The following is a 42,332-nucleotide window of genomic DNA, read 5'->3' as shown; positions in this document are numbered from 1 at the left end:
CTGCAGGGGGGACCCTGTGGGAGAGTAGGACGCCGCCGAACAATCATTGTGAAGAACCCCCGTCGGGAAACCGACGGGGGTTCTTTGCGTTCTGCTGCCGTCGCCTTCGCAGAATGCCGGGAATTCGACCGCCAACCCGCGCGTCCAACCCGCCACCGCTACTCCATGTGCTGCCCCCGTGGGCCGGCCGCGCTGCGGCACCCCATCAAAATGGCGCTAAAACTCCCAGCTCAAGGCCCGGATCGCTGGCAAAGCGACACGTTCGCCGTAGTCTCGAAGGCGAAGGGAACTGGTGTCCGGGATGGCCGCCAGCTTCGGCCGGATCAAGAATGGTGCACATGGGACGCGGCAGGCTACGGATCTACCTCGGGGCGGCCCCCGGGGTCGGCAAGACGTACGCCATGCTCGCGGAGGCGCACCGGCGGACGGAGCGCGGCACGGACGTCGTGGTGGCGTTCGTGGAGGACCACGGGCGCCGGCACACGGCGGAGCGGGTGGCGGGCCTTGAGCTGGTGCCGCGGCGGGAGCTGACGCACCGCGGGGCCGTGTTCACGGAACTGGACCTGGACGCGCTGCTGGCGCGCCGGCCGCAGGTGGCACTGGTGGACGAGCTGGCGCACACCAATGTGCCGGGATGCCGCAACGAGAAGCGTTGGCAGGACGTCGAGGAGCTGCTCGCGGCCGGGATCGATGTCATCTCGACGGTGAACATCCAGCACCTGGAGTCGCTCGGGGACGTCGTCGAGGGCATCACGGGGGTGCGGCAGCGGGAGACGGTGCCGGACGAGGTGGTGCGGCGGGCGGACCAGATCGAGTTGGTCGACATGTCGCCGCAGGCACTGCGGCGCCGTCTGGCGCACGGCAACGTGTACGCGCCGGAGAAGGTCGATGCGGCGCTTGCCAACTACTTCCGGCCCGGGAACCTGACGGCGCTGCGGGAGCTGGCGCTGCTGTGGACGGCCGACCGGGTCGACGAGTACCTGCAGAAGTACCGGGCCGAGCAGGGGATCAAGGGCACCTGGCAGGCGCGCGAGCGGATCGTGGTCGGTCTGACGGGCGGTCCGGAGGGTGCCACGCTGATCCGTCGGGCGGCCCGGATCGCGGCCCGGGGATCCGGAGGTGAGCTGCTGGCCGTGCACATCTCCCGGTCGGACGGGCTGGCCGGTTCCGGCTCGGGGTCCTCGCAGACGCTGATCGAGCAGCGGGCGCTGGTGGAGGGGCTGGGGGGTTCGTACCACGCGGTGCTGGGCGACGATCCGGCGGCCGGGCTGCTGGAGTTCGCGCGCGGGGTGAACGCGACCCAGATCGTGCTGGGCACCAGCCGCCGTCCGGCCTGGCAGTACGTCTACGGGCCGGGGGTGAGCGGCACGGTGACCCGGGAGTCGGGCGACATCGATGTGCACATCGTCACGCACGAGCAGGAGGCGAAGGGGCGGGGGCGGATCCCGGTCCGCCGGGTGACCGATCTGGGCCGGACGCGAACGGTCGCGGGCTGGCTGATCGGGGTGGCGGGGCCGCCGCTGCTGGCGCTGCTGCTGATCAATCTGGACGGTCTGGGCCTGACCACCGACATGCTGCTGTTCCTGTCGCTGACCGTGTGCGCGGCGCTGGTCGGCGGGTTGTACCCGGCGATGGCCTCGGCGCTGGTCAGCTCCTCGGCGCTGAACTACTACTTCGCTCCGCCGATCCACACCTTCACGATCGACGAGCCGGAGAACATCATGGCGGTGGCGATATTCACCGCCGTCGGCATCGCGGTGGCGTCGGTGGTGGACCTGGCGGCCCGGCGGACCCATCAGGCGGCCCGCAGTCAGACGGAGGCGCAGACGCTCGGCGCGCTGGCGGGCACCGTGCTGCGCGGGGCGCCCAGTGGTGACGGGGTGCTGACCGCGCTGCTGGAGCAGGTCCGGGAGACCTTCCAGCAGGAGTCGGCGGCGTTGCTGGAGCGGCCCGATCCGCTCGGGGCGTGGCAGTCGGTGGCGGCGGCGGGCCCGCGTCCGCCGACCCGGCCGGAGTCGGCCGATGTCGACGTGCCGGTGGGGGAGAACCTGGCCCTGGCGCTGCGGGGCCGGGTGCTGCCGGCCGAGGACCGGCGGCTGTTGGGGGCGTTCGCGGCCCAGGCGGCCGTGGTGCTGGAGCGCCGGCGGTTGGCGGGGGAGGCGGCGGCCGCGCGCCGCGAGGCGGAGGGCAACCGGATCCGGACCGCGCTGCTGGCGGCGGTCTCGCACGATCTGCGGACGCCGCTGGCGGGGATCAAGGCGTCGGTGAGCTCGCTCCGTTCGGCGGACGTGGAGTGGGACGAGGAGGACGAGGCGGAGCTGCTGGCCGGGATCGAGGCGGGGGCGGACCGGCTCGATCACCTGATCAACAATCTGCTCGACATGAGTCGGCTGCAGACCGGCACGGTCGCTCCGCTGATCCAGGAGACCGATCTGGACGAGGTGGTGCCGTTCGCGCTGGGCGGTGTCCCGTCGGATGCCGTCCGGCTGGACGTGCCGGAGACCCTGCCGATGATCCGGGCGGACGGCGGGCTGTTGGAGCGCTCGCTCGCCAACCTGATCGAGAATGCCGTGAAGTACAGCCCGGACGGGGTGAAGGTGCTGGTCAAAGCCGGTGCGCTGCGGCCGACGGGCGGGCCGGGCCGGGTCGAGCTGCGGATCGTGGACCGGGGGCCGGGGGTGCCGGAGGACGCCAAGGAGCGGATCTTCGCGCCGTTCCAGCGCTACGGCGACGCGCCGCGCGGGGCCGGGGTGGGGCTCGGGCTCGCCGTGGCGCGGGGCTTCGTCGAGGCGATGGACGGCACCGTGACCGCCGAGGACACCCCGGGCGGCGGGCTGACCATGGTGGTCACCCTGCCGGCGGCCGACCGCGTACCCGGTCCGGGGGACGCGTCCGGAGATGCCCCGGGGCCCGGGCTTCCCGAGGCCCCGGTATGACGGGCTCCGTCCCGCGAGCGCCCGGAGCCGGCCGGAGCCTGTCCGGACCGGATCCCTCCGGGCCGGAGCCTGTCCGGCCGCAGCCGGCCCGACGACCACTTCCCGATCCTTTCCCGATCGATCCGACAGCCCCGAAAGGCGGAGCCCGTATGACCCGGGTCCTCGTCGTGGACGACGAACCGCAGATCGTCCGCGCGCTGGTGATCAACCTCAAGGCCCGCAAGTACGAGGTCGACGCGGCGCACGACGGCGCGAGCGCGCTGGAGCTCGCCGCCGCCCGCCATCCCGACGTGGTCGTCCTCGACCTCGGCCTGCCCGACATGGACGGGGTCGAGGTGATCAGGGGCCTGCGCGGGTGGACCCGGGTGCCGATCATCGTGCTGTCGGCCCGGCACGCGTCCGACGAGAAGGTCGAGGCCCTGGACGCGGGGGCGGACGACTACGTCACCAAGCCCTTCGGCATGGACGAGCTGCTCGCCCGGATGCGCGCGGCGGTCCGCCGGGCCGAACCGGTCGCGGGGGAGGACGACTCGGTGGTGGTCACCGAGAGCTTCACCGTCGACCTGGCGGCGAAGAAGGTGAACCGGGACGGCGGTGACATCCGCCTTACCCCGACCGAGTGGCATCTGCTGGAGGTCCTGGTCCGCAACGCGGGCCGCCTGGTCAGTCAGACCCAGTTGCTCCAGGAGGTGTGGGGGCCGGCCTACCGCACCGAGACGAACTATCTGCGGGTCTACCTCGCCCAGCTGCGGCGCAAGCTCGAACGGGACCCCTCCCACCCGCGCCACTTCATCACCGAGCCGGGGATGGGTTACCGCTTCGAGGCGTGAGCGGGCGGCCGTCCGGGCACGTCCGGCGGCCGCCGCGGGAGGCCCGCGGGTGCCCCGCGGCGGCCCCGGGCGGCTTGTGCGGCCTGCCGCCGGGGGCCCCGGAACCGGTACCCTTCCGGCATGAGTGGTGACAACAGCAGCGGCCAGCCACAGGGGCGCTTCCGCCGCATGCTCAGTCGGCTGACCTCCTCCGCGGAGGAGCTCCAGGCCGAGGAGCTGCGTCAGGAGATCGCGGCGGAGTCGGGCTGTACCCCGATCGCCAGCTGCGGGGACCGGGAACTGGTCACCGTCGCGGGCACCCTGCGCACCGTGACCCTGCGTCCGAGGGCCGGCGTGCCCGCGCTGGAGGCGGAGCTCTTCGACGGCACCGAGGCGCTGGACGTGGTCTGGCTCGGGCGCCGCTCGATCATGGGTATCGAGCCGGGGCGCCGTCTGGTCGCCAGCGGCCGGATCAGTCATGCGCGCGGTCGGCGGGTGCTGTTCAACCCCCGCTACGAGCTGCGTCCGGTCGGACACGGGAGCGAATGAGCGTGAGCAAGCAGTCCGGCGGCGATTCCGCCGCCCAGCTCGGTGTGATCGACGCCGATGAGGCCGCCCGCCAGGCGCAGGCTTCGCGGGAGGCCGCCGACACCGTGATGAAGGCGTTCGGCGGGGTCCGGGGCATGATCGACATGACCTTGCCCGGTCTGGTCTTCATCGTCACCTACAACATCACCCACAAGGTGCCGGCGGCTGCCTGGGCGGCGCTGGCCCTGAGCGCGCTGTTCGTGGTGGCGCGGCTGCTGAAGCGGGAGACCGTCCAGCACGCCTTCAGCGGGGTGTTCGGCGTCGCCATCGGCGCCTGGATCTCGATGAAGACCGGGAAGGCGGAGAACTTCTACCTGCCCGGCCTGCTCTGGAACGTCGGCTACTGCGTGGGCCTGGCGGTGTCGGCGCTGGTCCGCTGGCCGCTGATCGGCATCATGCTCGGCCCGGTGACCGGGGAGATGTTCACCTGGCGCAAGGAGAACCCCGGCCGGCTGGCCGCCTACACCAAGGCCACCTGGGCCTGGGTGGTCATCATGGGCATCAAGCCGCTGATCCTCTTCCCGCTGTACTTCACCCACAACGTCAACCTGCTGGGCTGGCTCAAGGTCGCGCTGGGCATCCCGCCGCTGCTGCTGGCGATGTACGTGACCTGGCAGATCCTGTTGAAGGCGCCGCCGCCGATCAAGGCGCAGCTGGACGAGGACGAGGGCCGTGAGCCGGCACAGGAGCCGGGGCGGGAACAGCCCGACCACGAGCACTCCGCCGGCGGCCCGGCCCGGGGGAACTGACCGGGACCGGTACTGGCACAGGACGCGGGGCCCGCACTCCTCAGGAGTGCGGGCCCCGCGTCCTGTGCGGCGCCGCTACTGGGCGCCGGGGGAGCTGGAGAGCAGGTCCTCCAGCTCCTCCTCGCGTTCCTGGGCCGCCACGAAGAGCAGTTCGTCGCCGCCCTCCAGGGTGTCGTCCTTCCCGGGCACCAGCACCCGGCCCTCGCGGATGATCGTCACCAGGGCGGTGTCCTGCGGCCACGCGACGTCGCCGACCCGGGTGCCGACCAGCTCGGTGTCGGAGGCGAGGGTCAGCTCGACCAGGTTCGCGTTGCCCTGGCTGAAGCGCATCAGCCGGACCAGGTCGCCGACGCTGACGGCCTCCTCGACCAGGGCGGACATCAGGCGCGGGGTGGAGACGGCGACGTCCACGCCCCAGGACTCGTTGAAGAGCCACTCGTTCTTCGGGTTGTTCACCCGGGCGACCACCCGGGGCACCCCGTACTCGGTCTTGGCGAGCAGCGAGACGACCAGGTTGACCTTGTCGTCGCCGGTCGCGGCGATCACCACGTGGCAGCGCTGAAGCGCGGCCTCGTCGAGCGAGGTGATCTCGCAGGCGTCGGCCAGCAGCCACTCCGCCATGGGCACCCGCTCCACCGAGATGGAGTTGGGGTTCTTGTCGATCAGCAGGACCTCGTGGCCGTTCTCCAGCAGCTCGCCCGCGATCGAGCGGCCGACGGCGCCGGCTCCGGCAATGGCGACTCGCATCAGTGGCCCTCCTTCTCCGGGCCCCGCGCGAACGCGGCCTCGACCGTCGTCAGGTCGGCGCGGCGCAGCATCACGTGCACCAGGTCGCCCTCCTGAACCACCATCTGGGGCGAGGGCAGCACGCCCTCGCCGAGCCGGGTGAGGAACGCGACCCGGGTGCCGGACGCCTCTTCCAGTTCGCCCAGCCGGCGGCCGACCCAGTCCGGGGAGTAGGCGACCTCGGCGAGCTGGACGGCGCCGCTCGGGTCCTGCCAGAGCGGCTCGGCGCCGCTCGGCAGCAGCCGGCGCAGCATCTGGTCCGCCGTCCAGCGGACGGTGGCGACGGTCGGGATGCCGAGGCGCTGGTAGACCTCGGCCCGGCGCGGGTCGTAGATCCGGGCCGCGACGTTCTCCACACCGAAGTTCTCGCGGGCCACCCGGGCGGCGATGATGTTGGAGTTGTCACCGCTGGAGACGGCGGCGAAGGCGCCGGCCTCCTCGATGCCCGCCTCCTTCAGGGTGTCCTGGTCGAAGCCGACCCCGGTCACCCGGCGCCCGTTGAACCCGGCACCCAGCCGGCGGAACGACGTCGGGTCCTGGTCGACCACGGCCACCGAGTGGCCCTGTTTCTCCAGTGCGCGGGCGAGCGCGGAGCCCACCCGGCCGCAGCCCATGATGACGATGTGCACCGGCGCTACCTCACCCGTCCAGTTGGGGCCATGACCTGCGCAAACACCGCTCAATCTCCGTTTCCCCGCCCCGGTGTCCGGGGTGGGCGTCCTCGTGGGGGTCGGGTACGACAACCTGAGTGTTGCCGCCCTGCTCGTATCCGACACGCTAGCCGGTCCACCGAACACAGTCGCGACGAAGGGGCACCCCGACAGGCGCAAGGGGGTGGCCCTTCGGACCCCGGCGCCGACTACCCCTACGATTCCTTAACGTGCCTATGCCGACTGACCTACCGAAACGCATCCTGATCGGGCGTGCGTTGCGCAGCGACAAGCTGGGGGAGACTCTGCTCCCCAAGCGCATCGCGCTGCCCGTCTTCGCCTCGGACGCGCTCTCCTCGGTCGCGTACGCGCCCGAGGAGATCCTGCTGACACTCTCCCTGGCGGGTGCTTCGGCCATCCACTTCTCGTGGCAGATCGGCGTCGTCGTCGCCATCGTCATGCTGGCCGTGGTGGCCTCCTACCGGCAGAACGTGCACGCCTACCCGAGCGGCGGCGGCGACTACGAGGTCGCCACCGTGAACCACGGCCCCAACTCCGGCCTGGTGGTCGCGAGCGCGCTGATGGTCGACTACATCCTGACCGTCGCGGTCTCCACCACCTCGGGCGTGGCCAACGTGGTGTCGGCGGTGCCGGCGCTGCGCGGCCACGAACTGACCCTGTCGGTGGTCGTGGTCATCGTGCTGATGGGCATGAACCTGCGCGGCGTCCGGGAGTCCGGCTCGGCCTTCGCCGTCCCGACCTACGCCTTCATGATCGGCGTGCTCGGCATGGTGGTGTACGGCGTGGTCCGGCACTTCGGCCTGGGGCAGGACATGCCGGCCGAGAGCGCGGGCTTCCATCTGCAGGCGACCCCGGGGAACGAGTCCCTGGCGGGCTTCGCCATGGTGTTCCTGCTGCTCAAGGCGTTCTCCTCGGGCTGTGCGGCGCTGACCGGCGTGGAGGCGATCTCCAACGGCGTGCCCGCGTTCCGCAAGCCGAAGAGCAAGAACGCGGCGACCACCCTGCTGATGATGGCGAGCATCGCGGTCGTGATGTTCATGGGCATCATCTGGCTGGCCCGGCTGACCGGCGTCCAGATGGCCGAGCAGCCCGCCGAGCAGCTGGTCGGCGTGCCCGGCGACTACCACCAGAAGACGGCGCTGGCGCAGATCAGCGAGGCGGTGTTCTCCAACTTCACGCCGGGCTTCTACTTCGTCGCCGCCGTGACCGGCCTGATCCTGGTGCTGGCCGCGAACACCGCGTTCAACGGCTTCCCGGTGCTGGGCTCGATCCTGGCGCAGGACCGCTACCTGCCGCGCCAGCTGCACACCCGCGGCGACCGGCTGGCCTTCTCCAACGGCATCATCCTGCTGGCGCTGGCCGCGATCCTGTTCATCATCGCCTTCGACGCGGACCCGACCCGGCTGATCCAGCTCTACATCGTCGGCGTCTTCGTGTCGTTCAACATGAGCCAGTCGGGCATGATCCGGCACTGGACCAGGCACCTGCGCACGGAGACCGACCCGGCGAAGCGCCGCCACATGCAGCGCAGCCGGGCGATCAACACCTTCGGCCTGGTGATGACCATGGCCGTGCTGATCGTCGTGCTCGCCACCAAGATCAGCCACGCCTGGATCGCGATCGCGGCGATGGTCGTGCTGTTCGTGATGATGAAGGCGATCCGCCGCCACTACGACCGGGTCTCGGCGGAGCTGGTCGCCGCCGAGGAGCCCGACGACGTGGTGCTGCCCACCCGGGTGCACGCCATCGTCCTGGTCTCCAAGCTGCACAAGCCGGCGCTGCGCGCGCTGGCGTACGCGCGGCTCGCCCGGGCGCACACGCTGGAGGCGGTGACCGTGAACGTCGATCCGGCGGACACCGCGGCGCTGCGCGCGGAGTGGGACGAGCGCGGTATCGAGGTGCCGCTGAAGGTCCTGGACTCGCCGTACCGGGAGATCACCGCGCCGGTGCTGGACTACGTGAAGAACCTGCGCCGCAGCAGTCCGCGCGACGTGGTCTCGGTGTACATCCCGGAGTACGTGGTCGGCCACTGGTACGAGCACCTGCTGCACAACCAGAGCGCGCTGCGGCTGAAGGGCCGGCTGCTGTTCAAGCCGGGGGTGATGGTGACCTCGGTGCCGTGGCAGCTGGAGTCGTCCGAGCGGCGCAGGCCGCAGAAGGCGTGGTCGGCGCCCGGCGCGGTGCGACGTGGTGAGCCCCGGGCGCCGAAGGCCGTAAAGTCGGAAGTCTCGGCGAAGCCCGCCGGGTCGGCTGACAGCGGCAAGAAGGACTCCTCCCAGTGACCCGCAACACCCCGTCTCGTTCCAACGGCTCCTCCGGCAAGGGTGCCCGCAAGGGCGGTTCCTCGGGCCGGCCCGGGCAGGTCGCCCGGCCTCGCTGGGGCAAGCCGACGCGGCCGGAGGCGACCGACCGCGACGGATTCACCGCCCGGACGGCGCCGCTCGCACCGGAGGAGCGCGCTCCGGAGCGTGCCCCGGAGGAGCGCACCGAGCGCCCCGCGCGTTCTGAGCGCTCCGACCGCTCCGAGCGCACCGACCGGCCGGAGCGTTCCGGGCGGTCCGGGAACGCCGGGCGCTCGGAGCGTTCCGGGCAGCAGGGGCAGGGGCAGCAGGGTGAGCGGTCGAAGGACGGCGCGCGCCCGCGCAAGCAGGCCGTGCGCCCGCCCCGCGCGCTGCGCTCCACCGCCCGCGCGCCCCGCGCCGAGTCCGCGCCCAGGACGCCCGCCGGGGACCCGCTGGTCGGCGAGCGCTACGAGGTCGAGGTCGGTCCGGTCGCCCACGGCGGCGGACACTGCGTGGCCCGGCACGAGGGCCGGGTGCTGTTCGTCCGGCACGCGCTGCCGGGCGAGAAGGTGATCGCTCAGGTCACCGAGGGCACCTCCTCCTCGCGCTTCCTGCGCGCCGACGCGGTGGAGGTGCTGGAGCCCGCCAAGGAGCGGATCGCCCCGCCGTGCCCGTTCGCCGGGCCCGGCAAGTGCGGCGGCTGCGACTGGCAGCACGTGACGCCGGGCGGCCAGCGCAAGCTCAAGGTGCAGGTGCTGACCGAGCAGCTGGCCAAGCTGGCGGGCCTGACCCCGGTCGAGGCGGGCTGGGACGGCAGTGTCGAGCCGGTCGGCGACAAGCTCCCGGCCGGCCAGGTGCCGGCCTGGCGCACCCGGGTGCAGTACGCCGTCGACCCGTCCACCGGCAAGGTCGGGCTGCGCAAGCACCGCTCGCACGACATCCAGCCGGTCGACCGCTGCCTGATCGCCGCCGAGGGCGTCACCGAGCTGGGCGTGGAGGCGCACGACTGGCCGGGCGTCGCCACGGTCGAGGTCATCGCCGCCTCCGGCTCCTCCGACCGCCAGGTGGTGCTCACCCCGGCGCCGGGCGCCCAGCTGCCGCTGGTGGAGCTGGACCGGCCGGTCTCCATCACCCGCATCGACGACCAGGGCGACAGCCACCGGGTGCACGGTCGGAACTTCGTCCGCGAGCGCGCCGCCGGACGGACCTGGCGGGTCAGCGACGGCGGCTTCTGGCAGATCCACCCCGAGGCCCCGGAGACGCTGGTCGACGCCGTCATGGACGGTCTGGACCCGCAGTGGGGCGAGAACGCGCTCGACCTGTACTGCGGGGTGGGCCTGTTCGCGGGAGCGCTGGCCGACCGGGTCGGCGAGGACGGCGCGGTGCTCGGCATCGAGTCCGGCAAGCAGGCGGTGGCCGACGCCCGGCACAACCTGGCCGCGCTGGAGAACGTCCGGATCGAGTGCGACCGGGTGGAGGCGCTGCTGCCGCGCACCGGCATCACCGCCACCGACCTGATCGTGCTCGACCCGCCGCGCGCGGGGGCCGGGCGCGAGACGGTCGCGCACCTGTCCGGGCTCGGCGCCCGCCGGATCGCGTACGTGGCCTGCGACCCGGCGGCGCTGGCCCGGGACCTCGGGTTCTTCCGCGAGGGCGGCTACCGTCCGGTGTCGCTGCGGGCGTTCGACCTGTTCCCGATGACGCACCACTTCGAGTGCGTGGCGATCCTGGAGCCGGTCGCGGGCGCGTGAGTACGGGCGCGTAGCACGGGCCCGAACGGCGGTCCGGCACGGACGGAGGCGGTACCCGGCGTTGCCGCGGGTACCGCCTCCGTCGTCTCGTGGGCCGTGCGGCGGCTCAGGGCAGGTTGTGCTCCTCTTCCCGGGCGTCGTGCGGCAGGTCGACGCCGTGCTGGGCGGCGAGCCGCAGCAGTCCGGCGATCCGGCCCTCGTACGCCTGGACGCCGTCGGCGTCCCCCTCGGCCCGGGCGGCCGCGAGTTCCTTGCGGGCCTGGTCGAGCTGCTCGCGCAGCTCCTGGTCGAACATGGCTGTCATTGCCGGCCTCCACAACCGGTCGGTGCCGCTCCAGGGAATGCTCAGGGCACTTCAGAGTCTCCGAAGGTGAAGAACTCTTCAAGTCTCACTCCCGGTGGGCGCGGGCGCGTCGGACCCCGGGGGAGCGGGTAGTCGGTAGGGGCGTACGGCGGGCGTGTCGACGGGGCGTACGGGCGCGCGTCCGCGGGGCGTGCGGCTGGGTGCGCGAGCCCTTGTTGTGCTAGCACTTCGGCGCTAGCTTGAAGTCATGGGTAAGAAGCAGCTGAACGTCCGGGTGGACGCCACCACCGCGGAGATGGCCCGGGAGCGGGCGGAGCAGCAGGGGATCAGCATGAACCAGTACATCGAACGCCTGGTCCAGCAGGACATGGGCGAGGCCGGGCGGGTCTTCGTCGACGCGGCCGCGCAGTTCATGAAGGAGTACGAGACGGCCTTCCTGGCCGAGTTCGGCGAGCAGCGGGGCGAGGCCGACCTCCAGGACGTGCGCCGTTGAAGCTGGAGGTCGACCTCTCGTGGCTGCTCATGACCGCCGAGCAGTACACGCCCGGTGACCCGCAGGTCACCGACTACGGATCGCTGCTCGCCGCCGTCGCCCGGCACCAGGCCGAGATCTTCGACATCGCCGTCTACCCCGAGCCGCAGGACCGCGCCGCCGCCCTCATGCACCAGTTGATCCGGGTGCCGGGGCTGGAGAAGACCAACGAGCTGTTCGCCACCGCCGTCGCCTACGCCTACCTGGTGGCCAGCGGCTGCACGGTGGCCACCACCGCCCGTGAGGTGCGCAGCCTCGCCCGGGCCATCCGCGAGGGGCGGCTGACCGTCTCCGGGGTGGCGGACCGGCTGGCCGTCTGGGTGGTGGACGAGGCCGAGGACGAGGAGGTCAGCGGCGAGGACGACGACGAGGCGGAGTGAGCGCGGTGGCGGTCCGGGGAGTGCGACGGGGGACGGGGCGGGGGTCGGCTCAGTGGGCCCCGGCGTCCGGCTCGGCGGCGGGTTCGGCGATCAGCGCCGTCGCGAAGGGCCGGAAGCCCGCCCGACGGTAGATCCGGGCCACCTCCTCGTCCGCGGCGGACAGGAACACCGTCCGCGCCCCGCCCGCCCGGGCGTGCGCGACCAGGGCCGAGGTGACCGCCAGCGCGAGCCCCCGCCGCCGCGCCGAGGGGAGGGTGCCCACCCCGACCACCTCGGTGATCCCGCCGACCGGGTTGTGCTGGCCCGCGCAGAGCACCGTGCCGTCCCCGAACGCCGCCGCGAGCACCGTCCTTCCGGCGGTGATCCGTCCGGCGAGCCGCGCCGCCGCCCCGTCGGCCCTCAACGCCGCGGCCCGCACGGCCAGTTCGGCCGGACCCGCGCTGCCCACCCCGGTCCCCGGTTCGCCGAACGCCAGATGCGGAACGGCCAGCGCCTCGGCGAGCGCCGGGTCGTCGGCCGCCAGGACCCGCACCGACACACCGTCCGGCCCGGAGGCGTTCCCGGGGTCGTCCTGCGGGCCGAGCACCAGCAGCGGGTGCTCGTGCACGGTCAGTCCCGCCTCCTCGACGGCCGCGCGCAGCAGCGGGTCGTGCTCCGCCACCCACTCGAAAGCCTCCGGCAGCCCCAGCTCGCGCTGGCGGGCCCGTACCCGGTCGACGTCCCCGGCGGTGGCGGCCGGACCCTGATGACCCGGCGCGGGCCGGGCGTAGTAGGGCCAGTCGACGCCCTCGGACACGAACAGGCTGAGCGGGCCGAAGTCCTCGACCCGCGCGGAGCCGCGCGGCACGGCGTCGTAGTAGCCCTCGATCGCCTCCAGGAGGGCGGGATCGGGCCGGGCCGGGACGGCGGCGGGGTCGGGGACGGTCGGGGCGGCGGCTGCGGGATCGTGGGAGGTCACGCCGTGCATCCAAGCAGGCCCGTCGCGATCCCGCCGGGAATTTCCGCCCGCCCGGCCGGCCCCGGTCCCGGTCGGCCCCGCTCCCGCTTCGCGCGTTCTCGTGGGTCCTCGCGCGTCCTCGCGCGTCCTCGTGCGGATGCGATCCGAGGGGCGGTCCGGCGGGCCGGAGGCCGTTCGGCCCGGGCATTTCACCGCGATTGTTGCCCAACGCTTACAGGCCGGGCGATCTTGCGTATGGGCCGCGTGGCATCCTGGGGCCTTTACAGCTCTGCCGGACGTGAACGGCGGACGTCCGCGCTGGGCGAAGCGAGGGGGATGACTGGCTCATGAGGCTCTGCTTTCTGGTGGAGGAGCACTACCGGCACGACGGCATGCCGCTCGACGTCGTACGCCAACTCACGGCGTGGGGGCACCGGGTGGACGTGCTGCGCCCCGGCGACTCGCTGATGGCGATCTCCGAGGCGGTCCGGGCCGGCAGCCACGACGCCTGGGTGCTCAAGACCGTCTCCGGCGGACCGGGCCTCACCCTGCTGGAGGCCGCCGCCGCCGTCGGCCTCACCACCGTCAACGACGTCCGGTCCATCCGCGGCGTCCGCGACAAGGCCCTCGCCTCGGTGATCGCCCGTACCCGGGGGCTGCCCGTCCCGGTCACCTACGCGGCCGCCCGCTGGGAACGGCTCGCCGAGATCCCCGCGGCCGAGTACCCGCTGGTGGTCAAGCCCGCCGACGGCAGTTCCGGGCGGGCCGTGCGGCTCGTCCGCGACCCCGGGCACCTCGCCGAGATCGGCCCCCTGCTGGCCGGCGAGGGCCTGCTCATCGCCCAGCCCTACGTGCCCAACTCCGGTACCGACCTCAAGGTGTACTGCGTCGACGGCGAGCTGTACGCGACCGAGCGGTGCTCGCCGCTCAACCCCGACCAGGGGGTGCGGGAGCGGCAGGTGCCGTTGCCCGCCGAGGTCGCGCGGATCGCCGCACAGGTCGGCGAGGTGTTCGGGCTCGACCTCTACGGCGTGGACGTGCTGCTCGGGCCGGACGGTCCGGTGGTCGTCGACATCAACGACTTCCCCAGCTTCCGGCAGGTGCCGGACGCGGTCGCGCGGGTGGCACGGGCGGTCCTGCGGCTGGCCCGCACCGGCACGGCGGTCACGGCCCCCGCGGTGGCGCTCGACGCCTCGGGGCTGGAGGCGGTCGGGCGACTGGGGGGCGGGGCGGTCCGGATGCCCGGGCAGGGCGGCGGCGCGGCCGTCGGGGCCGGCGTCGCGAGCGGGCTCGGCGGCGGTGCCGTCGGTGTCGGTGGAGTCGGTGTCGGTGGAGTCGGTGTCGGTGGAGTCGGGGCCGCGCCGGTCGGCGGCGCGATATGAGGATCGGGCTGATCACCTCCGCGCCCGACCATCCGGTGCTCGCCGCGACGGCGGCGCTGCTGACCGCGGACGGCCACCGGGTCGAGGTCCTCGACCCGACTGCCCGTCCGGCCGGGGAGGACAGGCGGACCGGGCCGGAGGCGGGGCGGACCGAACCGCCCGCGGACGTCTACCTGCTCAAGGCCCACACCCCGGCGGGGCTCGCCCTCGCCCGGGAGCTGGAGGAGCGAGGCGTCCCCGTCGTCAACCCGGTCGCCGCCACCGAACTCTGCCAGGACCGCCTGGCCATGGCCGAGCTGGCCCGGCGGGCCGGCCTGCCCTTCGCGCCCACCCGCGCCGCCGCCGAACCCGTCGAACTCCTCGGAGCGGTCGAGGCGGGGGAACTCCACCTGCCGCTCGTCGTCAAGAGCCGGCACAGCCGCCGCCACGACCTCGTCGCCCGCGTCGACGACCGGGCCGGGCTGCGCGCCCTCGCCGAGCGGTGGCCGGACGAGCCCGTCGTCGCCCAGCCCTACCTGCCGAGCACCGGCTGGGACCAGAAGCTGTGGGTCGTCGCCGGGCAGCTGTTCTGCGCCCGGCGGCGCTCCGAGCTCGCCGGCCCCGAGCACGCCGAACTCCCCGACGGCACCGACGGGTTCGGGCTCGCCGAACTGTCCGCCGAACGGGCCGGCGTCGCGCTGCGGGCCGGCGAGGTGTTCGGCCTCGACGTCTACGGCGTCGACCTGCTGGACGGGCCGGGCGAACCGGTCGTCGTCGACGTCAACGCCTTCCCGGGCATTCGGGGGCAGGCCGGGGCGCCCGAGGCACTCGCCGCGCTCGCCCTGCGCGTCGGCGCGGCGGGGACGGCGGCGTCCTCCCTCCCCCGCCCGCGGGCGGACGGCACCGACGCCGCCACGTCCGCGTCGGCGGATGCGGGACCGGGCACCGCCGCTGGTTAGGCTGGCCCTCCCCGGCCCGAGCACACGACCGGGCCGCGAGAGAAGACGGACCCTTGCTGCAGGACATCGAGCCCTACCTGGCCTGCCCGCACTGCGCGCGGCCGCTCGCCCTCGACGGGCGCACCCTGCGCTGCGCCGACGGGCACAGCCACGACCTCGCCAAGCAGGGCTACGTCAGCCTGCTCGCGGGTGACGCGCACACCGGCACCGGCGACACCGCGGACATGGTCGCCGCCCGCGCCGACTTCCTCGCCGCCGGCCACTACCGGCCGATCGCCGACGCGCTCGCGGAGGCCGCCGTCGCGGCCGCAGCCGGTGCCGAACCCGGGGCGGAGGCCGTTGCCGACAGCGGCGGCCCCGGCGGACTGGTCGCCGACCTCGGCGCCGGCACCGGCCACTACCTCGCCCATGTCCTGGACGCCCTGCCCGGGCGGCCCGGCGCCGCCCTCGACATCTCCAAGTTCGCGCTGCGCCGCGCCGCCAGGGCCCACCCCCGGATCGGCGCCGTGGTCTGCGACGCCTGGCGGCCGCTGCCCCTGCTGGACGCCTCCGCCGGACTCGTCCTCAATGTGTTCGCCCCGCGCAACGGACCCGAGATCCGCCGCGTGCTGAGGCCCGGCGGCACCCTGCTGCTGGTCTCGCCCACCGCCCGGCACCTGCGTGAACTCGTCACCGTCCTCGGCCTGTTGTCGGTCGACGAGGAGAAGCAGCGGCGCATCGACGAGAAGCTCGGGCCCTACCTGACGCCGGTCGGACGGCGCGAGGTCGAGTTCACCGTGCGGCTGTCCGCCGGGGACGTGCGGACCGTGGTCGGCATGGGGCCGAGCGCCTGGCACACCGACCCGGAGCGGCTCGCGGAGCGGCTCGCCGCGCTGCCCGACCCGGTCGCGGTGACGGCCTCCGTGACCGTCGCCGCCTACCGGCGCTGAAACGGCGCCGAGCCGGGCGCGCAGCCGCTGCCGGACCGGCGGGCCGGCAGCGTCACGACCGACGGGCCGGCCGGCGTCACGGCCGGCGTCCCGGGCCCGTGCGGAGGCCACCCCGATGGGATGAATCTGCCGGGCAGGCACGTTTCTGCCGCGCGACCGGCGGCTAACGTCCGACGGGTGAACCGCGACGCCACCCGGCCCGCCGTGCCGGCCCACCCGCAGCAGCGCACCCCGGAAGCAGACCCGGCGGCCGCGAGCGCCCGACGCCCGATCGTCGAGGAGCTCCGGCTCACCTCCTTCAAGTCCTACCGCCGCGCCACCCTCCCGCTCGCTGCCCTCACCGTGCTGCACGGCCCCGCCGGCGTCGGCAAGTCCAACGCCCTCGACGCCCTCGCCGTCCTCTCCCGACTCGCCCTCGGCGAGGAGATCGGCGACTCCCTCGACGGCCGGCCCGGCACCACCGGGCCGCTCGCCGCCCCCGTCCGCGGCGGCCTCGCCGGATGCGTGCCGCACGGCCGCGACGCCCTCATCCTCGGCTGCACCGTCCGCTCCCCGGACGGGCCGATCGCGCTGGAGGTCGTCGTCCGCACCGACGGACCCGTCCGCATCGCCAGGGAACAACTCACCCTCGACGGCCGGACCCTCGTCGAGACCGGCGAACAGGACCTGCGCCACCACCGGGTCAACGTCAGCTGGCACAACGACACCCGGCAGGGCGACATCCGCGCCCCGTTCCCCAGCGGCACCCTGATCACCGCCCAGATCCCGCTGCGCGTCGCCGGATCCTCGCCCGGCGAACGCAAGGTCCTCGCGGCCGCCGAACAACTGCTCACCGCGCTGCGCGAGGTCTTCCCCGTCTGCCCCGTGCCCGCTCTGATGCGCGGCTGGGCCCGCCCCCACCCGCAGGCGAGGCTGCTCAGCTCGGCCGCCAACATCTCCGCCGTGGTCGCCCGGCTCGGCAACGAGTGCGGCCGCCGGTACGGGCAGCTGCTGCGCGTCGTCCAGTCCGCCGCCCCGCACCCGCTGCTCGGCCTCGACCTCGCCCACCGCGGCAGCGGCGCCGACCGGCGGGTGCTCGCCGTGTTCGACGAGGGCGTGCTCGGCCGCACCGGCGCCGACCAGGCGTCCGACGGCATGCTCCGCCACCTCGCCTTCGCCGCCGTGCTGCTCACCGGGGCCGGCGTGCTGGACCTCGACGTGGCCGCGGAGGTGCCGTGGGCGCAGCGCCAGCTCACCGTGCTGGCCGAGGACCTCGGCGCCGGGCTCTCCACGGACCAGGCCGCCACGCTGCTGCGGCTCGCCCGCGACATGTCGGGGCGCAACCAGCTGCGGGTGCTCGCGACGCTCCAGGAGCCGGCGGCCGCGCGGGAGGCGCTGGGCGGGCCGGGCGAACCGCCTCCCGGGGTGGCGGTGGTGGAGTGCCGGCGCGATCCCGGCTCGGGGCTCACGGTGCTGCGGACGGAGACGGCGCGGGTACCGGCCCAGGCGGTGCGCGACGGGGCGCCGACGGGTGCGGGGTCGGCGTCGCCGGGGCCGGGTTCGGGGGTGCCGACAGGGGCGCCGGGACCCGCCGCCGTCCGCGACCGGACGGCGGCCGATGCGGTAGATCTGGAGGGGTGAACGAACGACACACGGAACCCGCCGGGCCGACCCTGGAGGAGCTGCGGCAACGGCTCGTGGCCTTCGCCGCGGCCCGCCGCTGGGAGCCCTTCCACACGCCCAAGAACCTCGCCTCGGCCCTCACCGTGGAGGCCGGCGAGCTGCTGGAGATCTTCCAGTGGCTCACCCCCGAACAGGCGGCCGCCGTGATGGCCGACCCGGACCGTGCCCACCGGGTGCGGGACGAGGTGGCCGATGTGCTCGCCTACCTGCTCCAGTTCTGCACGGCCGTCGGGGTCGATCCGCTGCCGGCCCTGGCGGCCAAGATCGAGCGGAACGAGCAGCGCTTCCCGGTCCCCGGGCCGCCCGCCGAGGGCGGGGAAGTCAACCCGTAGGGACGCTCCCCACTCCTGCGGGGGACGGCGGTTGTCCACAGCCCCGGGGTTGTCCACAGGTTTCCGAAGTCCCGATGCGTCACCCCTCCCTCCCGTCGCACCCTCTCACCGTGACCGCGCGGCAGGGCGCCGCGCGGGCGACGGAAGGGGTGACCGGCCGTGGAAGCGCTGCGACTGATCAAGACCGCCCGGCACGCCCTGGCGGAGACCAGGAACGTCTCCGACGTGCTGGCCGAGGCCCGGCAGGCCGCGCTGCTCACCGAGGCGGTGGCCACCCGGCTCGCCAGGTCGGGGGAGGAGGGCCTGGTCGGCCTCGGGCAGCTGTTGGCCGAGGCGGCCACCCACGCGGCCTGCTGCCTGGAGCATCCGGAGGAGGGCGCCTCCTCGGCGTCGGCCTTCGGGCCCGGGGGCCGGGCCCGAAGGCTCACCGAGCTCGGGGAGTTCGGGCCGATGCTCGACGAACTCGGTTCCCTGCTGCGGGACATGGGGGAGACGCTGGTCGTGCTGGCGTGCGGGGCCGACACCGAGAGTCTCTACTGGGCCTGTATCGACGGGGTCGACGCGGGAGCGGAGTGCACCCAGCTGGTCGAGCAACTGCTCGACGCCGTACGGCGGACGGCGGGCGGGCGGCCCGAGGAGCACGGCGCCGAGCCGTGCGGGGCGGCGGAGGGCGGGGCCGGGGAGCCGTTCGGGCCGGACGGTGCCCGAGGGCTCCCCGAACCGGAGGCGGAGCACGAGGAGCGGTTACTGGTGCTCCGGCTCGACCCGCCGGGTCAGCGGGCGGCGGAGGGCCCGCCGTCCTCGCCGCCGACCGAGGCCGTCGCGGCGGGGGAGGTGGTACGGGCACCGATGGCCTGAAGGTCGGCGAGGTCCGCGGTCACCGAGGCGAGCAGCTCCTGCATCTGCTCCAACAGGCTCTTCGGGGCGGTCGGCGCCGCCGCCCCGTCGGCGGTGGGGTACTGCGAGGTGGTGGACACCTCGGACCAGGGCTCGGACATGAGGGGACCTCTTCGGATCGGTGGTGCGGTGTGGAGCGGTTGGCGGGCGGCCGGACGCGGCCCCGCCGCTGCAACCAACGAACACCCCGCCGCGCGGTCACCGGCCACCACTCGATGCGGTCCAACCGTCGGTACGGGTAAGCCGCAAGGGTGACCCCTGGCTTGCCGCCACCGGGCGGCCTGGGCTACGGCCACTCGGGTGGCGGGGAGGTCCGCCGGGTGCGGCGGGCCCGTCCCACCGGGCGGGCCCGCACCGGGAAGGGGTGGCTTGAGGCTGCCGGAAACAGCTGGTGCCGGGGCTCCGAGCCGTGGCTCGGAGCCCCGGCACCGGGAGCCGGACCCCTCAGGGGCGGGTGGGGTCAGTTGTGGGCGTGGAGGTCGGCGTTCAGGCCGCCCCAGGAGCCGGAGCGGGCGATGACCTCGACGGCGCCGGTCTGCGAGTTGCGCCGGAACAGGAGGTTGTCCTGGCCGGACAGCTCGACGGCCTTGGCGACGGTCCCGTCCGGGGTGGTCACCCGGGTGCCGGCGGTGACGTAGAGGCCGGCCTCGACGACGCAGTCGTTGCCGAGCGAGATGCCGATGCCCGCGTTGGCACCGAGCAGGCAGCGCTCGCCGACGGAGACGACCTGCTTGCCGCCGCCCGACAGGGTGCCCATGATCGAGGCGCCGCCGCCGATGTCGCTGTGGTCGCCGACCACGACGCCGGCACTGATCCGGCCCTCGACCATCGAGGTGCCCAGCGTGCCCGCGTTGAAGTTGACGAAGCCCTCGTGCATCACGGTGGTGCCGACGGCCAGGTGCGCGCCGAGGCGGACCCGGTCCGCGTGGGCGATCCGCACGCCGGACGGGGCGACGTAGTCGGTCATCCGCGGGAACTTGTCGATCCCGTGGACGGCGAGCTGCCCGCCCTGGGCGCGCACGGCCAGCCGGGCCTGCTCGACCTTGTCCACCGGGACGGGCCCGATGCTGGTCCACGCCACGTTGGCGAGCAGTCCGAAGACACCGTCCAGGCTCAGGCCGTGCGGCTGGACCAGGCGGTGGCTGAGCAGGTGCAGACGCAGGTAGGCGTCGTGCGCGTCGAGCGGCTTCTCGTCCAGCGAGGCGATGGCGGTGCGCACGGCGACCACCTCGACGCCGCGGCGGGCGTCGGCGCGCAGTGCCTCGGCGGCACCCGCGCCCAGCTCGGCCTCGGCCTGCTCGGCGGTCAGGAGGACGGTCCCGGCCGGGCCGGGGGCGGCGGTCAGCACGGGGGCCGGGTACCAGGTGTCGAGGACGGTGCCGTCCGCGGCGATGGTGGCCAGACCTGCGGCAACGGCGCCGCTCACGGGGGTGGTGGATTCAGCAGTCACATCGTGCACGTTAACGAATCAGGGCGGCCGGTGCCGAACGCGCTCACCGGCCGGACAGTTCGGCGGGACGCGACGCACCGGCGGAAATCCGGCGGGCGAACGGGCGCGGCTCGGCGATACTCGGACGGGTGTTCATGTCGATCTCCACCACCACGGCCGCCGGAACCGCCCCGGCCACCGAGCTGGCGCGCCTGTTGCACCTGCGCCCGGACGAGGTGCACCGGGTCGCGACCGCGTTCGGTGAGGCGCACGTCTTCTTCCCCGAGGCCGACGCGGGGCGCTGCACCGCCGCCCTGTTGGTGGAGCTGGACCCGCAGGCGCCGCGTCGCGACCGCCGGGGCAAGGGGCGGCCGCCCGCCGCGCCCGTGGGCGACCGCCCGTACGCGGCCTCCTCGGTGTTCGCGGCGGTGCTGCGGACGGTGTTCCGGCAGCCGCTCGGGCAGTCGCCCGCGCCCGGGCCGGCGGAGGACGGGGCGGCGGAGGACGGGGCGCTGCCGTTGGAGATCGAGCTCCCGGTGGTGCGGGCCGACCGGGAGCCGGGGCCCACCCGGGGCGGTGGCGACGGCGTCGCGCTGACGCGGCGACTGTTCGAGCCGCTGGGCTGGCGGGTCGACGCGGCGGAACTGCCGTTGGACGACGCCGCGCTCCCCGGTGGTTCGCCGTACGTGCGGCTCCGGCTGGTCGCGCCGGCGGTCCGGCCGGCCGAGGCGCTGCGTCAGCTGGCGGCACTGCTGCCGGTACTGGACGGCGCCGCGAACCAGTGGGTGCCGCCGGAGCGGGCGGAGGCCGACGGGGTGCTCGCCGTCCACCCGGAGCGGGTCCTGATCGCCCGCCGCCTGGCCCGGCACGGCCATCCCGTGGCGTGGGGCGGGGGCGACCGTGGGGCCGGGGCGGCGGTGCGGGCCGCGCTGGACGCGGTCGGGGCGCGCCGGGTGGTGCACTTCGGGTGCGGGCACGGCGAACTGCTCGCGGGGCTGCTCGGGGACGGCGGGTTCACCGAACTGCTGGGCGTGGACGTCTCGCCGGCGGTCCTGACGGAGGCCGCCCGTCGGCTGGGGCTGGAGCGGACGGCGGACCCCGCGCCGGAGTGGGAGCTGCGGGGCGGGGCGGACGGTGCCCGGGTCCGTCTGGTGCAGGGCGCGGCGGTCTACGCGGACGCCCGTCGGGCGGGGTTCGACGCGATGGTGTTCGAGGCCCCGGCGAAAGCTCTGGCCGAAGCCCTGGCCGCTTCCGCTTCCGCGTCCGGCCCCGGGGCGGCGGACCGGGTGACGCCCGCCGCGGACCCGGCGTACCTGGAGCACGCGGTGTTCGCCGCCGCCCGCCCGCCGGCCGTGGTGGCGACCGCGCCGCCCGGCGCCGACGCGGCGGCCTTCGCCACCTGGGCGCGGCGGGCGGCCGCCGGGTACGGCTACGCCGTCACCCTCCGCCCCGAGGCGCCCCCGGCGCCCCCGGCGCCCCCGGCGCCCCCGGCGGCCCCGGAGGTCCCGGCGACGCCGCCGACCCTGCCACCGACGCCGACCCCTCCGGCGCCCCTGCTCGCCCTGTTCGAACGCGCTACCCCGGCCCCCGAAGGAGGTGGGCCCCGATGACCCGGCCCGACGACGCACCCAGCACTCCCACACCCGCGCCCGCGCCTACGCCTGCCCCCACACCCACGCCCCCACCCCACCCCCACCCCGTCGTCCCCCTCACCGAGGGCTCCCTCGTCCTCCTGGTCGGCACCAGCGCCGCGGGCAAGTCGACTTTCGCGCGCCGCCACTTCCGCCCCACCGAGGTGGTCTCCTCCGACACCTGCCGCGCCCTGGTGGCCGACGACGAGAACGACCAGTCCGCCACCACCGACGCCTTCGAGCTGTTGCACTTCCTGGTCGGCAAGCGCCTGGCGGCCGGCCGGCTGACCGTCGTGGACGCCACCAATGTGCAGGTGGACGCCCGCAAGCAGCTGCTGGCCGTCGCCCGCGAGCACGACGCGCGGGCGGAGGCGATCGTGCTCGACGTCCCGCTCGGCGTCTGCGCCGAACGCAACCGCGGCCGCCCGGACCGCGAGCTGCCGGCGCATGTGATCCCGCGCCAGCACCGGGACCTGCGCGCCTCCCTCCCGGGCCTGGCCAAGGAGGGCTTCCGCCGGGTGCACGTGCTGCGCGGGGCGGCCGAGGTGGCGGCCGCCGAGGTGGTGCTGGAGCGTCGGCGCTCCGATCTGCGCCATCTGACCGGCCCGTTCGACCTGGTCGGCGATGTGCACGGGTGCCGGTCCGAGCTGGAGACGCTGCTGGTCCGGCTCGGCTACCGGTTGGTGCGGGACGCGACGGGCCGCCCGGTGGACGCGGTGCCGCCGACCGGCCGGACGGCGGTGTTCGTCGGGGACCTGGTCGACCGGGGGCCGGACACCCCGGGCGTGCTGCGCCTGGTGATGGGCATGGTGGCGGCGGGTCACGCGCTCTGCGTGTCGGGCAACCACGAGCTGAAGGTGTCCCGCGCCCTGGACGGCGACCGGGTGACCCTCTCCCACGGGCTGCGGGAGTCGATGGAGCAGCTGGGGACCGAGCCGGCGGAGTTCCGGGCCGAGGTGCGGGAGTTCTTCCGGGGCCTGGCCGACCACTACCTGCTGGACGGCGGCGCCCTGGTGGTGTGCCACGCGGGGCTGCCGGAGCGCTACCACGGCCGGTCCTCGGGCCGGGTGCGGTCGCACGCGCTGTACGGCGGGACGACGGGGGAGACCGACGACTACGGCCTGCCGGTGCGTCAGGCATGGGCCGAGGACTACCGGGGGCGGGCGCTGGTGGTGTACGGGCACACGCCGCTGCCGGTGGCGAGCTTCCTGCACAACACGGTGTGCCTCGACACCGGCTGTGTGTTCGGCGGAGCCCTGACGGCGTTGCGCCACCCGGAGCGCGAGTTGGTGCGGGTGGAGGCGGAGCGCCGGTGGTACGAGCCGGTCCGGCCGCTGCTGAGCGGTGCGCCGGGCGGCCGGGAGGGGCGTCCGCTGGACGTGGCGGACGTGGCGGGGCCGCGCACGGTGGGGACGGCGCTGCACGGTTCGGTGGCGGTGCGGCCGGAGGGCGCGGCCTCGGCGCTGGAGGCGGTGGGGCGGTCGACGGTCGATCCCCGGCTGCTGGTGTACCTGCCGCCGTCGGTGCCGCCGGTGGCGGCCGGGGGCCGGCCGGGTCTCCCGGAGCATCCGGACGAGGCGTTCGCCGGGTACCGGGCGGACGGGGTCGGGCGGGTGCTGTGCGCGGAGCTGTTGCCGGGGCCGCGCGCGGTGGTGCTGGTGGCGCGGGACGACGCTGCGTTGGCGCGGCGGTTCGGTCCGGCGGGTCCGGGGGCGGTCTGGTCGCGGACGGGCCGGGCGCTGTTCGGCCCGGTGGAGGAGGCGGAGCTGCTGGCCCGGCTGCGGGCGGCGGCGGAACGGTCGGGCCTCTTCGACGAGCTGGGGAGCGGCTGGCTGCTGCTGGACGCCGCGCTGACGGGTCCGCCCGTACCGGCGGCGGCCTCGGCCACCGCCGACCCGGCCCTCGTGGCGGCCCTCGCGGATCCCCTGGCCGATTCCCGGGCGGCGTCCCCCGGGGCGGCCCGGCGGGCCCGGAACGCCGCGGTCGTGGCGTCGGCGGGGGCGCTGCTGCCGCCGGTGCTGGCCGCGCTGGAACGGGCCGCGGCCCGGGGGCTGGACGTCGCCGGGCCGCTCGACCGGCAGCGCGGCCGGGCGGCGGACCTGCGGGACTTCGCCGCGGCGCACCGGCGGGCCGCGGCGCCGGGGCGTCCCCTGCTCGCTCCGTTCCGGCTGCTGGCCGCCGAGGGGGCGAATCTCGCGACCGGCCCCGAGCGCGAGCACCTGGCCCGGATCGACCGTCTGGTCGAGGCCGACCGCACCGCCCCCGGCGACGGCACGGAGCGGTCCGCCGCTGCCGCCGGCACCGCCCCCACCCTGTACCGGACGGCCCGCCGCTGGGTGGACACCGCGGACGAGGCGTCCACGGCCGCCGCCGTCGCCTGGTGGGAGGAGCTGACGGCGGGGGGCGGCCCGGGCATCGTGGTCCGTCCGTCGGTGTCGCCGACGCGGACGGCGCCGGGGGAGGGGCGTCCGGGCCGACCGGTGCAGCCGGCGGTGCGGGTCGGGGGCCGGGAGTGGTTGCGGCTGGCCCACCACCCGGACCAGCCGGACCACCCGGGCCGGCCGTCCGGCGGCGCGCTCGGCCTGCGGCGCTCGCTGGCGCTGCGCGAGTACGCCCTGGGGCTGGAGGCCCTGGACCGGCTGGCCGCCGGGGAGCCGTTGTGGCGGGTGCACCAGGCGGTGTCCGCGGTCCTCGCCCTGGCGTCGGAGCCGGTGGACCGCTGACCGTCGGCGCGGCCGTCAGCGCGGCTTTGAGCGCGACCGCACGCGCGGTCCCGCTCAAGGCTTCCGTCGGCGGACGGACGTGCGCGTGAGGGGACGGCCCCAGGAGTGTGAGTGCATACAAATTCTAAGCATCGTATAGACTTGCCGCTTCCCACTCGCCCGCCCGTCACCGTCACCGTCACCACAGGAGCCCGGCATGGCGTACAACCTCCGGAACAGGCACTTCCTCAAGGAGCTCGACTTCACCCCCCAGGAGTTCCGCTTCCTGGTGGACCTCGCCGCCACCCTCAAGGCGGCGAAGTACGCGGGTACCGAGCAGCCCCGGCTGCGCGGGAAGAACATCGCGCTGATCTTCGAGAAGACCTCCACCCGGACCCGCTGCGCCTTCGAGGTGGCCGCGCACGACCAGGGCGCCACCACCACCTACCTGGACCCGGCCGGTTCGCAGATCGGGCACAAGGAGTCGATCAAGGACACCGCCCGGGTGCTCGGCCGGATGTTCGACGGCATCGAGTACCGGGGGCACGGGCAGGCGGTGGTCGAGGAACTGGCCGCCCACGCGGGGGTGCCGGTCTGGAACGGTCTCACCGACGAGTGGCACCCCACCCAGATGCTGGCCGACGTGCTCACGGTCACCGAGCACACCACCAAGCCGCTGGCCGAGGTGACGCTCGCCTACCTCGGCGACGCCCGTTCCAACATGGGCAACTCGCTGCTGGTGACCGGCGCGCTGCTCGGCATGGACATCCGGATCGTCGCGCCGCGCGCGCTGTGGCCGGACGAGGAGGTGCGCAAGGCCGCGGAGTCGCTGGCCGGTGACACCGGGGCCCGGATCACCCTCACCGAGGACGTCGCCGAAGGCGTGGCGGGCGCCGACTTCCTCTACACCGACGTGTGGGTCTCGATGGGCGAGCCCAAGGAGGTCTGGGCCGAGCGGATCGCGCTGCTCCGGCCGTACCAGGTGTCGATGGAGACGGTGCGGGCGACCGGCAACCCGCGGGTGAGGTTCCTGCACTGCCTGCCGGCCTTCCACGACCTCGGCACGGTGCTCGGCCGCCAGCTGTTCGAGGAGACCGGGATGGCCGAGCTGGAGTGCACCGACGAACTGTTCGAGTCGGCGCACTCCGTGGTCTTCGACCAGGCCGAGAACCGGCTCCACACCATCAAGGCCGTCCTGGTCGCGACCCTCGGCGGCTGACGCGCCCCCGGCGGCCGGGGCGCGCCCCGGAGCCCGGCGCGCCCGGCGCTCCGGCCACCGCGGCTACCGCGCGTCGTACTCCGGGCCGTCGAGGCCGTCCAGGTTCACGCAGGCGGCCCGCTCGGCGGCGGTGTGCGCGCCGGTCGGCGTGCCCGCGTGCAGGACCGCGGAGCGGGCCTCGCCCGGCCGGGGCCGCCAGGCGACCGAGGCGGCGGCGGTGCCGTCACCGTGCCCGTCGGTGTGCAGGTCGAGCCGCAGTTCGTTCCGGTCGTTCGCGTAGGCGGGGTCGGTGGACGGGCTGACCGGGTCCACCGCGTCCTGGTAGTGCGGGCCGGAGGCGGCCGGGTCGGCCCCGCAGCGGCCGGTGTGCAGGTGCACCGGGAAGTCGTGGTCGGCGGCGACCCCGGAGACGCTCATGGTGAGGATCGTGCGGCCGGGCACCGAGCGGTCGACGATCACCCGCACGTGCGAGCCGAACGGCACCAGGTCCGGCGCGTGGCTGATCGCGGTCGGCGGGAGGAAGGCGGTGGCCGGGTCGAAGTCGGCCTCGGTGACCGAGACCGGCGAGGCGGCGGGCACCAGCAGGGCGAGCGGGAGCAGGGCGGCGGCGAGCGGAGCGGGCATCGGCGGACCTCTTCGGGTGGGGGCGCGCGCACCCGGGCCGGGGCGCGGCGGACCTGACACCCCCTTCAACGGCCCCGCGGGCACCCGGACACGCCCGGTCCCGCCCCTCGTCACCGGCTCGACCCGCCCCTCGCCACCGGCCCGACCCGCAGGCCGGGCGCACGCGCGCGCCGGGCGGTCCCGCTCGCCGCCCCCGCCGCCCGGGAGTGCCCGGCCACCGGAGCGGCGGGGGGTGCGTGGCGCGGTCCCGGGGGGAGGGGGCAGGCTGGAGGTGGTGCCGACGTGGCGGACGCGGCGCCATGCACTATGGTTTATCTCGACATCGAGATAACTCCGCCGTACGATATATCTCGACATCAAGATACTTGCCGAGAGGCGCTCACCGGCGGTGCGGGCAAGGTAAGCCTAAGTAAGGCTGACCTTACCACCGTGGCGGCCGGATACCGCACGAAGCACCTAGAAGGAGTCAGTCGTGTCCGCGAACAGCTTCGACGCCCGCAGCTCGCTGCAGGTGGGCGACGAGTCGTACGAGATCTTCAAGCTCTCCGCCGTCGAGGGGTCCGAGCGGCTGCCCTACAGCCTCAAGGTGCTGCTGGAGAACCTGCTCCGCACCGAGGACGGCGCCAACATCACCGCCGGCCACATCCGGGCCCTCGGCGACTGGGACGCCGACGCCCAGCCGAGCCAGGAGATCCAGTTCACGCCCGCCCGCGTGATCATGCAGGACTTCACCGGCGTGCCGTGCGTGGTCGACCTCGCCACCATGCGTGAGGCCGTCAAGGAGCTGGGCGGCGACCCGGCCAAGATCAACCCGCTGGCCCCGGCCGAGCTGGTCATCGACCACTCCGTCATCGCGGACAAGTTCGGCACCCCGGACGCCTTCGTCCAGAACGTCGAGATCGAGTACGGCCGCAACAAGGAGCGCTACCAGTTCCTGCGTTGGGGCCAGACCGCCTTCGACGAGTTCAAGGTCGTCCCGCCCGGCACCGGCATCGTCCACCAGGTGAACATCGAGCACCTGGCCCGCACCGTCATGGTCCGCGGCGGCCAGGCGTACCCGGACACCTGCGTCGGCACCGACTCGCACACCACCATGGTCAACGGCCTGGGCGTGCTGGGCTGGGGCGTCGGCGGCATCGAGGCCGAGGCCGCGATGCTCGGCCAGCCGGTCTCCATGCTGATCCCGCGCGTCGTCGGCTTCAAGCTGACCGGCGAGCTGCCGGCCGGCACCACCGCCACCGACCTGGTGCTCACCATCACCGAGATGCTGCGCAAGCACGGTGTGGTCGGCAAGTTCGTCGAGTTCTACGGCGACGGCATCGGCTCGATCCCGCTGGCCAACCGCGCCACCATCGGCAACATGTCGCCGGAGTTCGGCTCGACCTGTGCGATCTTCCCGATCGACGCCGAGACCATCAACTACCTGAAGCTCACCGGCCGCGACGCGCAGCAGCTCGCCCTGGTCGAGGCGTACGCCAAGGAGCAGGGCCTCTGGCACGACCCGTCGGTCGAGCCGGTCTACTCCGAGTACCTGGAGCTGGACGTCTCCACCGTCGTCCCGTCGATCTCCGGCCCGAAGCGCCCGCAGGACCGCGTGGTCCTGGCCGAGGCCGCCGCGAAGTTCGCCGAGGCGCTGCCGACCTACTCCGCCGAGGCGTCGAAGCCGACCGCCGTCACCGCCCCCGACGGCTCGTCGTACGAGATCGACAACGGCGCGGTCGTGATCGCCTCGATCACCTCCTGCACCAACACCTCCAACCCCTCCGTCATGCTGGGCGCCGCCCTGCTGGCGAAGAAGGCCGTGGAGAAGGGCCTGACCGTCAAGCCGTGGGTCAAGACCACCCTGGCCCCCGGGTCCAAGGTCGTCATGGACTACTACGAGAAGGCCGGCCTGCTCCCGTACATGGAGAAGCTGGGCTTCAACCTGGTCGGCTACGGCTGCGTCACCTGCATCGGCAACTCGGGCCCGCTGCCCGAGGAGGTCTCGGCCGCGGTCAACGAGGCCGACCTCGCCGTCGTCTCGGTGCTCTCCGGCAACCGCAACTTCGAGGGCCGGATCAACCCGGACGTCAAGATGAACTACCTGGCCTCCCCGCCGCTGGTGGTCGCCTACGCCCTCGCCGGCAACATGAACATCGACATCACCCGGGACGCCCTCGGCCAGGACGCCGACGGCAACGACGTCTTCCTCGCCGACATCTGGCCCTCCGAGCAGGAGGTCGCCGACACCGTCGCCGGCTCCATCGACGAGGCCATGTTCGACAAGGGCTACCAGGACGTCTTCGCCGGCGACCACCGCTGGCAGTCGCTCCCGGTCCCGACCGGCAACACCTTCGAGTGGGACGCCGAGTCGACCTACGTCCGCAAGCCCCCGTACTTCGAGGGCATGGCCAAGACCCCGAGCCCGGTGAACGACATCGCCGGCGCCCGCGTCCTGGCCAAGCTGGGCGACTCGGTCACCACCGACCACATCTCCCCGGCCGGCAACATCAAGCCGGGCACCCCGGCGGCGCAGTACCTGACCGCCAACGGTGTGGAGAAGCGCGACTTCAACTCCTACGGCTCGCGCCGCGGGAACCACGAGGTCATGATCCGCGGCACCTTCGCCAACATCCGCCTGCGCAACCAGATCGCGCCGGGCACCGAGGGCGGCTACACCCGCGACTTCACCCAGGCCGACGCGCCGGTGTCGTTCATCTACGACGCCTCGCAGAACTACCAGGCCGCCGGCACCCCGCTGGTCGTCCTGGCCGGCAAGGAGTACGGCTCCGGCTCGTCCCGCGACTGGGCCGCCAAGGGCACCGCGCTGCTCGGCGTCAAGGCCGTCATCGCCGAGTCCTACGAGCGCATCCACCGCTCGAACCTGATCGGCATGGGCGTCCTCCCGCTGCAGTTCCCGGAGGGCGAGAACGCCGACTCGCTGGGCCTGACCGGCGAGGAGACCTTCTCCTTCACCGGTGTGACCGAGCTCAACGAGGGCCGCACCCCGAAGACCGTCAAGGTCGTCGCGGGTGACAAGGAGTTCGACGCGGTCGTCCGCATCGACACCCCCGGTGAGGCGGACTACTACCGCAACGGCGGCATCCTGCAGTACGTGCTGCGCAGCCTGATCAACGGCTGACCACCGCGCTGACGCCGAGGAGGCCGGACCGCACCCGCGGTCCGGCCTCCTCCGTCGTTCCCGGGGAGCTCCGCGCACCCGCCGCCGCGACCGCCGTCCGCCGCGACCGCCGTCCGCCGCGACCGCCGCGCGTCGATCGGGGTGCCCCCGGACGCCGCCGCGCGCCCCGTGGCCGGACACGTGTCGGCCCCCGCCGCGACCGGGTGTCGCGACGGGGGCCGAACGGTCGGCGGCGGAGCCGGTCAGCCCCGGTCGGCGGCCTGCGCCCGCAGCGCCCGGGCCAGGTCGTCCCGGCGCTCCAGCACCAGCCGGCGCAGCGCGGGCGCCGCGTCCGGGTGGCCGGTCAGCCAGGCGTCGGCCTCGGCCAGCGTGGCCCCGTCGACCTGGGACTGCGGGAAGAAGCCGCCGACGATCCGCATCGCGATCTCGATCGTCCGCTCGGACCAGACCCGCTCCAGCAGCTTGAAGTAGGGCGCCGCGTAGAGGGCGGTCAGGTCACGGTGGCCGGGCACCGCGAAGCCGGCGATGTTGGCCTCGACCAGCGCGTTGGGCAGCTCGTCGGAGTCGATCACGGCGGACCAGGCGGCGGCCTTGGCCTCCGGGGTGGGCCGGGCGGCCAGGCACTGGGTGTGCTGGCGGCGGCCGCTCGCGGTGTTGTCGGCGGCGAGCTCCCCGGCCAGCTCCTCCTCGCCGGCCTGGCCGGCCGCGGCCAGGGTCAGCCACAGGGCCCAGCGCAACTCCTGGTCGACCTCAAGGCCGTCGATCCGGGCGGTGCCGGCCAGCAGGCCGCGGACCAGGCCGAGGTGCTCGGAGCCGTTGGCGGTCTGGGCGAGGAACCGGGCCCAGGCCAGCTGGTGGTCGCTGCCGGGCGCGGCGGCGCGCAGTTCGTTCAGCGCGCTGTCGGCGAGCAGCCGGCCGCCCTCGCCGCGCCAGGCGGGGTCGGCGTAGAGGTCGACGGCGGTCCTGGCCTGGAGGTGCAGCGACTGCAGGACGCCGATGTTGGCCTCCTGGCCGCCGAACCGCAGCACCAGCGCGACGTAGTCGCGGGCCGGCATCAGGGCGTCCCGGGTGAGGTTCCAGACGGCGGACCAGGCGAGCGCGCGGGCCAGGTCGTCCTTGATGTCGCCGAGCCCGGTCCGCAGGGTCTCCAGCGACTCCTCGTCGAAGCGGATCTTGCAGTACGTCAGGTCGTCGTCGTTGAGCAGGACGAGCGCGGGCCGGGCGCGGCCGGCGGCGCCGTCGACGACGGTGCGGGGGCCGGTGACGTCCAGTTCGAAGCGCTCGGTGCGCACCAGCGCGCCGTCCGCGTCGCGGTCGTAGAGGCCGACGGCGATCCGGTGCGGGCGCTGGACGTCGCCGTCCTGGACGACGGCGAGTTCGGTGATCCGGCCCTCGGCGTCGGCGGTGAGCTGCGGGGCGAGGGTGTTGACGCCGGCGGTCTGCAGCCAGGCGGCGGCCCAGGACCTGAGGTCGCGGCCGCTGGTGTCCTCCAGGATGTCCAGCAGGTCGCCGAGTTCGGTGTTGCCGAAGGCGTGCCGCTGGAAGTAGCGGCGGGCGCCCTCGAAGAAGGCGTCGGCACCGGCGTAGGCGACGAGCTGCTTGAGCACCGAGGCGCCCTTGGCGTAGGTGATGCCGTCGAAGTTGAGCTTGGCGTCCTCCAGGTCCCGGATGTCCGCCGTGATGGGGTGGGTGGTGGGGAACTGGTCCTGCCGGTAGGCCCACGCCTTGCGCTGGTTGGCGAAGGTGACCCAGGCGGCCTGGAAGCGGGTGCCGGCGCCGACCAGCCCGTAGGAGCCCATGAAGTCGGCGAAGGACTCCTTCAGCCACAGGTCGTCCCACCAGCGCATGGTGACCAGGTCGCCGAACCACATGTGCGCCATCTCGTGCAGGATCACGTTGGCGCGGGCCTCGTAGGCGGCGTCGGTGACCTTCGAGCGGAAGACGAACTCCTCGCGGAAGGTGACGCAGCCGGGGTTCTCCATCGCGCCGATGTTGTACTCGGGGACGAACGCCTGGTCGTACTTGCCGAAGGGGTACGGGTAGTCGAACTTCTCGTGGAAGAAGTCGAGTCCGAGCTTGGTGACGCCGAGGATCTCGTCGGCGTCGAAGTACGGGGCGAGCGACCGGCGGCAGAGCGCGGCGAGCGGGATGTCGAGCACGGTGCCGTCGGCGAGGGTGCGGCTGTAGTGGTCGCGCACGACGTGGTACGGGCCGGCGACGACGGCGGTGAGGTAGGTGGAGATCGGCTTCGTCGGCGCGAACTCCCAGGTGCGGGCGGCGCCGTCCGCGGTGACGCGGTCGTGCGCGGCGTTGGAGCGGACGTCCCAGGCGGCCGGAGCGGTGACGGTGAAGCTGAACGGCGCCTTCAGGTCGGGCTGCTCGAAGGTGGCGAAGACCCGGCGGGCGTCGGCCGGCTCGTAGTGGGTGTAGAGGTAGGTCTCGCCGTCGGCCGGGTCGGTGAAGCGGTGCAGGCCCTCGCCGGTGCGGCTGTAGGCGCAGTCGGCCTCGACGGTGAGCACGTTCTCGGCGGCGAGACCGTCGACGCGCACCCGGGCGCCGTCGTAGGCGGTGGCCGGGTCGAGGGCGCGGCCGTTCAGGGTGACGGCGCGGACGGCGGGGGCGAGCAGGTCGACGAAGGTCGAGGCGCCCGGTTCGGCGCAGCGGAAGGCGACGGTGGTGGTGGACCGGAAGGTGGCGGCCGCCGGATCGGGGGCCGAGGTCAGGTCGAGCCGGACCCGGTAGCTGTCCACGGTGAGGACGCTGGCCCGCTGCTGGGCTTCGTCACGGCTCAGGTTCTTGCCCGGCACGGCGGTACTCCTTTGTCCGGCTCGCACGGTGGTGCGGTCTTCGCTGGTGCAGTGGTACGGCGCGCTGTGGCGCTGCGGGGGCATCCTTTCACGCCCCCCGCGCCGGTACCATTGCACAACTCGTCGGGGTGGGCCGGAATCACCGGCCGGGTCCGGGTGTTGGGGGGTGACGGGGCGGTCGCGCGGGTCCGCGCGGAGCCGTTCCCCGACCGCCTTCCCGCCGCTCCTCCCCGGACGACTCCCGGACGACTCTCGAAGGACGACAGCCGTGACGACTGCCGCTGGTTCCGCTTCCACCGACCGCAAGACCGCCGACTTCTGGTTCGACCCGGCCTGTCCGTGGGCGTGGATGAGCTCCCGCTGGCTGATCGAGGTCCAGCAGCTCCGTCCGGTGGACGTGAACTGGCACGTCATGAGCCTGTCGGTGCTGAACGAGCACCGCGACCTGCCGGCGAACTACCGGGAGCTGCTGGACAACGCCTGGGGCGCGGTGCGGGTGTGCATCGCCGCGGCGGAGAAGCACGGCGACGAGGTGCTGGGCCGGCTGTACACCGAGCTGGGCACCCGCTTCCACAACCAGGGCCTGCCGCAGAACCGGGAGACGATCGAGGCGGCGCTGGCCGCGGCCGGTCTGCCGGTGGAGCTGGCGGACGCGGCCGGCAGCGACGCCCACGACGACGCCCTGCGGCTGTCGCACCAGCAGGGCATCACCCTGGTCGGCGAGGACGTCGGCACCCCGGTGATCGCGGTCGAGGGCGCGGACGGCGACCGGGTCGCGTTCTTCGGCCCGGTGGTGACCCCGACCCCGCGCGGCGAGGCCGCCGCCCGGCTGTGGGACGGCACCCTGCTGGTGGCCTCCACCCCGGGCTTCTACGAGCTCAAGCGGACCCGCACCGCGAGCCCGTCCTTCGAGTAGCGGTCGTCGCGCAGGACCGTCGCACGCGGCCGTCGCGCAGGACCTTCGCACACGCGGGCGGGGCCCGGTACCAGCTGGTACCGGGCCCCGCCCGCGTGTCGTGCCCGGTCCGTCAGCCGGTGGAGCCGGTCGCGGCGGCGGCGTCCCGGCGCTGCTTCACCAGCCCGGCGGTGACCAGCAGCGCGACCAGCACGCCGGCGGCGTACAGCTGCTCGCGGTTGCCCTCGGTGGTGGTCATCAGCGCCAGGATGCCGACGACGGCGGCCATCGCGAGCCAGGTCAGGTACGGGTAGCCCCACATCCGGACGGTGAGCAGCTCGGGCGCCTCGCGCTCCAGCCGGCGGCGCATCCTCAGCTGGACGGCGCAGATGAACAGCCAGACCACCAGGATGGCGACGCCGGTGGTGTTCATCAGCCAGGTGAAGACGGTGTCGGGCCAGAACTTGGCGGCCAGGACGGCGCCGAAGCCGAACAGGCAGGAGGCCAGCACGGCCCGGCGGGGGACGCCGCCGCTCACCTTGGCGAGCGCGCGCGGGCCCTGACCGCGGCCGACCAGCGAGTACGCCATCCGGGAGGCGCCGTAGATGTTGGCGTTCATCGCGGACAGCAGCGCGATCAGCACCACCACCTGCATGATCGTCCCGGAGCCGGGCACCCCGAGGTGGCTCAGCACGGTGACGTAGGGGCCGTCGGCGACGACCGCCGGGTCCTTCCACGAGACCAGGGTGACGACGAGCGCCATCGAGCCGATGTAGAAGATCGCGATCCGCCAGACCGCGGTGCGCACGGCGTTGGCGACGTTGCGCTTGGGGTCGTCGGACTCGGCGGCGGCGATGGTGACGGTCTCCAGGCCGCCGTAGGCGAACACGGAGGCGAGCAGGCCGACGATGAGTCCGCTGGTGCCGTTGGGCAGGAAGCCGCCCTGGCCGGTGAGGTTGGCGGTGCCGGGGGCGCCGGGGCCGATCACCCCGGCCAGGCCGAGTCCGCCGAGCACCAGGAAGGCGAGGATCGCGGCGACCTTGACGGTGGCGAACCAGAACTCGAACTCGCCGAAGTTCTTCACCGCGGTGAGGTTGCTGGCGCAGAAGAACACCATGAACAGGGCGACCCAGACCCAGGCGGAGACGCCGGGGACCCAGCCGTTGACGATCTTCCCGGCGGCGGTGGCCTCGGCGGCGACACCGCAGCAGAGCATCACCCAGTACATCCAGCCCGCGGTGATCCCGGCCCAGGGGCCGATCTCCTTCTCGGCGTGCACCGAGAAGGAGCCGGAGGCGGGGCGGGCCGCCGACATCTCGCCGAGCATCCGCATGATCAGCATGACCAGCAGGCCGGAGAGCGTGAAGGCCAGGATGATGGCGGGCCCGGCCGCCGCGATGCCCGCGCCGGAGCCGACGAAGAGGCCGGCGCCGATGACGCCGCCGAGGGCGATCATCGACAGGTGGCGCTGCTTGAGCCCGTGCGAGAGCTGTTGGCCGCCGCCCGGCGGAGCGGGCGTGGTGGTCCCGGGCGCCGTGGGCGCGGAGGTGGGGGCCATGGGGGTGGGATCCAGACTGTTCGACATGCGGTGCGAGTTGCCCAATATCCGGGGACGAGGCCGTCGGCGCCAAGAATGTCCGGATCGGGCCCAGAATGCGGACCCCATGGTAACGCTGCCCGCCCGCCCGGTTGCCGAGAGTGGCGAGAACGGGCCGGGCGGGACCGGAGGCCGGTGGCAACCGGCCGGACGGGGTCGGGAGCGGGCCGGGCGCGGGCGGCGGAAGGGGGCGGGACCCGACAAGGACGGGGTCCGGGGGTTTGTCCGGATCCATGACGGTCCCCGGGGTGATCGCCGCGTAGGTTCGGAGTGATCACTCACTCTCGTCCGCCGGCCCCGCGGCCGTCCGGATCCGCGCCGTGCCGAGGAGAAGCCCGATGGCCACCGCCAGTACCCCCGTTCCCAGCCGTGCCGTCCTGGCGGACCTGCTGCCCGCCGCCGGCACCCGCCTCGGCACGCAGGCCCGGGACCTCGCCCTGGTGGCCGGGGGCGCCGCCCTCACCGGCCTGGCCGCTCAGCTGTCGGTGAACGTCCCCGGTTCCCCGGTGCCGGTGACCGGCCAGACCTTCGCCGCGCTGCTGGTCGGCACCGCGCTCGGCGCCCGCCGCGGCGTCGCCTCGCTCGGCCTCTACCTGCTGGCCGGGGCGGCGGGGGTGCCGTGGTTCGCCGAGGGCACGGCCGGCTGGTCGGCGGCCTCGTTCGGCTATGTGATCGGCTTCGTGCTGGCGGCCGGCCTGGTCGGCGCGCTGGCCCGGCGCGGCGCCGACCGCTCGCCGGTGCGCACCGCCGCCGCCGTGGTCCTCGGCAGTCTCGCCATCTACGCCGTCGGGGTGCCGTACCTGGCGTTCGCCCTCGACGTGCCGCTGGCCCGCGCCGCCGAGCTCGGCCTCTACCCGTACCTCGTCGGCGACGCCCTGAAGGCCGTGCTGGCGGCCGGCGCCCTCCCGCTGGCCTGGAAGCTGCTCGGCGGCCGCCGGGACGCGTGACCGGGGCTCACCGGCCCCCTGCGGAGCCCGGGTACGGACGCATGCCACACTCATGGGCATGCGCGTGTACCTGGGCTCCGACCATGCCGGCTACGAACTGAAGAACCACCTCGTGGAGTGGCTCAAGGAGGCCGGCCACGAGCCGGTCGACTGCGGGCCGCACATCTACGACGCCCTCGACGACTATCCGCCGTTCTGCCTGCGGGCAGCCGAGCGCACCGCCTCGGACCCGGAGGCGCTGGGCATCGTGATCGGCGGCTCGGGCAACGGCGAGGCGATCGCCGCCAACAAGGTCAGGGGCGTCCGCGCCGCGCTGGCCTGGAGCGAGCAGACCGCCGCGCTCGGCCGCGAGCACAACAACGCCAACGTGGTCTCCATCGGCGGCCGGATGCACACCGAGGAGGAGGCGACCAAGTTCGTCGAGATCTTCCTCAACACCCCGTACAGCGGCGAGGAGCGCCACACCCGCCGGATCGACATGCTGTCCGTGTACGAGACCACCGGTGAGCTCCCGCCGATCCCGGCCCACCACCCGCAGCAGGAGGGCTGACCCTCCCGTCCGTCCCGGCTCCCACGACCGGCCGCGCCCCGACGGCGCGGCCGGTCGTCGCGTTCCCGGACCCGTTCCCGGACCCGCTCCCGGTGGCGCGCCGGGGCCCGGGGGCACCCGGAACCGGCCGTACGGCGGCTGAACGGCAGCTGGACGGCAGCTGTGTGATCACCGTGTGATCGCTGTGTGATCGGCCACAGCGCGCACCCCGGCGCGTGCCCCGTCCGACCGCCCGCGCGCGGGCCGCGTGCGCCGCCCGGGCGGTTCGTACGCCCCGTGCCCGTACGCCTCCTGACGCCCCGGACGCCGCCCGCCGCAATCGGCCGAAACCCGCTGACACGCCCGCGCCACCGGGACGCCGCCACCGCCCCGGCCGTCGACGCCGACCGGGAGTGCTGGATATGGTCGGTCCCCATGGCTGGCAGACCGCAGGGCGCACCGCCCCGGACGACTGCGACGAGGCCCGGCGCCGTACCGGCGTCCGACCCCGTGACGGCCCGGTTGCGCAAGAGGCTCCGCCGGGTCCGCCGAAGGCTGCGCACTGCCGCCGTCGACTGGTTCCGCGGCGGCGCCGCCGACTGGCCGGTGTTGTGCGCGCTGGCCCTGCTGGTGCCGCTGCTGATCGTGCTCAACGTCCGCTGGCCCGCCTGGGCCCCGCCCACCGCGCTGGTGCTGCCGATCCTGGCGGCCGCCCTGCTGCTGCGCCCCGGCTCGCTGGTGGTGCTGTACGCGCTCGCCGCGCTCGGGCTGTCCGCCGAGTCGGTCATCCACACCGGCCAGCGGGTCGCCAGCGACCATCCCGAGTCCTACACCTACGGCGTCACCCCCGGCGCCGCCCTGGTGGTCGGCGCGGCCGGGGTCGGCGGGCTGCTGCTGGCCCAGTTCCGCAGCCGGGTCGGCGTGCCCTGGTGGGGCGGCTCGACGATGCTGTTCGACCTGCGCGAGCGGCTGCGGGTGCAGAGCCGGGTGCCCGGGCTGCCGGAGGGGTGGCACGCGGACATGGCGCTGCGCCCGGCCGGCGGGCAGTCCTTCTCGGGCGACTTCGTGGTCGCCGACCGCACCGGCCCGGGCCGGCGGGTGCTGGAGGTGGTCCTCGCGGACGTCTCCGGCAAGGGCATGGACGCGGGCTCCCGGGCGCTGCTGCTCTCCGGGGCCTTCGGCGGACTGCTCGGCTCACTTCCCGCGCACGACTTCCTTCCCGCCGCCAACGGCTATCTGCTGCGGCAGTCCTGGGAGGAGGGCTTCGCGACGGCCGTGCACCTGGTGCTGGACCTGGACACCGGCGAGTACGAGCTGCTCTCGGCCGGCCACCTGCCGGGGATGCAGCGGCTGGCGGGCGCCGGCCGCTGGGAGACCAAGGAGGCCCTGGAGGGCCCGGCGCTGGGCATCTACGACGGCGCCAAGTTCGAGGGCGTGCGGGGGCGGCTGAACCGCGGCGACGTGCTGATGCTGTGCACCGACGGCATGGTGGAGGCGCCCGGCCGGGACCTCTCCGAGGGCATGGACCGGCTGATGGGCGAGGCGGACCGGCTGGTGCCGGGCGGCGGCCCGGGCGCCGGCGGCGGCTCGGCCTCCCGGCTGATCGAGACGGTCGCCCGGGACATCAACGACGACCGCGCGGTCCTGCTGATCTGGCGCGACTGAGCGCGGCGTCCGGGTCCGGCGGGGTCGGCGGGCGGTGGCACGTGCCACCGGCAGCTGCTGTCAAGCCCCGGAGCTGATCTTCGGCCAATTCCGCCGCCCCGGAGACGGAGCGGACCTGCCGGTTCCGGTCCGACCCGCCGAACGTTCCCGGCCGCTCAGCGGTACCCCGCCGACGAATCGTCAGGATGTCTCGACTATCGTCCCGGTCGGCGGAAACTCGTCTCGCATCGCAGGATGACGGCGTTCGACAGACAGTCAGACCTTTACGCAATCGGCACGTTCGACCACACTGAGTCCGGGCGGGACTGTTCAGGATTCGGGGGATGGGGGGCGCCACATGCGGCACGACGGACACCGTGCGGTCGTACCGGGCGGCCTTCCCTCCGGCCTCGACGTGCCGGACGAACTGCTGTTCCGCCTCGGGACCGTCGGACAGGCCGGGGTCCGGCTTCGCAGGGGTCGTCAGCCGGTGGCGCCCCGCTATGAAACGAGGAAGTGAGTCCGGGTGGCACTCTCCGTCTCCGCGCTGGTCCTGTTCGGCATCGTCTGCTTCATCTTCATCCGCCAGAAGCAGCTCAAGACCGGGCACTTCATCCTGGCCGCCCTGTTCGGCTTCATGCTCAACCAGAGCACGGCCGCCAAGCCGATCCAGGACTTCCTGAGCCAGGTCGCCAAGTCCATCTCCGGCATCGCCAGCTGACCTGCGGCCGCCGGCCCTCCGCGGCCGGCGAACCGTTCACCGGTCCGCGCGTCCCGCCCGCCGCCATCGGGCGAACAGGCCCCGCGGGCGTGCCGCCGCCACGGCCGCCGGCCGGGCCGGACCGGCCCCGTCGGCGCCCGTCGCCGGGAGCGGCGGGGCCAGGGGCTCCCCGTGCGCCGTCAGCAGCACGAACAGCCTTGCCCAGCACAGCCGTTCGCCGCGCGGCCAGTCCAGCGCCCGGAGCGCAGCCGAGGCCGCCTCGCTGACCTCGCCGTCGACCCGGACCTCCGCCACGTCGTCCCCCGCGCGGCCGCCGAGGAACAGCTTCACCCCGTGCGGCCGCCGCCCGCCCGGTCCGGAGAGCTCCGCCAGCAGCGCCGGTGCCAGCGCCGGCAGCACCCGGTTCCCGGCCAGCCAGGCGGCCAGCCGCTCGTTGCCGAACCCGAACACCGCCGCCGGCCCCTGGACGGCGTGCCAGCCGGGCAGTTCGGGGTGATCGGCGTGGTCGCCGTGCGCGCCGCGGCCCTCCGCCAGCTCCACCAGGGCGCTCGCCGTGGTGGTCGCCCACATCCGCACCGCGTTGTCGAGCTTCTCCTCCTCGGTCTTGCCGAGACCGGCCGTGCAGTCCCACACCACCGGCGCGTCCGCCCGGCCGAGCTCCAGCACCCAGCCGAGGTCGACGTGTCCGGCGCCCTCGCCGTCCTGGTGCTCGCGCACCGCCACCGCCGTGGTGCCCGGACCGCGCACCACCTCGCCGTCGGCGGTGAACACCTGCCCGAGCCGTGCCATCTCCCGGACCACGCAGCGCTGTATGACGGCCAGTCGGTCCTGCGGGCGCACGGGGACTCCTCCGCTCGGGGCTTCGAATCGTCTCGAACTGTCGTCTGCCCGTCGAACTGCTCTCGAACGCCGCCGAGGCTATCGGCCCGGAGGCCCGCCGGGAAACCGCCCGGGCCCTTCCGGTCCGGCCCCGGGCGGCCCCGGAGGCGCCCGGGGCCGCGGGCCGCCCACTCCGGTCGCGGAAATGTCGTGGATGCCCCACTTTGGGTAGCGGACACCACTGGCACCGCCTGGAGATCGCCGCATGCCCCGCACCGCCCCGAACCCCCCGTCGGCACCGATGGCAGCCCCGGCCGCCTCCGGCCCGGCCGCCGCCCGCCCGGTCGCCTCCGGCCTGGTCGCCGAGATCGAGGCGTACCTGGCCTCGTTGCCCGCCCCCGCGCGCACCCCGGCGCCCTGCCCCCCGCTCGACGGCGGCCCCCGGGTCTGCCCGCTCGGCTCGGTGCTCCGGCCCTGGTACGCCGACCACGCCCCGCCCCGCGCCACCCTGCTCGACCGGGTGCTGCGCCGCCCGGCCCGGCCCGTGCCGGTGACCGCCGCCGAGCACCTCGGCCTCGCCTCCCGCTACATCGCGGCGCACGGATGGCTGCAGGGCGCGATGTGGGACGGGGCCGGCCGGGTCTGTCTGCTCGGCGCCCAGGCGGCGGTGCTGGCCCACGGCTACGGCACCCCGGCCACCGTCCGCACCGCCCGGGTCCAGCTGATGGAGGTGCTGCACGCCACCGGCCGCCGGGTGAGCTCCCCGGACGAGTACAACGACCGGCCCTCCACCCGCCAGTCCGACGTGCACCGGCTGCTGGACCGGGCCGCCGCCCGCGCCGCCCGGCTCGGCCTCTGAACGCCCGCGCCCACCGCGCGGTCCCGGACGCGCGAACGGCCCCGACGGATGCTCAGCATCCCTCGGGGCCGTTCTGTGGAGCGGGCGACGAGAATCGAACTCGCGTGACTAGTTTGGAAGACTAGGGCTCTACCATTGAGCTACGCCCGCGCGAACCTCCGGCCGTCACCGGACGGAAGGTCGGGAACAGCGTACCCGGTCCGGCCGCCCGCGCGCACACCCCATTCCCGTGAGGGCCCCGGAGCATTCCCGCGCGGGCCTCGGAACGGCCTCGGAATATCTCGCCGATCCGGCAGGGCCCGGCGTGTACGCTTCCTCTCGGCACCACGGGGTGTGGCGCAGTTTGGTAGCGCGTCCGCTTTGGGAGCGGAAGGCCGTCGGTTCGAATCCGGCCACCCCGACAGAGTGCGCAGGGTCTCGCCCACGGCGGGGCCCTGTTGTCGTTGGCTCCCCGGCGTCCCGGGAAAGAGTGCCGCACGCCACACCGGGGGCGCGCGCCCCCGGGCGCGGCCCCGCCCCCGATCGCCCTCGAACGTGCCGGAAGCACCCCGGAACGGCCCCGGAAGGCCCCCGACGGCGGCGCGCTGGCGTCCGCCTTTCGTGGTACCGGTAGGATGGGGCGCTGGCGGTAGTCCCTGTGGCGTCCACCCAGGTCGACCGCACGAGGGCGAGGAGTCACGCTCACCGTCCACCCCCCACGGGAGATGCAGCTCCAACCGCCCATCGCCCGTCTCGCCCGTCTCGCCCGCATCCGGCTCCGGCCGGTCGTTCGGGGAGGGCGAGGCAACCCGACCGCAAGCCCCATAGGAGACCCAACCGTGAAGAGCGCCGTCGAGACTCTGAACCCGACCCGGGTTCGACTCACCGTCGAGGTGCCCTTCGAGGAGCTCAAGCCCAGCCTCGACGCGGCGTACAAGAAGATCAACCAGCAGGTCTCGGTCCCGGGCTTCCGTAAGGGCAAGATCCCGAACCGGGTCATCGACCAGCGCTTCGGCCGTGGTGCCGTGCTGGAAGAGGCCGTCAACGACGCCCTGCCGCGCTTCTACACGCAGGCCGTCGACGAGGGCAAGATCGAGGTTCTCGGACAGCCCGACATCACCAACATCGAGGGTGTCGAGACGCTCGCCGATGGCGGCGACCTGAAGTTCACCGCCGAGGTGGACATCCGTCCGGAGATCACTCTCCCGGACTTCTCGGCCATCGAGGTCACCGTCGACCCGATCGTGGTCTCGGACGAGGACATCGACAAGTCCCTGGAGCAGCTGCGCGAGCGCTTCTCCTCGGTCAAGGACGTCGAGCGCGCCGCGGCCGCCGGCGACACCGTGGTCCTCGACCTGGAGGCCAAGGTCGACGGCGAGGTGCCGGAGGACGGCACTGCCGCCGGCGTCAGCTACGAGATCGGCTCGGGCCGTCTGATCGACGGCATCGACGAGGCCGTCCTCGGCCTGGAGGCCGGTGGCACCGCGACCTTCACCACCGAGCTCAAGGGCGGCACCCAGGCCGGCCAGACCTCCGAGGTCACCGTCACGGTCACCGCGGTCCAGGAGAAGGAGCTGCCGGAGCTGGACGACGAGTTCGCCCAGCTGGCGAGCGAGTTCGACACCCTGGAGGACCTGAAGGCCGACTCCCGCAAGCGCCTTGAGCGCATGAAGGAGTACGACCAGGCCACCCAGGCCCAGGAGAAGGTGCTGGACGCGCTGCTCGGCCTGGTCGAGATCGAGTTCCCGGAGAAGCTCCTCAAGGACGAGATCGAGACCCGCAAGCACAACCTCGAGCACCACCAGCTGGAGCCGATGGGCCTCACCCTGGCGGCCTACCTGGAGACCCAGGGCAAGTCGGAGGACGAGTTCCTGGCGGAGACCGAGGAGCAGGCGAAGAAGGGCATCAAGACCCAGTTCGTCCTGGACCAGATCGTCGCCGACG

General features: G+C 74.0%; 35 protein-coding genes and 2 tRNA genes (1 of these 37 only partly in view). 26 read left to right on the top strand and 11 right to left on the bottom strand.

Features of this window, described 5'->3' with window-relative positions; translation table 11 throughout:
• The first annotated feature begins 338 nt into the window (after positions 1 to 338).
• The 4 genes from ACIQ9P_RS05075 (at position 339) to ACIQ9P_RS05060 (ending at position 5,082) form a co-directional block, all read left to right on the top strand.
• Positions 339 to 2,936 carry an ATP-binding protein gene (locus tag ACIQ9P_RS05075; RefSeq protein ID WP_402349753.1) on the top strand — a complete coding sequence of 866 codons (2,598 nt, stop codon included), beginning with the start codon at positions 339 to 341 and terminating at the stop codon, positions 2,934 to 2,936.
• A 149-nt stretch (positions 2,937 to 3,085) separates the two neighbouring features.
• Entirely contained in the window at positions 3,086 to 3,766 is a 681-nt protein-coding gene (locus ACIQ9P_RS05070) for a response regulator (protein WP_030397355.1), read from the top strand.
• 120 nt (positions 3,767 to 3,886) lie between these two features.
• Complete coding sequence (locus tag ACIQ9P_RS05065; RefSeq protein WP_030397356.1) at positions 3,887 to 4,294, top strand: OB-fold nucleic acid binding domain-containing protein; 408 nt, start codon at positions 3,887 to 3,889, stop codon at positions 4,292 to 4,294.
• A 2-nt stretch (positions 4,295 to 4,296) separates the two neighbouring features.
• The gene (locus ACIQ9P_RS05060) at positions 4,297 to 5,082 is read left to right on the top strand and encodes a DUF3159 domain-containing protein (RefSeq protein WP_402349749.1); all 786 of its coding nucleotides are present in this window, start codon (positions 4,297 to 4,299) and stop codon (positions 5,080 to 5,082) included.
• Between the two features lie 75 nt (positions 5,083 to 5,157).
• Here the strand turns inward: ACIQ9P_RS05060 and ACIQ9P_RS05055 are convergent, their stop codons facing one another.
• On the bottom strand, positions 5,158 to 5,829 hold the full coding sequence (locus ACIQ9P_RS05055) for a TrkA family potassium uptake protein (RefSeq protein ID WP_045942214.1): 672 nt from the start codon (positions 5,827 to 5,829) through the stop codon (positions 5,158 to 5,160).
• Complete coding sequence (locus ACIQ9P_RS05050) at positions 5,829 to 6,497, bottom strand: potassium channel family protein (protein ID WP_402349745.1); 669 nt, start codon at positions 6,495 to 6,497, stop codon at positions 5,829 to 5,831. Before ACIQ9P_RS05050 ends, ACIQ9P_RS05055 begins: the two co-directional genes overlap by 1 nt.
• Positions 6,498 to 6,748: 251 nt before the next feature.
• On the opposite strand from ACIQ9P_RS05050, the gene ACIQ9P_RS05045 reads away from it, so the two are divergent.
• Together ACIQ9P_RS05045 and ACIQ9P_RS05040 are read left to right on the top strand one after the other, a co-directional pair.
• On the top strand, positions 6,749 to 8,821 hold the full coding sequence (locus ACIQ9P_RS05045; RefSeq protein ID WP_402349743.1) for an APC family permease: 2,073 nt from the start codon (positions 6,749 to 6,751) through the stop codon (positions 8,819 to 8,821).
• 452 nt (positions 8,822 to 9,273) lie between these two features.
• Positions 9,274 to 10,572 (top strand): class I SAM-dependent RNA methyltransferase, encoded by a 1,299-nt coding sequence (locus tag ACIQ9P_RS05040; RefSeq protein ID WP_402349881.1) that lies wholly within the window; start codon positions 9,274 to 9,276, stop codon positions 10,570 to 10,572.
• 106 nt (positions 10,573 to 10,678) lie between these two features.
• Here ACIQ9P_RS05040 and ACIQ9P_RS05035 read toward each other — a convergent pair whose 3' ends face one another.
• Positions 10,679 to 10,876: a hypothetical protein gene (locus tag ACIQ9P_RS05035; protein WP_149030414.1), complete on the bottom strand. Its 198-nt coding sequence runs from the start codon at positions 10,874 to 10,876 to the stop codon at positions 10,679 to 10,681.
• Between the two features lie 247 nt (positions 10,877 to 11,123).
• Here ACIQ9P_RS05035 and ACIQ9P_RS05030 point away from each other — a divergent pair, with 247 nt between their 5' ends.
• Together ACIQ9P_RS05030 and ACIQ9P_RS05025 are read left to right on the top strand one after the other, a co-directional pair.
• Positions 11,124 to 11,369, top strand: coding sequence for a toxin-antitoxin system HicB family antitoxin (locus ACIQ9P_RS05030; protein WP_030397363.1), 246 nt, complete (start codon positions 11,124 to 11,126; stop codon positions 11,367 to 11,369).
• Entirely contained in the window at positions 11,366 to 11,788 is a 423-nt protein-coding gene (locus ACIQ9P_RS05025) for a fic family toxin-antitoxin system, toxin component (RefSeq protein WP_402349739.1), read from the top strand. Before ACIQ9P_RS05030 ends, ACIQ9P_RS05025 begins: the two co-directional genes overlap by 4 nt.
• Before the next feature lie 49 nt (positions 11,789 to 11,837).
• Here ACIQ9P_RS05025 and ACIQ9P_RS05020 read toward each other — a convergent pair whose 3' ends face one another.
• Positions 11,838 to 12,665, bottom strand: a complete 828-nt coding sequence (locus ACIQ9P_RS05020) for a GNAT family N-acetyltransferase (protein WP_402349879.1) — start codon at positions 12,663 to 12,665, stop codon at positions 11,838 to 11,840.
• 407 nt (positions 12,666 to 13,072) lie between these two features.
• Between ACIQ9P_RS05020 and ACIQ9P_RS05015 the strand changes: the two genes are divergently transcribed.
• The 6 genes from ACIQ9P_RS05015 (at position 13,073) to ACIQ9P_RS04990 (ending at position 18,826) form a co-directional block, all read left to right on the top strand.
• On the top strand, positions 13,073 to 14,107 hold the full coding sequence (locus ACIQ9P_RS05015) for a RimK family alpha-L-glutamate ligase (protein ID WP_402349736.1): 1,035 nt from the start codon (positions 13,073 to 13,075) through the stop codon (positions 14,105 to 14,107).
• On the top strand, positions 14,104 to 15,045 hold the full coding sequence (locus tag ACIQ9P_RS05010; RefSeq protein ID WP_402349733.1) for a RimK family alpha-L-glutamate ligase: 942 nt from the start codon (positions 14,104 to 14,106) through the stop codon (positions 15,043 to 15,045). The genes ACIQ9P_RS05015 and ACIQ9P_RS05010 overlap by 4 nt, the downstream gene beginning before the upstream one ends.
• Before the next feature lie 53 nt (positions 15,046 to 15,098).
• Entirely contained in the window at positions 15,099 to 15,974 is an 876-nt protein-coding gene (locus tag ACIQ9P_RS05005; RefSeq protein ID WP_402349731.1) for a putative RNA methyltransferase, read from the top strand.
• Between the two features lie 177 nt (positions 15,975 to 16,151).
• Positions 16,152 to 17,594, top strand: a complete 1,443-nt coding sequence (locus tag ACIQ9P_RS05000; protein WP_402349729.1) for an AAA family ATPase — start codon at positions 16,152 to 16,154, stop codon at positions 17,592 to 17,594.
• Positions 17,591 to 17,968 (top strand): nucleotide pyrophosphohydrolase, encoded by a 378-nt coding sequence (locus ACIQ9P_RS04995; RefSeq protein WP_402349726.1) that lies wholly within the window; start codon positions 17,591 to 17,593, stop codon positions 17,966 to 17,968. The genes ACIQ9P_RS05000 and ACIQ9P_RS04995 overlap by 4 nt, the downstream gene beginning before the upstream one ends.
• A 159-nt stretch (positions 17,969 to 18,127) precedes the next feature.
• Positions 18,128 to 18,826 carry a DUF6099 family protein gene (locus ACIQ9P_RS04990; RefSeq protein ID WP_402349723.1) on the top strand — a complete coding sequence of 233 codons (699 nt, stop codon included), beginning with the start codon at positions 18,128 to 18,130 and terminating at the stop codon, positions 18,824 to 18,826.
• Here ACIQ9P_RS04990 and ACIQ9P_RS04985 read toward each other — a convergent pair.
• Both ACIQ9P_RS04985 and dapD read right to left on the bottom strand, forming a co-directional pair.
• Positions 18,742 to 18,966 carry a hypothetical protein gene (locus ACIQ9P_RS04985; protein WP_402349720.1) on the bottom strand — a complete coding sequence of 75 codons (225 nt, stop codon included), beginning with the start codon at positions 18,964 to 18,966 and terminating at the stop codon, positions 18,742 to 18,744. The two genes, ACIQ9P_RS04990 and ACIQ9P_RS04985, sit on opposite strands and share 85 nt — an antisense overlap.
• Positions 18,967 to 19,325: 359 nt before the next feature.
• Complete coding sequence (gene dapD, locus ACIQ9P_RS04980) at positions 19,326 to 20,315, bottom strand: 2,3,4,5-tetrahydropyridine-2,6-dicarboxylate N-succinyltransferase (RefSeq protein ID WP_402349717.1); 990 nt, start codon at positions 20,313 to 20,315, stop codon at positions 19,326 to 19,328.
• A 134-nt stretch (positions 20,316 to 20,449) separates the two neighbouring features.
• On the opposite strand from dapD, the gene ACIQ9P_RS04975 reads away from it, so the two are divergent.
• The 3 genes from ACIQ9P_RS04975 to argF all read left to right on the top strand — a co-directional run bounded on the left by ACIQ9P_RS04975 (position 20,450) and on the right by argF (position 25,846).
• Positions 20,450 to 21,904 carry a hypothetical protein gene (locus tag ACIQ9P_RS04975; RefSeq protein WP_402349714.1) on the top strand — a complete coding sequence of 485 codons (1,455 nt, stop codon included), beginning with the start codon at positions 20,450 to 20,452 and terminating at the stop codon, positions 21,902 to 21,904.
• A complete protein-coding gene (locus tag ACIQ9P_RS04970) occupies positions 21,901 to 24,648 on the top strand; it encodes a polynucleotide kinase-phosphatase (protein WP_402349712.1) in 2,748 nt (915 codons plus the stop codon). Before ACIQ9P_RS04975 ends, ACIQ9P_RS04970 begins: the two co-directional genes overlap by 4 nt.
• A gap of 196 nt (positions 24,649 to 24,844) precedes the next feature.
• Complete coding sequence (gene argF, locus ACIQ9P_RS04965; protein ID WP_402349709.1) at positions 24,845 to 25,846, top strand: ornithine carbamoyltransferase; 1,002 nt, start codon at positions 24,845 to 24,847, stop codon at positions 25,844 to 25,846.
• A gap of 63 nt (positions 25,847 to 25,909) precedes the next feature.
• On the opposite strand, the gene ACIQ9P_RS04960 is transcribed toward argF, so the two are convergent.
• Positions 25,910 to 26,470 carry a superoxide dismutase family protein gene (locus ACIQ9P_RS04960; protein ID WP_402349706.1) on the bottom strand — a complete coding sequence of 187 codons (561 nt, stop codon included), beginning with the start codon at positions 26,468 to 26,470 and terminating at the stop codon, positions 25,910 to 25,912.
• A 472-nt stretch (positions 26,471 to 26,942) separates the two neighbouring features.
• Between ACIQ9P_RS04960 and acnA the strand changes: the two genes are divergently transcribed.
• Complete coding sequence (gene acnA / locus ACIQ9P_RS04955; RefSeq protein ID WP_402349703.1) at positions 26,943 to 29,591, top strand: aconitate hydratase AcnA; 2,649 nt, start codon at positions 26,943 to 26,945, stop codon at positions 29,589 to 29,591.
• Positions 29,592 to 29,833: 242 nt separating this feature from the next.
• Here acnA and pepN read toward each other — a convergent pair whose 3' ends face one another.
• Positions 29,834 to 32,398 (bottom strand): aminopeptidase N, encoded by a 2,565-nt coding sequence (gene pepN, locus ACIQ9P_RS04950; RefSeq protein ID WP_402349700.1) that lies wholly within the window; start codon positions 32,396 to 32,398, stop codon positions 29,834 to 29,836.
• 268 nt (positions 32,399 to 32,666) lie between these two features.
• Here pepN and ACIQ9P_RS04945 point away from each other — a divergent pair, with 268 nt between their 5' ends.
• Entirely contained in the window at positions 32,667 to 33,314 is a 648-nt protein-coding gene (locus ACIQ9P_RS04945) for a disulfide bond formation protein DsbA (protein WP_402349697.1), read from the top strand.
• Between the two features lie 112 nt (positions 33,315 to 33,426).
• Here ACIQ9P_RS04945 and ACIQ9P_RS04940 read toward each other — a convergent pair whose 3' ends face one another.
• A complete protein-coding gene (locus ACIQ9P_RS04940; RefSeq protein WP_402349694.1) occupies positions 33,427 to 34,851 on the bottom strand; it encodes an amino acid permease in 1,425 nt (474 codons plus the stop codon).
• A gap of 377 nt (positions 34,852 to 35,228) precedes the next feature.
• Here ACIQ9P_RS04940 and ACIQ9P_RS04935 point away from each other — a divergent pair, with 377 nt between their 5' ends.
• From ACIQ9P_RS04935 to ACIQ9P_RS04920, 4 genes are all read left to right on the top strand, one after another.
• Entirely contained in the window at positions 35,229 to 35,837 is a 609-nt protein-coding gene (locus ACIQ9P_RS04935) for a biotin transporter BioY (protein ID WP_402349691.1), read from the top strand.
• A 58-nt stretch (positions 35,838 to 35,895) separates the two neighbouring features.
• Entirely contained in the window at positions 35,896 to 36,387 is a 492-nt protein-coding gene (locus ACIQ9P_RS04930) for a ribose-5-phosphate isomerase (RefSeq protein WP_402349688.1), read from the top strand.
• A 414-nt stretch (positions 36,388 to 36,801) separates the two neighbouring features.
• Positions 36,802 to 38,031 carry a PP2C family protein-serine/threonine phosphatase gene (locus ACIQ9P_RS04925; protein WP_402349685.1) on the top strand — a complete coding sequence of 410 codons (1,230 nt, stop codon included), beginning with the start codon at positions 36,802 to 36,804 and terminating at the stop codon, positions 38,029 to 38,031.
• A gap of 505 nt (positions 38,032 to 38,536) precedes the next feature.
• The gene (locus ACIQ9P_RS04920; protein WP_030397386.1) at positions 38,537 to 38,731 is read left to right on the top strand and encodes a hypothetical protein; all 195 of its coding nucleotides are present in this window, start codon (positions 38,537 to 38,539) and stop codon (positions 38,729 to 38,731) included.
• Positions 38,732 to 38,767: 36 nt separating this feature from the next.
• Here ACIQ9P_RS04920 and ACIQ9P_RS04915 read toward each other — a convergent pair whose 3' ends face one another.
• Positions 38,768 to 39,571 (bottom strand): DUF6348 family protein, encoded by an 804-nt coding sequence (locus tag ACIQ9P_RS04915; protein WP_402349682.1) that lies wholly within the window; start codon positions 39,569 to 39,571, stop codon positions 38,768 to 38,770.
• A gap of 244 nt (positions 39,572 to 39,815) precedes the next feature.
• Between ACIQ9P_RS04915 and ACIQ9P_RS04910 the strand changes: the two genes are divergently transcribed.
• Positions 39,816 to 40,409: a hypothetical protein gene (locus tag ACIQ9P_RS04910; RefSeq protein ID WP_402349679.1), complete on the top strand. Its 594-nt coding sequence runs from the start codon at positions 39,816 to 39,818 to the stop codon at positions 40,407 to 40,409.
• A gap of 76 nt (positions 40,410 to 40,485) precedes the next feature.
• Here ACIQ9P_RS04910 and ACIQ9P_RS04905 read toward each other — a convergent pair.
• Positions 40,486 to 40,559: transfer RNA gene (locus ACIQ9P_RS04905), tRNA-Gly, on the bottom strand.
• 177 nt (positions 40,560 to 40,736) lie between these two features.
• Here ACIQ9P_RS04905 and ACIQ9P_RS04900 point away from each other — a divergent pair.
• Positions 40,737 to 40,810 (top strand) — tRNA-Pro (locus tag ACIQ9P_RS04900).
• Positions 40,811 to 41,227: 417 nt separating this feature from the next.
• Positions 41,228 to 42,332, top strand: partial view of a trigger factor gene (gene tig / locus ACIQ9P_RS04895; RefSeq protein WP_402349676.1) — the 5' portion only. The gene runs 311 nt beyond the window's last position; 1,105 of the gene's 1,416 nt are visible here — the first part of the coding sequence; the start codon lies at positions 41,228 to 41,230; its stop codon lies beyond the right edge, outside the window.

This window comes from Kitasatospora sp. NPDC094019, from assembly GCF_044764505.1.
Taxonomy (GTDB): domain Bacteria; phylum Actinomycetota; class Actinomycetes; order Streptomycetales; family Streptomycetaceae; genus Kitasatospora.
The sequence above is the reverse complement of the archived record's forward strand: the minus strand, read 5'-3'. Positions and strand labels throughout refer to the sequence as shown.

Coding starts and splice junctions, on each gene's coding strand:
- ACIQ9P_RS05075 (WP_402349753.1), top strand. CDS start 339: ATGGGACGCGGCAGGCTACGGATCTACCTCGGGGCGGCCCCCGGGGTC.
- ACIQ9P_RS05070 (WP_030397355.1), top strand. CDS start 3,086: ATGACCCGGGTCCTCGTCGTGGACGACGAACCGCAGATCGTCCGCGCG.
- ACIQ9P_RS05065 (WP_030397356.1), top strand. CDS start 3,887: ATGAGTGGTGACAACAGCAGCGGCCAGCCACAGGGGCGCTTCCGCCGC.
- ACIQ9P_RS05055 (WP_045942214.1), bottom strand. CDS start 5,829: ATGCGAGTCGCCATTGCCGGAGCCGGCGCCGTCGGCCGCTCGATCGCG.
- ACIQ9P_RS05035 (WP_149030414.1), bottom strand. CDS start 10,876: ATGACAGCCATGTTCGACCAGGAGCTGCGCGAGCAGCTCGACCAGGCC.
- ACIQ9P_RS05030 (WP_030397363.1), top strand. CDS start 11,124: ATGGGTAAGAAGCAGCTGAACGTCCGGGTGGACGCCACCACCGCGGAG.
- ACIQ9P_RS05015 (WP_402349736.1), top strand. CDS start 13,073: ATGAGGCTCTGCTTTCTGGTGGAGGAGCACTACCGGCACGACGGCATG.
- ACIQ9P_RS05010 (WP_402349733.1), top strand. CDS start 14,104: ATGAGGATCGGGCTGATCACCTCCGCGCCCGACCATCCGGTGCTCGCC.
- ACIQ9P_RS04985 (WP_402349720.1), bottom strand. CDS start 18,966: ATGTCCGAGCCCTGGTCCGAGGTGTCCACCACCTCGCAGTACCCCACC.
- ACIQ9P_RS04975 (WP_402349714.1), top strand. CDS start 20,450: ATGTCGATCTCCACCACCACGGCCGCCGGAACCGCCCCGGCCACCGAG.
- ACIQ9P_RS04970 (WP_402349712.1), top strand. CDS start 21,901: ATGACCCGGCCCGACGACGCACCCAGCACTCCCACACCCGCGCCCGCG.
- argF (WP_402349709.1), top strand. CDS start 24,845: ATGGCGTACAACCTCCGGAACAGGCACTTCCTCAAGGAGCTCGACTTC.
- ACIQ9P_RS04960 (WP_402349706.1), bottom strand. CDS start 26,470: ATGCCCGCTCCGCTCGCCGCCGCCCTGCTCCCGCTCGCCCTGCTGGTG.
- ACIQ9P_RS04940 (WP_402349694.1), bottom strand. CDS start 34,851: ATGGCCCCCACCTCCGCGCCCACGGCGCCCGGGACCACCACGCCCGCT.
- ACIQ9P_RS04935 (WP_402349691.1), top strand. CDS start 35,229: ATGGCCACCGCCAGTACCCCCGTTCCCAGCCGTGCCGTCCTGGCGGAC.
- ACIQ9P_RS04930 (WP_402349688.1), top strand. CDS start 35,896: ATGCGCGTGTACCTGGGCTCCGACCATGCCGGCTACGAACTGAAGAAC.
- ACIQ9P_RS04925 (WP_402349685.1), top strand. CDS start 36,802: ATGGCTGGCAGACCGCAGGGCGCACCGCCCCGGACGACTGCGACGAGG.
- ACIQ9P_RS04910 (WP_402349679.1), top strand. CDS start 39,816: ATGCCCCGCACCGCCCCGAACCCCCCGTCGGCACCGATGGCAGCCCCG.